This is a genomic window from Arthrobacter sp. (assembly GCF_031179985.1).
GTDB lineage: Bacteria > Actinomycetota > Actinomycetes > Actinomycetales > Micrococcaceae > Arthrobacter.
The window spans coordinates 1-57,671 of record NZ_JAPSHJ010000004.1; the positions used below are offsets into that span (position 1 = coordinate 1).

44 protein-coding genes, 1 tRNA gene and 1 pseudogene (1 of these 46 running past the window's edge) are annotated in these 57,671 nt (G+C 61.2%); 30 read left to right on the top strand and 16 right to left on the bottom strand.

The genetic code is table 11. The annotated features are described in order from the left end of the window. Together groES and groL are read left to right on the top strand one after the other, a co-directional pair. The coding region (gene groES, locus RIN13_RS02965) for a co-chaperone GroES (protein ID WP_309105849.1) at positions 1-275 on the top strand (275 nt) is incomplete at its 5' end. An 82-nt stretch (positions 276-357) separates the two neighbouring features. Continuing rightward, the gene (gene groL / locus RIN13_RS02970) at positions 358-1,968 is read left to right on the top strand and encodes a chaperonin GroEL (RefSeq protein ID WP_309105850.1); all 1,611 of its coding nucleotides are present in this window, start codon (positions 358-360) and stop codon (positions 1,966-1,968) included. Positions 1,969-2,036: 68 nt separating this feature from the next. On the opposite strand, the gene RIN13_RS02975 is transcribed toward groL, so the two are convergent. Further along, entirely contained in the window at positions 2,037-2,327 is a 291-nt protein-coding gene (locus RIN13_RS02975; protein WP_309105851.1) for a hypothetical protein, read from the bottom strand. 226 nt (positions 2,328-2,553) lie between these two features. Here RIN13_RS02975 and RIN13_RS02980 point away from each other — a divergent pair, with 226 nt between their 5' ends. The 6 genes from RIN13_RS02980 to RIN13_RS03005 all read left to right on the top strand — a co-directional run bounded on the left by RIN13_RS02980 (position 2,554) and on the right by RIN13_RS03005 (position 12,252). Then, a complete protein-coding gene (locus RIN13_RS02980; protein ID WP_309105852.1) occupies positions 2,554-4,596 on the top strand; it encodes an acyltransferase family protein in 2,043 nt (680 codons plus the stop codon). Further along, entirely contained in the window at positions 4,596-6,665 is a 2,070-nt protein-coding gene (locus tag RIN13_RS02985) for an acyltransferase family protein (protein WP_309105853.1), read from the top strand. Before RIN13_RS02980 ends, RIN13_RS02985 begins: the two co-directional genes overlap by 1 nt. A gap of 204 nt (positions 6,666-6,869) precedes the next feature. Beyond that, entirely contained in the window at positions 6,870-8,381 is a 1,512-nt protein-coding gene (gene guaB, locus RIN13_RS02990; protein ID WP_309105854.1) for an IMP dehydrogenase, read from the top strand. 98 nt (positions 8,382-8,479) lie between these two features. Next, complete coding sequence (locus RIN13_RS02995; RefSeq protein WP_309105855.1) at positions 8,480-9,850, top strand: hypothetical protein; 1,371 nt, start codon at positions 8,480-8,482, stop codon at positions 9,848-9,850. Next, positions 9,843-10,364 carry a hypothetical protein gene (locus tag RIN13_RS03000; protein ID WP_309105856.1) on the top strand — a complete coding sequence of 174 codons (522 nt, stop codon included), beginning with the start codon at positions 9,843-9,845 and terminating at the stop codon, positions 10,362-10,364. The genes RIN13_RS02995 and RIN13_RS03000 overlap by 8 nt, the downstream gene beginning before the upstream one ends. Positions 10,365-10,404: 40 nt before the next feature. Further along, a complete protein-coding gene (locus RIN13_RS03005) occupies positions 10,405-12,252 on the top strand; it encodes an ABC transporter ATP-binding protein (RefSeq protein WP_309105857.1) in 1,848 nt (615 codons plus the stop codon). Between the two features lie 187 nt (positions 12,253-12,439). Here the strand turns inward: RIN13_RS03005 and RIN13_RS03010 are convergent, their stop codons facing one another. After that, on the bottom strand, positions 12,440-14,356 hold the full coding sequence (locus tag RIN13_RS03010; RefSeq protein WP_309105858.1) for a S8 family peptidase: 1,917 nt from the start codon (positions 14,354-14,356) through the stop codon (positions 12,440-12,442). Between the two features lie 222 nt (positions 14,357-14,578). Between RIN13_RS03010 and RIN13_RS03015 the strand changes: the two genes are divergently transcribed. The 7 genes from RIN13_RS03015 (at position 14,579) to RIN13_RS03045 (ending at position 25,722) form a co-directional block, all read left to right on the top strand. Next, positions 14,579-15,715 carry a GuaB3 family IMP dehydrogenase-related protein gene (locus tag RIN13_RS03015; RefSeq protein WP_309105859.1) on the top strand — a complete coding sequence of 379 codons (1,137 nt, stop codon included), beginning with the start codon at positions 14,579-14,581 and terminating at the stop codon, positions 15,713-15,715. A 115-nt stretch (positions 15,716-15,830) separates the two neighbouring features. After that, on the top strand, positions 15,831-17,582 hold the full coding sequence (locus RIN13_RS03020; protein ID WP_309105860.1) for a glycerol-3-phosphate dehydrogenase/oxidase: 1,752 nt from the start codon (positions 15,831-15,833) through the stop codon (positions 17,580-17,582). Positions 17,583-17,627: 45 nt separating this feature from the next. Beyond that, complete coding sequence (locus RIN13_RS03025) at positions 17,628-18,116, top strand: PTS sugar transporter subunit IIA (protein ID WP_309105861.1); 489 nt, start codon at positions 17,628-17,630, stop codon at positions 18,114-18,116. Between the two features lie 73 nt (positions 18,117-18,189). After that, a complete protein-coding gene (locus tag RIN13_RS03030) occupies positions 18,190-19,110 on the top strand; it encodes an SURF1 family protein (protein ID WP_309105862.1) in 921 nt (306 codons plus the stop codon). Further along, positions 19,107-19,616 carry a DUF3817 domain-containing protein gene (locus RIN13_RS03035; RefSeq protein ID WP_309105863.1) on the top strand — a complete coding sequence of 170 codons (510 nt, stop codon included), beginning with the start codon at positions 19,107-19,109 and terminating at the stop codon, positions 19,614-19,616. Before RIN13_RS03030 ends, RIN13_RS03035 begins: the two co-directional genes overlap by 4 nt. A gap of 118 nt (positions 19,617-19,734) precedes the next feature. Next, entirely contained in the window at positions 19,735-21,324 is a 1,590-nt protein-coding gene (gene guaA, locus RIN13_RS03040; RefSeq protein WP_247046415.1) for a glutamine-hydrolyzing GMP synthase, read from the top strand. Positions 21,325-21,519: 195 nt separating this feature from the next. After that, complete coding sequence (locus RIN13_RS03045; RefSeq protein WP_309105864.1) at positions 21,520-25,722, top strand: DUF4011 domain-containing protein; 4,203 nt, start codon at positions 21,520-21,522, stop codon at positions 25,720-25,722. A 33-nt stretch (positions 25,723-25,755) separates the two neighbouring features. Here the strand turns inward: RIN13_RS03045 and RIN13_RS03050 are convergent, their stop codons facing one another. From RIN13_RS03050 to RIN13_RS03060, 3 genes are all read right to left on the bottom strand, one after another. Then, on the bottom strand, positions 25,756-26,379 hold the full coding sequence (locus RIN13_RS03050; protein WP_309105865.1) for an RcpC/CpaB family pilus assembly protein: 624 nt from the start codon (positions 26,377-26,379) through the stop codon (positions 25,756-25,758). Positions 26,380-26,587: 208 nt separating this feature from the next. After that, a complete protein-coding gene (locus tag RIN13_RS03055) occupies positions 26,588-26,914 on the bottom strand; it encodes an FmdB family zinc ribbon protein (protein WP_309105866.1) in 327 nt (108 codons plus the stop codon). A gap of 127 nt (positions 26,915-27,041) precedes the next feature. After that, positions 27,042-27,665: a 5-formyltetrahydrofolate cyclo-ligase gene (locus RIN13_RS03060; protein WP_309105867.1), complete on the bottom strand. Its 624-nt coding sequence runs from the start codon at positions 27,663-27,665 to the stop codon at positions 27,042-27,044. A gap of 95 nt (positions 27,666-27,760) precedes the next feature. Here RIN13_RS03060 and galU point away from each other — a divergent pair, with 95 nt between their 5' ends. From galU to RIN13_RS03075, 3 genes are all read left to right on the top strand, one after another. Continuing rightward, on the top strand, positions 27,761-28,666 hold the full coding sequence (gene galU / locus RIN13_RS03065; RefSeq protein WP_309105868.1) for a UTP--glucose-1-phosphate uridylyltransferase GalU: 906 nt from the start codon (positions 27,761-27,763) through the stop codon (positions 28,664-28,666). Positions 28,667-28,672: 6 nt separating this feature from the next. After that, on the top strand, positions 28,673-29,290 hold the full coding sequence (locus RIN13_RS03070) for a GNAT family protein (protein ID WP_309105869.1): 618 nt from the start codon (positions 28,673-28,675) through the stop codon (positions 29,288-29,290). A gap of 134 nt (positions 29,291-29,424) precedes the next feature. Continuing rightward, complete coding sequence (locus RIN13_RS03075; protein WP_309105870.1) at positions 29,425-30,408, top strand: hypothetical protein; 984 nt, start codon at positions 29,425-29,427, stop codon at positions 30,406-30,408. Between the two features lie 121 nt (positions 30,409-30,529). On the opposite strand, the gene RIN13_RS03080 is transcribed toward RIN13_RS03075, so the two are convergent. After that, positions 30,530-32,155 (bottom strand): CAP domain-containing protein, encoded by a 1,626-nt coding sequence (locus RIN13_RS03080; protein WP_309105871.1) that lies wholly within the window; start codon positions 32,153-32,155, stop codon positions 30,530-30,532. Next, positions 32,148-37,880, bottom strand: a complete 5,733-nt coding sequence (locus tag RIN13_RS03085; RefSeq protein WP_309105872.1) for a family 78 glycoside hydrolase catalytic domain — start codon at positions 37,878-37,880, stop codon at positions 32,148-32,150. The genes RIN13_RS03080 and RIN13_RS03085 overlap by 8 nt, the downstream gene beginning before the upstream one ends. 260 nt (positions 37,881-38,140) lie before the next feature. Between RIN13_RS03085 and RIN13_RS03090 the strand changes: the two genes are divergently transcribed. Both RIN13_RS03090 and RIN13_RS03095 read left to right on the top strand, forming a co-directional pair. Then, entirely contained in the window at positions 38,141-38,941 is an 801-nt protein-coding gene (locus RIN13_RS03090; RefSeq protein WP_309105873.1) for an NAD(P)H-binding protein, read from the top strand. Between the two features lie 45 nt (positions 38,942-38,986). Continuing rightward, positions 38,987-39,059: transfer RNA gene (locus RIN13_RS03095), tRNA-Ala, on the top strand. Between the two features lie 44 nt (positions 39,060-39,103). On the opposite strand, the gene RIN13_RS03100 is transcribed toward RIN13_RS03095, so the two are convergent. From RIN13_RS03100 to RIN13_RS03115, 4 genes are all read right to left on the bottom strand, one after another. After that, entirely contained in the window at positions 39,104-39,406 is a 303-nt protein-coding gene (locus RIN13_RS03100; RefSeq protein ID WP_309105874.1) for a DUF4193 domain-containing protein, read from the bottom strand. A gap of 117 nt (positions 39,407-39,523) precedes the next feature. Then, positions 39,524-39,985, bottom strand: a complete 462-nt coding sequence (locus RIN13_RS03105) for a hypothetical protein (RefSeq protein ID WP_309105875.1) — start codon at positions 39,983-39,985, stop codon at positions 39,524-39,526. A gap of 6 nt (positions 39,986-39,991) precedes the next feature. Next, positions 39,992-40,987, bottom strand: a complete 996-nt coding sequence (gene corA, locus RIN13_RS03110; RefSeq protein ID WP_309105876.1) for a magnesium/cobalt transporter CorA — start codon at positions 40,985-40,987, stop codon at positions 39,992-39,994. 85 nt (positions 40,988-41,072) lie between these two features. Further along, on the bottom strand, positions 41,073-41,642 hold the full coding sequence (locus tag RIN13_RS03115; RefSeq protein WP_309105877.1) for an Lrp/AsnC family transcriptional regulator: 570 nt from the start codon (positions 41,640-41,642) through the stop codon (positions 41,073-41,075). Between the two features lie 156 nt (positions 41,643-41,798). Between RIN13_RS03115 and RIN13_RS03120 the strand changes: the two are divergent. Further along, positions 41,799-43,013, top strand: a pseudogene (locus RIN13_RS03120) (MFS transporter); the annotation flags it as partial. On the opposite strand, the gene RIN13_RS03125 reads toward RIN13_RS03120, so the two are convergent. Then, entirely contained in the window at positions 43,011-43,517 is a 507-nt protein-coding gene (locus RIN13_RS03125) for an Lrp/AsnC family transcriptional regulator (RefSeq protein ID WP_309105878.1), read from the bottom strand. The pseudogene RIN13_RS03120 and the gene RIN13_RS03125 overlap by 3 nt on opposite strands. A gap of 150 nt (positions 43,518-43,667) precedes the next feature. Here RIN13_RS03125 and RIN13_RS03130 point away from each other — a divergent pair, with 150 nt between their 5' ends. Next, positions 43,668-44,813, top strand: a complete 1,146-nt coding sequence (locus tag RIN13_RS03130) for a PLP-dependent transferase (protein WP_309105963.1) — start codon at positions 43,668-43,670, stop codon at positions 44,811-44,813. A gap of 203 nt (positions 44,814-45,016) precedes the next feature. Beyond that, positions 45,017-45,895 carry a BadF/BadG/BcrA/BcrD ATPase family protein gene (locus tag RIN13_RS03135; protein WP_309105964.1) on the top strand — a complete coding sequence of 293 codons (879 nt, stop codon included), beginning with the start codon at positions 45,017-45,019 and terminating at the stop codon, positions 45,893-45,895. A 14-nt stretch (positions 45,896-45,909) separates the two neighbouring features. Here RIN13_RS03135 and RIN13_RS03140 read toward each other — a convergent pair whose 3' ends face one another. Continuing rightward, positions 45,910-46,965, bottom strand: coding sequence for a pirin family protein (locus tag RIN13_RS03140; protein ID WP_309105879.1), 1,056 nt, complete (start codon positions 46,963-46,965; stop codon positions 45,910-45,912). A 390-nt stretch (positions 46,966-47,355) separates the two neighbouring features. Between RIN13_RS03140 and rsgA the strand changes: the two genes are divergently transcribed. The 4 genes from rsgA (at position 47,356) to RIN13_RS03160 (ending at position 51,806) form a co-directional block, all read left to right on the top strand. Continuing rightward, on the top strand, positions 47,356-48,465 hold the full coding sequence (rsgA, locus tag RIN13_RS03145; protein WP_309105965.1) for a ribosome small subunit-dependent GTPase A: 1,110 nt from the start codon (positions 47,356-47,358) through the stop codon (positions 48,463-48,465). A gap of 135 nt (positions 48,466-48,600) precedes the next feature. Beyond that, a complete protein-coding gene (locus tag RIN13_RS03150; protein WP_309105880.1) occupies positions 48,601-49,560 on the top strand; it encodes an ABC transporter substrate-binding protein in 960 nt (319 codons plus the stop codon). A 63-nt stretch (positions 49,561-49,623) separates the two neighbouring features. After that, positions 49,624-50,844 carry a pyridoxal phosphate-dependent aminotransferase gene (locus RIN13_RS03155; protein WP_309105881.1) on the top strand — a complete coding sequence of 407 codons (1,221 nt, stop codon included), beginning with the start codon at positions 49,624-49,626 and terminating at the stop codon, positions 50,842-50,844. 107 nt (positions 50,845-50,951) lie between these two features. Continuing rightward, complete coding sequence (locus RIN13_RS03160) at positions 50,952-51,806, top strand: polyphosphate kinase 2 family protein (protein WP_309105882.1); 855 nt, start codon at positions 50,952-50,954, stop codon at positions 51,804-51,806. A gap of 12 nt (positions 51,807-51,818) precedes the next feature. On the opposite strand, the gene RIN13_RS03165 is transcribed toward RIN13_RS03160, so the two are convergent. Beyond that, positions 51,819-52,046 carry an exodeoxyribonuclease VII small subunit gene (locus RIN13_RS03165; protein ID WP_309105883.1) on the bottom strand — a complete coding sequence of 76 codons (228 nt, stop codon included), beginning with the start codon at positions 52,044-52,046 and terminating at the stop codon, positions 51,819-51,821. Positions 52,047-52,132: 86 nt separating this feature from the next. After that, on the bottom strand, positions 52,133-53,431 hold the full coding sequence (gene xseA, locus RIN13_RS03170) for an exodeoxyribonuclease VII large subunit (RefSeq protein ID WP_309105884.1): 1,299 nt from the start codon (positions 53,429-53,431) through the stop codon (positions 52,133-52,135). Between the two features lie 218 nt (positions 53,432-53,649). Between xseA and RIN13_RS03175 the strand changes: the two genes are divergently transcribed. After that, on the top strand, positions 53,650-54,492 hold the full coding sequence (locus tag RIN13_RS03175; RefSeq protein WP_309105885.1) for a hypothetical protein: 843 nt from the start codon (positions 53,650-53,652) through the stop codon (positions 54,490-54,492). A 58-nt stretch (positions 54,493-54,550) separates the two neighbouring features. Then, positions 54,551-55,630: a 4-hydroxy-3-methylbut-2-enyl diphosphate reductase gene (locus RIN13_RS03180; RefSeq protein WP_309105886.1), complete on the top strand. Its 1,080-nt coding sequence runs from the start codon at positions 54,551-54,553 to the stop codon at positions 55,628-55,630. Here the strand turns inward: RIN13_RS03180 and RIN13_RS03185 are convergent. Then, positions 55,627-56,850 (bottom strand): DNA recombination protein RmuC, encoded by a 1,224-nt coding sequence (locus RIN13_RS03185; RefSeq protein ID WP_309105887.1) that lies wholly within the window; start codon positions 56,848-56,850, stop codon positions 55,627-55,629. The genes RIN13_RS03180 and RIN13_RS03185 overlap by 4 nt on opposite strands. A gap of 120 nt (positions 56,851-56,970) precedes the next feature. Between RIN13_RS03185 and ychF the strand changes: the two genes are divergently transcribed. Further along, on the top strand, positions 56,971-57,671 hold the 5' portion of the coding sequence (gene ychF, locus RIN13_RS03190; RefSeq protein WP_309105888.1) for a redox-regulated ATPase YchF. 385 nt of this gene lie beyond the right edge of the window; the window shows 701 of its 1,086 coding nt (coding positions 1-701); it begins with the start codon at positions 56,971-56,973; its stop codon lies off the right edge, out of view.

Consider the following 57,671-nt stretch of genomic DNA (forward strand, 5'->3'; position numbering starts at 1 on the left):
TTGAGGATCGTATTGTTGTCCGCCCGCTCGAAGCCGAGCAGACCACGGCTTCCGGCCTGGTCATCCCGGACTCCGCACAGGAGAAGCCGCAGGAAGGCGAAGTTGTTGCAGTAGGCCCCGGCCGCTTTGACGACAACGGCAACCGCGTTCCCCTCGATGTCGCTGAAGGCGACGTCGTAATCTACTCGAAGTACGGCGGAACCGAAGTCAAGCACAGCGGCACCGAGTACCTCGTGCTGTCCGCCCGCGACGTTCTGGCGATCGTCGTTAAGTAACTCTTGGACCCCGCGCAGCTGACTCGTCTGACTTGTCTGACGGTCAGCAGCGCGGGGTTTCTGTCTTTGAAAGGACACAACCATGGCAAAGCAGCTTGCGTTTAATGACGCTGCCCGCCGGTCGCTCGAAGCCGGCATCGACAAGCTCGCCAATACCGTCAAGGTGACGCTGGGCCCGCGTGGCCGCAACGTTGTTTTGGACAAGAAGTGGGGAGCCCCCACCATCACCAACGACGGCGTGACCATCGCCCGCGAAGTCGAATTGGATGACCCCTACGAAAACCTTGGTGCCCAGCTGGCCAAGGAAGTCGCCACCAAGACGAACGATGTCGCCGGCGACGGCACCACTACTGCGACCGTCCTGGCCCAGGCCCTGGTCAAGGAGGGCCTGCGCAACGTTGCTGCCGGCGCTGCTCCCGGCCAGATCAAGCGCGGCATCGAGGTTTCGGTTGAGGCCGTCGCCGCCCGCCTGCTCGAGAACGCCCGGCCCGTCGAGGGAACCCAGGTAGCCAACGTTGCAGCCATCTCGGCCCAGAGCGACGAGGTCGGCGAGCTCCTGGCTGAAGCATTCGGCAAGGTTGGCAAGGATGGTGTGATCACCATTGAAGAATCTTCCACCACCCAGACTGAGCTGGTCCTCACCGAGGGCATGCAGTTCGACAAGGGCTACCTCTCCCCGTACTTCGTCACTGACGCGGAACGCCAGGAAGCTGTCCTCGAAGACGCACTGATCCTGATCAACCAGGGCAAAATCTCCTCGGTACAGGAATTCCTGCCGCTGCTGGAGAAGGCACTGCAGAGCTCCAAGCCGCTCTTCATTATCGCTGAAGACGTCGACGGCGAGGCATTGTCCACCCTGATCGTCAACCGCATCCGCGGCACCCTGAACGTGGTTGCCGTCAAGGCTCCGGGCTTCGGCGACCGCCGCAAGGCCATGCTTCAGGACATCGCCACCCTCACCGGCGCCCAGGTCGTCTCCCCGGAGCTTGGCCTGAGCCTGGACACTGTTGGCCTCGAGGTTCTGGGTACGGCCCGCCGCATCACGGTCACTAAGGACAACACCACCATCGTCGACGGCGCCGGAACGGCTGAGGATGTCGCAGCACGGGTTTCCCAGTTGCGCGCCGAGCTTACCCGCACCGACTCCGACTGGGACAAGGAAAAGCTCCAGGAGCGCCTCGCCAAGCTGGCCGGCGGCATCGGTGTCATCAAGGTCGGTGCGGCCACCGAGGTGGAGCTGAAGGAAAAGAAGCACCGCATCGAGGATGCTGTCTCCTCCACGCGCGCTGCTCTTGAAGAAGGCATTGTCGCCGGTGGCGGTTCCGCCCTGATCCACGCCCTGAAGGCGTTGGATGAGGACCCGGCCGTCCAGGCACTCGAGGGCGATGCAGCTGCTGCTGTTGGCATCGTACGCCGCGCCCTGGTCCAGCCGCTGCGCTGGATCGCCCAGAACGCCGGCTTCGACGGCTACGTTGTGGTCGCCAAGGTGGCTGAGGCAGAGCTCCACCACGGGTTTAATGCCAAGTCCGGGCAGTACGAAGACCTCATCGCTGCCGGTGTCATCGACCCCGTCAAGGTGACCCGCGCAGCACTCCGTAACGCAGCGTCCATCGCCGCACTGGTCCTCACCACCGAGACCCTTGTTGTCGAGAAGCCTGCAGAAGAAGAAGAACACGCAGGCCACCAGCACTAGCTGGACCCGCAGTTCGCACAAAAAGCTCCGGCCAGGAACTCCTGGCCGGAGCTTTTTGCTGTTCTCCGCTACTCCATTGCACCGCCGTGCATCGGATCGTCGCTGCTGTCATCGGCAGTGCTGGAACCGGTTCGGTCCGGCAGGTCCAGATCTCCGCGGGCCTCATCCATGCCAGGCTCACCGGATGGAACGTCGTAACGCTCCGGCTGGACGCCGCCTGCCTGTTCCTCGATCAGCGCCTGCTCCTCGCTGAACCGGACCACATTGGCTTCGTCTCCGGAGTCGCCCGGGATGTCCTCACGCACCGCCGACGGGTCCGGTACAACGAATCCCTGCCCATCGTCCTGGTGTTCGCTCATCAGTTGATCCTTTCTGAATATCACTTCTTTCGCAGATACTAAGCCTACTTTCTATAGCTGATTCCATAAACTTCATGCCCGGGATTCCTTAAGAAACGTTTTGTCTTTTCCCAGAAAAACTGAACTAATGGTTCCCGGGGCAAGCCGGCCCATGCTGCCGATTAGTACTAAAGATCACGAATCGGTAACATGGATGTTTTGATTAGGCGCTCTGAAGGGTTTTTCTGTGTCTGTTGCGAGAACCGTGATGCCGCCACGCCGTCAAAGCGGTGTCCCGGACGTGCGTCGAAAATCTAATTTCCGCCCGGAAATACAAGGCCTGCGGTCGTTGGCAGTGCTCATGGTGGTCAGCTACCACGTGTGGTTCGGCCGGGTTTCGGGTGGTGTTGATGTCTTCTTGCTCATCTCAGCCTTCCTGATGGCGCTTCAGTTCGTGGCACGGTACGAACAACGGGTTCCCGTAAGCCTCCTCAAGCACTGGCTGCACCTTTTCCGCAGGCTTCTCCCGGCTGCTGTGACAGTCATTGTCGTGACCCTGGTGGCCACCTTTCTGCTCCTTCCCCGTACAAGGTGGCTGGATATCATCCAGCAGGGCTGGGCTTCGTTGTCCTACACGGAGAACTGGCTGCTTCAGAGCCAGGCTGTGGATTACTACGCGACCGACCACAGCATCGCCAGCCCCCTTCAGCATTTCTGGTCGCTGTCCATCCAAGGGCAGGTCTTCATTCTTTGGCCGCTGATCTTTGTCTCCATGGCCTGGCTGGCCAAGAGGTACCGGCTGCACTACCGCCCTCTTCTTGTTTATGTCTTCGGCGCCGTTTTTGTGGTTTCGCTCGCGTATTCGATTCACTTCACCGCCACCAACCAGGCGCAGGCCTACTTTGACACGTGGGCCCGCCTGTGGGAGTTCGCACTGGGGACGCTTGTGGCCCTCATCCTCCCCGGCCTGCGCCTGCCCCGGAAGGTCCGGATTGTGCTGGGCTGGCTGGGCATTATTGCCATGCTGGCCTGCGGCATCCTTCTCAACGTCCAGGCCGCCTTTCCCGGTGTGGCAGCACTTTGGCCAACCCTCGCTGCAGCCTGTGTCATTGCTGCCGGCCAAACCGGCAGCGTCCTTGGCGTGGACAGGATTCTCAGTTCAAAGCTGCTGGTCAGGCTAGGGGATAACTCCTACGCCTTGTACCTCTGGCATTGGCCCCTGCTTGTCATCGGGCTGGCCTGGAGCGGCAAGGAGCATGCGGGTTGGCTTTCGGGTACCGTCATCATTGGCGCCTCGATGGTTCTCGCGTACCTCACCACCCGTTTCCTCGAAAAGCCGTGGCGGGAATGGAAGTGGCCGGAAGTCAACAAGCGCCGTTCCCTCGTTGCCGTGGCGCTGTCCCTGGTGGTTGCGGCCACCCCGCTCGGTGCAGCAAGGATTGGTCTTCAGATGGAGGCTGATGCAGCGCTTGCCCAAGCTGTGTACAACAATCCCGGAGCCAAAAGCCTTGAGCCCGGCTACGTGGACAGGGCTGCGGCCGACGCCGTCCAGCTGCCGGATCTTGCCACCGTGGGAAGTGACTGGGCAGACTATCCGGGCGGATGTGACAAGTTTCACGATCCGCAGGGGATCAAATGCAACAACGGCGTGACCGAATCGCCGCGAAAGACCATTGTCATCTGGGGAAGCTCCCACGCAGGAGTGTGGGGGACTCCCGTCATGGAAATGGCAAAAAAGCACAACTGGGCAGTGGTGGCCTTCCTCAAGTCGATGTGCCCCATCACTGACGGTACCGACACCACCGTTCCCGAAGACTGCGCGGCCTTCAACAAGGCCGCCTCTGATGAAATCATCAAGATGAAACCGGACCTCGTCTTCACCACCAGCACCCGGCTGGGGCGCGGTGACGATCGCACTGAATATCTGGATCCGAGCTGGGCAAAGATGCTGGAACCGGTTGGTGCCGCCGGAATTCCTGTCATGGGTGTACGTGACACTCCGCGGTTCCCGGCTTCGGTCCCGGAGTGCATCACCAAGAATGCCCAGGACGAACAGACGTGCGGGATTCCGAAGTCCGAGGCGTACAGCGGGGAGTCACCCGCAAGCCAGTACAGTCAGATCCACAACCTTGATCTGTCCGACTACTTCTGTCCCAACGGATTCTGCCCTGCGGTCATCGGAAACATCGTCGTCTATCTTGACGACAACCATCCGACGGCCACCTACATGAAGACCCTGGTTCCCGCTTTTGAGGAGCGTTTCGGCGCACTGACCGGCTGGGACATCTGATGACGGCGGTCTCAACGAACACCATCAAGAACGACGCCGGCGCAGCCAGGCCTGCTCACGGCAGCGCGCACTTCCTTCCCGAAGTGCAGGGACTTCGTGCGCTGGCCGTGCTGATGGTGGTCACCTATCACGTGTGGCTAGGCCGGGTCTCCGGAGGCGTTGATGTTTTCCTTCTCATATCCGCGTTCCTGCTGACCCTTTCCTTTGCCCGTAAGGCGGAGGCCAGGAAGCCCCTGCGGCTGGTCAGTTACTGGCTGCACCTTTTCAAACGGTTGCTGCCGGCCGCCGTCGTTGTCATTCTGGGCGTACTGATCGGAACCTGGGCAATTCTTCCGCCCGGGCGCTGGCCCGACGTGCTTGATCAGGCGTGGGCGTCGCTGCTGTACCGGCAGAACTGGATGCTGGCTGACACCGCCATTGACTACTACGCGCAGGACCACGCCGCCGCGAGTCCGCTTCAGCACTTCTGGTCGCTATCCATCCAAGGCCAGGTTTTTATCCTCTGGCCACTGATATTTGCCGGCGCGGCAATTCTGCACCGCCCCATTCTTCGTCGTACAGGGATCTCCTACCGGCTGCTGCTGGCGGTAGCGTTCGGAGCTATTTTCGCCGTCTCGCTCGCCTTCTCCATCCAGCAGACTGCCACCAACCAGGCCTACGCCTACTTCGACACTCGGACGCGCTTATGGGAGTTCGCACTGGGCTCCCTGCTTGCCCTGGCCCTTCCGTTCATAAAACCCGGCAAGCTCCTGAGGGCCGTCCTCGGCTGGACGGGGCTCATCGCCATGATTTCCTGTGGCCTGCTGCTTACCGTGGAGAGATCCTTCCCCGGCTTCGCGGCCTTGTGGCCCACGCTATCGGCCGCTGCCATCATCGTGGCCGGCCAGAGCGGCAGCCGTGTGGGGGTCGACCGCCTGCTCAGCTGGAAGCCGTTGGTCGCGCTGGGAAACAACTCTTACGCGCTCTATCTTTGGCACTGGCCTGTGCTGGTGTTCGTCCTCGCCCAATTAGGCATCTCAACACCGAGTCTTGGCCAGGGCCTCGCGATCCTGGCGGCATCGCTGGTGCTTGCAGTGCTCACGACCCGCTTTGTTGAAACACCGTTGCGGCTGTGGCACTGGCCCGAACGCAAAACCTGGCGGACCGCCGTCATCGTGATGGCTTGTGGAGCTCTTCTCGCCGGGCCGGTGTCCCTCTGGCAGACGCGGCTCACGGCGGAAGAGGCCGCTGCCGCCGCTCAGCCCAGGGATCTGACGCCCGGTGCCATGGCCCTCACTCCGGGGAATGAGGGAAAGCCGGCTCCGGAGGCCACCGTTATTCCAGCGCCCGTGGCCATGAAGGATGAATGGGCGAGCCTGGAGGGGCCATGCACCGGCACCAATGTCCCGGACGACCCACTCCTTTCCTCTTGCAGCGAGCTTTCGAAACCGGACGTTGTCACGAAGCGCATCGTCGTTCTTGGGGATTCCCATGCGCAGCAGTACATGGCCGCCCTTGGCCCGATCGCCAAGCAGCGCGGCTGGGAAGTGGTCACGCTGTTGCTGGGGAACTGCAGGTTCGGTGCGGAGACTGCGGACCGCGTGGCGGAGTGCAATGCCTTCAACATGGCCAGTTCCAAGTACGTGATGCAGCACCGACCGGATGCCGTCTTCACGGTAGCGTCCCTGACGCACAAGGAGGCGCCCTTCGAAACCGAGGTCCCGGGCTACGTGGACGGAATCCGGCCATTCACGGACGCCGGCATTGATGTGGTGGGAATCCGGGACAATCCAAGGTTCACCATCAACATGCCCGAATGCGTCCAGAAGAAGGGTGCGTCGGCGCCGGAGTGCAATCCGCTGCTGGCCGAGTCCCTGGCGGCATCGTCGCCTTTGGACGACTACAAGGGAACGGTGGACCGGCTCTACCTCATGGATATGAGCGACTTCATCTGTGCCGCTGGAATCTGCCCTGCTGTGGTGGGAAATGTGTACGTCTACAAGGACGACAACCACCTCACCAAAACCTATGTCCAAAGCATGATTCCCATGTTTGAGCAACGGCTCCTCGCGGCGACGGGCTGGAAATAGGCCGAAGTCTGCCGGATGGGGACGGTGCCGTTGCTCACATTGGGCTCACGGAATATGGGGATCGCCGTGGAGGTTCTAGTATTTATTCAACACTTCTGCATGGACCTCCTGCAGCAATCTCTGCACAGGCCAGTCCCGTAATGACGGGCTGGTCATCGGTTGCAACCCCTGACCGACCCCGTGACCAAGGTAAGAGGCGCACTCATGACCCAGCCCGAACACAACCCCTTCGGCTTCATCGGCCTGACCTATGACGACGTCCTGCTCCTGCCCGGGCACACTGACGTCATCCCTTCCGACGCTGATACGTCCTCCCAAATCTCCAAGCGCATCTCGGTTCACACCCCGTTGCTCTCTGCTGCCATGGACACGGTCACTGAGTCGCGTATGGCGATTGCCATGGCCCGCCAGGGCGGCCTTGGCGTGATCCACCGGAACCTGGCCATCGCGGACCAGGCTGACCAGGTGGACCGGGTCAAGCGCAGCGAGTCGGGAATGATCACTAACCCGCTGACCATCGGCCCCGAGGCCACACTGTCGGAACTGGACGAACTCTGCGCCCAGTACCGCGTTTCAGGACTTCCCGTAGTGGACGACGGCGGCAGGCTTCTGGGCATCGTCACCAACAGGGACACCCGCTTTGTACCGGAGTCGGATTTCCCGCTTCGCCTGGTCAGCGACGTGATGACAAAAATGCCGCTGGTTACCGGGCACGTCGGGATCAGCCGCGAAGAGGCCTCCCACAAGCTGGCCACGAACAAGATCGAGAAGCTCCCGCTGGTTGACGAGCAAGGCCGTCTCAAGGGCCTGATAACCACCAAGGACTTCACGAAGGCTGAGCAGTACCCGCTGGCCACAAAGGATGACGAAGGCCGCCTCCGCGTGGGGGCAGCCATCGGCTTCTTCGGTGATGGCTGGGAACGTGCCATGGCCCTCGTCGATGCAGGCGTGGACGCACTTTTTGTTGACACCGCCAACGGCCACTCCCAGGGTGTTCTGGACATGATCCGCCGCCTGAAGTCGGACCCTGTGACCGCCCATGTGGACATCATCGGCGGCCAGGCCGCGACCCGCGAGGGCGCACAGGCACTGATCGACGCCGGCGCCGACGGCATCAAAGTAGGCGTGGGGCCTGGCTCCATCTGTACCACCAGGGTTGTGGCAGGTGTGGGCGTTCCGCAGATCACTGCAATCTATGAGTCTGCCAAGGCAGCCATTCCGGCAGGCGTTCCTTTGATTGCCGACGGCGGACTCCAGTACTCCGGCGATATCGGCAAGGCACTGGTCGCCGGTGCTGACACGGTCATGCTCGGTTCCCTGCTGGCAGGTTGTGACGAGTCACCGGGTGAGTTGATCTTCGTGAACGGCAAGCAGTTCAAGAGCTACCGCGGTATGGGCTCGCTGGGTGCGATGCAATCCCGTGGCAAGAACACTTCCTACTCCAAGGACCGTTACTTCCAGGCGGATGTTTCCGGTGACGACAAGCTCATCCCTGAGGGCATCGAAGGACGGGTCGCTTACCGCGGTCCCCTTGCCTCCGTGGCCTACCAGCTGGTTGGTGGCCTGCGCCAGACCATGTTCTATACCGGCGCCCCCACTATCCCGGAACTCAAGGCCCGGGGAAAGTTTGTGCGCATCACTCCTGCAGGGCTTAAAGAATCCCACCCCCATGACATCCAGATGACCGTGGAGGCACCAAACTACGGCTCCCGCTAAGCCCGAGCTGCATTTGGGGGGAGTCCTCCCCATCCTGAGTTGAGTCATCCGCATGTATATTCGATGGAGTTATCTCTGTTGATTGGTGGGGGACCAACATGTCGGATGGATTTTATGGAGCGGACCTTGTCCAGCTGAAGCAGCTCGCGTCCGCTATGGACGCGGCCGGCAATAGACTGCAGTCCCAGCTGATCGGCTTGGACTCCAGTGTTTCGGTTACGCCATGGCCTGGCCCGGATGCCGACAAGTTCCGGCAGGACTGGCTAGCCAGCCACAGCCGCCTCCTGAGGGGCGCAGTGGCCTTTCTCCACAATGCGTCCAAGGAGCTGAGCCGCAACGCGGAAGAGCAGGAACTTGCCAGTTTTGCAGGAGGGGGCAGCCTTCCGGCGAGTGTAATCAGCGTTCCAGGGCTTCCGCTGGGAGAGTCCCCGACGCCGAGACCCGACGATATTGAGGGTAAGTCGGCGGTGGACATCAAGGGTTGGTGGGAGGCGCTGCCGGCTGACCAGCGTCAGGCCTTCATGCGTGAGTATCCGGTTGAGGCCGGCAACACCAACGGGATCCCGTTCAACGACCGGGTGGAGGCGAACAAGATTAACGCCCAGAACCGGATTGACTGGCTTAAGGAACACGATCCGGAACCGCAGTTCAATCGACTCAGAATGGACGTGGGCTACCCTGGCCGTTTCGCGGCCGAGCATGATGCTTGGGAGCAGCGCCAGTCGGGGCACGACTATCTGCAGAGTGTGGTTGACGGAGACGTCAAGTTGGCGGCATACGATCTTGGGAACAACTCAATCGTGGAGATGATCGGTGAGTACAAAGCCGGAACTTCAACAATAATTACCTACGTTCCTGGCACTCTCACAAATGAAGCCTCGTTCTACGGCGGCAATCCACAGTCCGTATCAAGGATGCTGGTAGACGCGGATAAGTCCGGTGGCACGGTGGCATTTGTCTACAAGGGAAGCGACTTCCCCGACGGAGATCCCCTGGAAGCTTTCGTGGGGGAGGCCAAGAACGATGAGTTTGTCGCAGGCTCGTCGCCGGTCCTGAAGGACTTCCAGGCGGCGGTGGATCTGGAGAAACCTTCAGTGGCCCAAACAGTGGGAATCGGTCACAGTTGGGGCGCACGAAACCTGATGGGCTCGGAAACCAATGGGGCCCGCTACGACAAATTGATCGCTTTATCGGGCGCTGCCATGCCGCCCGGCTGGGTTGCCGACCCAGCTACGGATTACTCGACTTACACCTATCCCGACATCTTGCTGACAGCCGAGGCTAACGGCCTCGCGGGTGAGAACTTCCCCATGAAGGATCCGGCTTTTGAGAAGCATCTCTACTCGCCTCCCGGCGACGACGACTGGAGGGATCATCTCAGCGGTGACAACCACACGCTCATTGCAACGGCGGGTTCTGAGAATGACATCGCGATGAGAGATGTGCGGAAGGAAATCTTCAGTGACTGACAAATACAGGGCAAGCATCGCGGCGTGGCTGCGTGCACTTGCAGCCCTCAGCTTGGCCGTCGGCTTGGCGTCATGTGGACCAACAGGAGAGAGTAAGCAGATGCCCGGTGAAATCACTCTGGAAGAGGCAAAAAGCAAGCTGCTGACTTTACAGCACAAAATTATCGAGATGGTGCCCGCGGACTTGGTCATTTCCGTGTTCGAGAATGAGACTTCGAGCCTCATGCCATGCACAGGAGACCAGAAGAAGTGGAACGGTACAGGTCAGGTTGAACTCCGTCCAGGCCTGGATAGAACGACATTTCTGGATGACGTACGGGATATGGTGCTGAATGAGCCAGGCTGGACAGCGAACGATGGCGCCGACGGTGACGGTGCGCGCCATGTGGACATCCGCCATGACGACGGTACTCACCTTGTCGTTGGCATCTGGGACGGGCCAGAAAGCCTGCAGATCGATAGCTTCAGCGCCTGCTTCGACCTCCCCGAATACCAGTACGGCACAGAGTACTAGCCGTTACCCAGCTCTCCCTCTCCGGAACTAGGCTGGGGACATGTCTGAACCACGCCATCCGCCCGAACTGAGTTCCAAAAGGGAACCTCAGCGGAGGCTGGCGGTGAGGCCGTACGCCCAGGCAGTGGCACAGGTTCTCCGGGTCAGTTTTCAGGCCTCGCCGGTCGCTGTCGTTATGAAAGTGGCAGGCTCGCTGATCTCGGCGCTTCTTCCCCTGGTGACAACGTACTTCGCGGCGCTCACCACAACAGCCCTGGCCGCGGCTTACGCCGGTGACCCGGCTGCAGGCCAGCAGGCCATCGTTTATGTCATCATCACGGCAGCCCTGGGTTTGTTTTGGGGCGCCTTCAGCAGCGTGGACCGCTACATCCAGCAGCTTATGAGTTTCAAGGTCGGCGCTATCGTCGGTGACCTCATGTACGAGCGGTTCCTGGCCCTCGAATTCTGGCGCTATGACGACAAAGAAACGGTCGATCTCTACGACCGCGCCAAGCGGTTTTCTGACTCCTATGCCCGGGTTTTGGACAGGATCGCGGCGATCTTCACCCAACTGGTTTCTGTCATCCTGGCCATCGGAGCACTGCTCCTTGTCAGCTGGTGGATAGCAGTGATCGTGCTGGTGGCGATCGTTCCCAGCGTGTACCTGCAGTTCAAGCTCTCCCGGGAGCAGATCGCGCACTGGAACACGCAGGTCGATTCCCGCCGGCAGCGCCGCATGATTGAAAACAACCTGCTGCGCCCCCAGCACATTGCAGAGATGAGGCTCTACGGGATCGTGCGGTACCTGATGGATCTCCGTTCCAGGCTGAGGGATGCGGACGAACGCCGTCGTCTGGATTTCCAGAAGCGGTACATCCCCAGGCAGTTGGCCGCCGATGCTCTCCAGTACGGTGCGGAGGTGGTCTCGCTCATCTGGGTGGTGGGCCAGATCATCGCCCGGGCCCAGCCGGTGGGGCAGTTCCTTTACGTCCAGCAGATTGTCAGCCGGGCTTTGTCGACGGCCAACAACCTCGTCTCATCGCTGAGCTCAATCGATGAGGATCTGGCCAACCTCAAGGACTACGAGCAGTTTATGGCGCTGCCGGTCCATTCCGAACATGCCCCGCCCCTGCTCCAGGCACCGCGGGAGGTGGAGCTCCGAGACATCCGCTTCACCTACACCGGGAGCGAAATCGAAGTCATCCGTGGCATCTCCATGACCATCCAGGAGGGGCAGCACATCGCCATCGTCGGCGAGAACGGGGCGGGAAAGTCCACTCTGATCCGCATCCTGGCCGGACTCTACCAGCCGGATTCGGGGCAGGTAATGCTCGACGGCGTCGACCTCGCCGCAGTCGACGTCACCTCCTGGCACCGGCACCTTGCCGTATTGAGCCAGGAGTTCCTGAAGTATGAATTCGCGACGGCGGCGGAGAACATCTACTTCGGGGATGTCCACTCGTCCCGCGACGATAACCGGATCCGCAAGGCAGCAGCGGATGCTGAAGCGCTGGAGTTCATCAGCAAGCTCCCCAATGGCCTGGACAATCACGTCAGCAACTGGATGGAGGATCCGCGCGGACGGAAGGGGAGCGGGCTCTCCGGCGGCCAATGGCAGCGGCTGGCGATGGCCCGGAACTTCTACCGCAACGCCTCTGTCATGGTGATGGATGAGCCCACATCGGCGATTGACGCCCTGGCGGAGCACCGGATCTTCTCCCGCCTGTTTGCAGAGCGCAGCAGCACCATCATCGCCATCAGCCACCGACTGGCCACCATTGAAAAGGCTGATGTTGTGTACATGCTGGAGGACGGAGAAATCGTGGAACAGGGCACCCATAAGGAACTGGTGGCGCTGCGAGGCCGCTACTTCCGGATGTTCGAATCCCAGCTCAGCCTCGACGTTTAGAGCGGGCCATAGCTGGCGTTGCCATACGGATCGCGCCAGGTGGGCAGATCGTATTCCACTGCCGTGCGGAGAAGCGCCCCGACGCTCACCGTACGGAGTTCTGCGGACAACTGCCATGGGCGCTGCTGCCCCAGCGGAGCCGTCGGAGGTGCCTCGCCTCCGACGGCTCCGCTTTCGCATACGGCTGCTAGGCGGTGGTCACCGCGGTGTCATCCAGGAAGAACGTGGTCTTCAAGGACGAATCCTCGACTCCCAGGAAACGGACGGTCACGTTCTTGCCTTTGAACGCCGTGACATCAAGCTGTTTCATGACATACCCGGTTGACTTGTTCAGGTTGGAAAAGGTGCCCAGCGTGGTGGTGGTTCCGTCGCTTATCACCTGGACTTTGAGGGTGTCATAAGCTGTGCTCCCTGTGCTCTCGTCGGTCTGCACATTGAGGTGGAACGACAGAGAAACGCTGGCTGCCCCCGCAGGTACGGCAACGGGCTGGTCAAGGCTGTAGGAGCTGGACTGGCCCCACCCGTTCAGGCCCGCATACCCGGTTCCGGTGCGCGCGCCCGCACCGCTTTCGAAAGTATCCGTGTGGTTCGAGGACCAAGACACTGCCCCGGTTTCAAATCCGGGGTTCAGCAGCAGGTTGCCGGACGGAGGCGGCGTGCTGGTCCCGGCGAGCAACCCCATCGTCTTGGCAGCATCCGAGAGCCCTGTCCCGCAGCCGAGGGTGCAACCCCCTGGCATGGGCCGTGTGCCCTGCTTCAAGGTGGACTCCACCTGGGCAGGAGTGAAGGCGCTTTGCTTGGCCTTCATCAAAGCCACGAGCCCGGCGATATGGGGAGCAGCCATCGATGTGCCCTGGTAGCCGGCATAGCCGGCCGCACCGGGAGTGGTCGTGCCGGTGTTGATCGTCGAAAGGATGCCGCCACCGGCCACCCTTACATCCCCGCCGGGTGCTGTCAGATCCACGGCAGAGCCGTAATTCGAGTAGTAGGACAACGAGCCGCTCGGATTGCTGGCTGCAACCGTGATGACGTTGCTGCAGTTTGCCGGCCGGGAGTTAGCGGCGTTCTGGGTTTCATTGCCTGCTGCCACCACTACTGCTGTTCCGCGGTTGACGGCAGCATTTATGGCATTTTGATAGGTGGTTCCGCACGTACCGGAACCTCCCAGGCTCATATTGATCACCTTGGCCGGATTGGCGTTGGCGGGTACACCGCTCACCGTTCCTCCAGCTGCCCAGACAATTGCTTCAGCGATATCCGAGAGGGAGCCTCCACACTTGGCCAGCACCCGGATTGGAACGATCCTTGCATCGGGGGCGACGCCAGCCACCCCGGTAGCGTTACCCGTAACAGCCGCCACGGTCCCGGCAACGTGCGTGCCGTGCCAGGAGGAATTGGCTGCCCGGGCCTGACCGCATTCGCCGGCCGCATACCAATCGCCTTGGTCCTGCGGATTGGCATCCCGGCCGTTGCCATCCCGGGCCGACGTGGCATCGGAGACGAAGTCGTAGCCCGGGAGGACGTTGGCGTTAAGATCCGGATGGGACGTGATGCCGGTATCGATGACGGCAACGTTCACGCCTGTGCCGGTGGAGATGTCCCACGCACCAGGGATGCGCATGCCATTCGTGGCCGTGAAATCCCACTGTTCGCTGTACCGGGGATCATTGGGAGTAAGGGAGGCAAACATCCGGGCATTTGGTTCCACATAGGCAACTGCGCCGGACGCCGCCAGCTCAGTCATGAAATCCTTCGCGGCCTGGCCGGAAAGCGCTTTGTCGGCTGCGATCAGGGTTGCCCCGGTAGCGAGTGAACGTACTTCGTGGACCGAGACTCCCTGCTCTCGCGCAGCCTTGCCCCAGGCGTTGGCCCGGGTTCCAGGCGTTGCCCCGGAAGGCCCGTCCTTGTATTCGACGATGAACTCTGAATAGGCCTCCCCGGGGGAGACGTTCTGCACGAACGCGTTTCCGTTCGAATCTCCTGAGCCGCCGCCTCCGTTGCCGGGATCACCGTTTGCCGGGGCGCCTGCCAATGCCATCATGGCGACGACAGCCGCCAACGACAGGGCCAGGACACGGGGTGTCCTGCATTTTGCACTTTCCATGGGTTCTGCTTTCTCGGATCGGGCACAGCACTTCGTCCCGAATCTGGGTGGAGTGATGATGGTGCAAGCGGGATGCTGCTTGGCAACCGAGAGCAAATGTAAACAGAATTTCGCGTGCTGTAAATGCATTGACAAACTTCGTCAATTGAAATATAACTCTCATTTAACCTGTGCAACGTCACACCTCGCGGGAGTACCTCGGCCGTCAAGTAAAGTGGGGACGTGACTTACGAGATTGAGATCGGCCGAGGCAAGCGTGGGCGTCGTGCCTACTCCCTGGATGACATAGCGATCATCCCCAACCGGCGTACCCGGGATCCCAAGGATGTGTCAGTCTCGTGGCAGATCGACGCATACAAGTTCGACATGCCGGTTATCGCCGCTCCGATGGACTCCGCGATGTCCCCGGCCACGGCTATCGCGTTGGGCCGGCTGGGCGGACTTGGCGTGCTGGACCTTGAGGGTCTCTGGACCCGGTACGAGGACCCACAGTCCATCCTGGATGAGATTGGCGCCCTGGAAGACGAGACCAACAGCCCGGCGGTGACCGGACGGATGCAGGAGCTCTACCGCGCGCCCATCCAGCCGGACCTGATCACCTCGCGCCTGGCGGAAATCCGGGCAGCCGGAGTAACGGTCGCGGGCTCACTGACGCCGCAGCGCACGCAGGAGCACTACAAGACAGTGCTGGCCGCCGGCGTCGACATCTTTGTGATCCGCGGAACCACAGTCTCCGCCGAGCACGTCTCGAAGGACCACGAGCCCCTTAATCTCAAGCAGTTTATTTACGAACTGGACGTTCCGGTCATTGTGGGCGGCGCCGCCGGCTACACACCGGCTCTGCACCTAATGCGCACCGGAGCAGCTGGCGTCCTCGTTGGCTTCGGCGGCGGAGCCACCAGCACCACCCGGCGGGCCCTGGGGATTCACTCGCCCATGGCTTCCGCCATTTCCGACGTCGCTGCTGCCCGCCGGGACTATATGGACGAATCCGGCGGGCGGTACGTCCACGTGATCGCCGACGGCGGGATGGGCAGCTCCGGTGCCATCATCAAGGCAATCGCCATGGGCGCCGACGCCGTCATGCTGGGCAGCGCTTTGGCCCGTGCAGAGGAAGCGCCAGGCAAGGGCTGGCACTGGGGCCAGGAAGCGCACCACCTTGAACTTCCGCGCGGCGATCGCGCAAACGTAGGCACTGTGGGCCCGCTTGAGGAAGTCCTCTTCGGGCCGGGACATCACACCAACGGTACGTCCAACCTCATTGGGGCGCTCCGCCGTTCCATGGCAACCACGGGCTACTCGGACCTGAAGGAATTCCAGCGGGTCGACGTCGTCGTCTCGCCCTACGCCGGTAACTGAACCTCCCAGCGAACGGCCGGGGGCAGCCGGGCTTGTTCGGCGGCAACCCTGCCCATCCACGAAACATGCAAGTAGTCTGGTGAACTACGAGCCTTGAAGTGGATGGAGACGAGAAATGAGCAGTCTTTCCAGCAGTTCGCCGCAGGCAGCCGGGGCGTTGGGGCCCGAGGCCCGGGAGGCTTCCCTGAAAGCACTGAGGGCCACCACTGATCCAGGCAAGGAACTGGACATCCTCATCGTCGGTGGCGGAATCGTGGGGACCGGGGCGGCCCTGGATGCTGTAACCCGCGGCCTCAGCGTCGGGATTGTGGAAGCCAACGACTGGGCAGCCGGTACGTCATCACGGTCCTCGAAACTCATCCACGGTGGGCTTCGCTATCTGGAAATGCTGGATTTCGGCCTCGTCAAGGAAGCCTTGCAGGAACGTGGCCTTCTGCTTTCGGAGCTCGCTCCGCACCTCGCCAGGCCCGTGCCTTTTCTGTACCCGCTGACCAGGCCGTTTTTTGAACGACCCTATGTGGGGGCCGGAATTGCCCTGTACGACCTCATGTCCATCTCCAGCGGGCACCAGCGGGGTGTTCCCTTCCACAAGCACCTGACCCGGCGAGGAACCCTTCGGGCTGCTCCAAGCCTCAAGGACGACGCGTTTGTTGGTTCGATCCGCTACTACGACGGGCAGGTGGACGACGCCAAGTATGTAGCCAACCTGGTGCGGACCGCGGCCTACTACGGTGCCCATGCAGTCAACCAGACATCAGTGGTTGACTTCCTGAGGGAAGGCGAACGGGTGGTCGGGGCAAAGGTCGTCAACCATGAGGACAACTCCACCTTCAACATCCGGGCCAAGCAGGTTATTAACGCCACCGGTGTCTGGACCGACGAGACCCAGGCCATGGTCACGGAGCGGGGGCAGCTCAAGGTCCGCGCATCCAAGGGCATTCACCTGGTGGTGCCCCGCGACCGGTTCCAGTCAACAGTCGGGCTGATCCTCCGCACCGAGAAATCGGTGTTGTTCGTCATTCCATGGGGCAGGCACTGGATCATCGGGACCACGGACACTGACTGGAACCTGGACAAGGCCCATCCGGCGGCGTCGAGGAAAGACATCGACTATATTCTGGAGCACGTCAACAGGGTCCTTAAGCGCCCCCTGACGCGGGAGGATGTTGAAGGAGTCTACGCGGGCCTGCGCCCGCTGCTGGCTGGCGAGAACGACTCCACAGCCAAACTGTCGCGTGAGCATGTGGTCGCGCACCCCGTACCCGGTCTTGTTGTGGTCGCAGGCGGCAAATGGACGACATACCGCGTCATGGCCCAGGACGCGGTGGACGAAGCCACGCGCAGCATGGATGAGCGGGTGCCACCAAGCTGCACTGACACCATTCCGCTCTTGGGGGCCAGCGGCTTCAAGGCGGCCTGGAACCGGCGTAACAGAACAGCGGAGGAATCAGGGGTTCACGTGGCGAGGGTTGAGCATCTCCTCAACCGTTATGGCTCAATGGCGGCGGAAGTCCTGGCACTGATCAAGGACAACCCTGCGCTCGCCGAGCCGATCCCCGGGGCTGACGATTACCTTCAGGCCGAGGCAGTCTACGCAGCCACCCACGAAGGCGCCCGCCATGTGAACGACGTACTGACGCGCAGGACACGGATATCGATCGAAGCGTGGGATCGCGGTGTATCTGCCGTTCCGGTAGTGGCTAAACTTATGGGGGAGATTCTTGGCTGGAGCGATGCGCAACGCGAAAGCGAAATCAAGCATTACCTTGCCCGGGTGGAAGCTGAACGGCTGAGCCAGGAGCAACCGGATGATGTGTCTGCCGACGCCGCACGATTGGGAGTCGAGGACATCGTTCCGCTGCGCTGAGCGGGCTGCCGCCTGCACCTCCATGCCGCACTGAAGGGACACCACTTGGCGGAACCACTTGACCGCTACGATGCAGAACTCACCACGCCCGAGATGGTGATTCTGGAGTTGGACGCCAAGGATAAGACCGATGCCGCTATGCAGCTGGCGAAACGGCTCCACACGGCCGGACGTGTCTCGGACCTTGAGGGTTTCCTTCGCCACGTCAACGCCCGGGAACACCAGCTTGCTACGGGGCTCCCCGGAGGAGTGGGCCTTCCCCATGCCCGCAGTGAGTTTGTGAACCAGACGTCTATAGCTGTCGGAATCACCAAATATGGCAGGTCCTTGGATTTCGGCGCTTCTGACGGCCCTGCAACCGTCATCTTGCTGATCGCTACACCGGCAAGTTCCTTCTCTGACCATTTGGAAGTCCTGGCCACCCTTGCGAGGTCACTATCCAAGGAATCCTTCCGCGAGTCGCTTCGCCGGGCTTACGATGCCGAGGTCATTGCCGAGCTCATCAATTCCAGTCTCGTCTTCTTCGACCACTGAGGAACGGTTCAGCAGGCCTTCGGGATTCCGGCGCGTTTCGTTGTTCTACGCGGCGACGAAGTACGGTTAATGTGTGTTGAAAACTGCCCTCAAACCCCGTTGGATCTTAGGCCTGGTATTTGCCATCGCCGTTTCCGGCGTTTTTGTTCTCCTGAGCCAATGGCAGTTTGGCCGGTCCACTCAGGTGGAGGTTCCGGTTTCAACAGGAACGGAGGACGTACGTCCTCTGACCGCAACGCTCCAGCCGGGTACGTTTTTCCCCGGTTCAGTTGCGGACCAGATGGTCAGTGCAAAGGGGAGTTACGACGCCCGGAACCAGGTGTTGATTCCAGGGCGGTTGAACAACGGGGCCACCGGCTATTGGGTGGTGAATGCCTTCGCTGTCCAGGATGCCCCGCTTCTGTCCGGTGCAGGGGCGTCGCCTCAAATGTGGATTCCGGTCGCCCGCGGATGGGTTGCGGATCCCGCAGAGGTGCCGGCACCGCCGTCGGGCGTTGTGGAACTGACGGGCAGGCTCCTGCCCTCCGAAGCCCCGTTGCCCAACACAGACGCCGGCCCCGGCCGGGCCACAGCCGTTTCGGTGGCGGAACTCATCAACATCTGGGAGGTGAGCAGCTACCCCGGCTTTGTAGCTGCCACCGTCGAGATAGCGGGAAGCTCTGACGTCAGCGCGGCGGCCGTCTCCGGTGATCTGAAGCCCCTGAAAATCGGTGCCCAGCCTCCGCCCCAGCAGGTCAACTGGCTCAATCTTTTCTACTCCGTGGAATGGGTCGTTTTCGCGGGCTTCGCGTTGTTCATCTGGTGGCGCCTTGTCAAGGATGACTACCGCAGAGGCCTTGAAGACGAATTCGACGACGACGCCCTCCCGGAAGATGACGGGCAGCATCCCCGCACCCAGCCCAGGCCCTCTGACCAAACAGCCAGTGCAGCCGGACAACCTTCCGGCGCACCCGAACACCAGCCCAGCCCTTCTGAACAAAAGGTACAACCATGATCGAGCCCAAGCCCGCCATCCAGCCCCAATCTCCCGGCGGAGCCGGGTCAAAAGGTAAAAAGCGGCGATTTGGTGGCACCGAGGCGCAGATCCGCTCCGCACTGAAGTTCTACAAGGTCCTCGCGTACCTCACCGGCGCAATGTTGCTGCTTCTGTGCGCTGAACTGATCGCCCGGTACGGCTTCGGCCAGTACCTGTTCGCCGGCGGCACTGACGCGCTCACGGGGCAGCCCCACGGCTTCGGTTTCGCCGATGCCGAGCCGAAGGGCGTGGTGGAAGGCTTCAACGTCTCCGTCACTGTGCTGATTGTTCACGGCTGGATGTACGTGGTTTACCTCATGTCGAACTTCCGCCTGTGGTCCCTGATGCGGTGGCCGTTTATGAAGATGATCATCCTTGCGCTGGGCGGTGTGGTGCCGTTCCTTTCCTTCATCGTCGAGAAGAAGTTCCATGCTGAAGTCGAGGCAGAACTCGCTGCCAACCCGCAGGCATCCAGGCGCTACTGATCCATGCCCCCTGCGCTGCTGACGCGGAGGTGTGAGTTGCCTTACGTCTGGCCGCAGAAGGCGCGTAAGGCGGCTTCTCAAGGTGCGTCGGGGCAACACCGCCAAGTACCCTAGGACAGTGACTACTCCCACTGCATCCCAGACTTCCCAGAAGCCGGTGCTGGTTGTTGACTACGGTGCCCAGTACGCGCAGCTGATTGCCCGCCGCGTCCGGGAAGCGAATGTGTATTCGGAAGTGGTTCCGCATACCTACAGCACCGAGCAACTGCTGGCCAAAAACCCCGCCGCCATCATTCTTTCAGGCGGCCCTTCCAGCGTGTACGCGGACGGTGCCCCGAGCGTCGGTGCCGATCTGTTTGAGGCCGGGATTCCCGTTTTCGGCATCTGCTACGGCTTCCAGGCCATGGCCAACGCCCTGGGCGGCAAGGTGGACAAAACAGGCCTGCGGGAATACGGATCGACTCAGACCACCATCCTCGGCGAAGGCCGCTCCGTGCTGGAAGGGATGCCCCAGCACCAGAACACCTGGATGAGTCACGGCGACTCAGTGCACGAGGCGCCGGAAGGCTTCGAAGTACTCGCGACGACGGCAGGCGCTGAAGTCGCGGCGTTCGCCAATGAAGAGAAATGCCTCTACGGCGTCCAGTGGCACCCGGAAGTGAAACACTCCGCATACGGCCAGCAGGTCCTTGAGAACTTCCTGTTCAAGGGGGCAAAGCTGCAGCCCAACTGGACAACAGGGAACATTCTTGAAGAGCAGGTTGACCGGATCCGGAAACAGATCGGCGATGCCAGGGTCATCTGCGGACTCTCGGGAGGAGTGGATTCAGCGGTGGCCGCTGCACTGGTCCAGCGCGCTGTGGGTGACCAGCTCACCTGCGTCTTTGTGGACCATGGGCTGCTCCGCGAGGGCGAGGCCGAACAGGTGGAACGCGATTTCGTTGCGGCTACCGGCGTCAAACTTTACGTCGCCAACGAGCAGGAGCGCTTCCAGGCTGCGCTTGCCGGTGTCAGCGATCCCGAGACCAAACGCAAGATCATAGGCCGCGAATTCATCCGCGCCTTCGAAGAAGCTGAGCTGGCAATCATCGCCGAAGCTGCTGCCCACGGCGAGAAGATCAAATTCCTCGTCCAGGGCACTCTGTACCCTGACGTCGTCGAATCCGGCGGCGGCGAAGGTGCAGCCAACATCAAGAGCCACCACAACGTGGGCGGCCTTCCGGAAGACCTGCAGTTTGAGCTTGTGGAGCCGCTCCGCGCCTTGTTCAAGGATGAGGTCCGTGCTGTAGGGGCCCAGCTTGGGCTGCCGCAGGAGATCGTGGGACGCCAGCCGTTCCCGGGTCCCGGGCTTGGCATCCGCATTGTCGGAGAGGTCACGAAGGAACGGCTGGACTTGCTCCGCAAGGCTGATGCCATCGCACGTGCCGAGCTTACAGCCGCAGGACTGGACAACGAAGTCTGGCAGATGCCGGTGGTTCTGCTGGCGGACGTCCGAAGCGTTGGCGTCCAGGGCGACGGCCGCACCTACGGTCATCCGATCGTCCTTCGTCCGGTCTCCTCGGAAGACGCCATGACTGCAGACTGGTCAAGGCTGCCTTATGAACTGTTGGCTAAGATTTCCAACCGTATTACCAATGAAGTCGAGGGCGTGAACCGTGTGGTGCTGGATGTGACCAGCAAACCCCCGGGAACCATCGAGTGGGAGTAGTCCTCTGAGTGGCCGGTCTCCAGCGGGAGGCCGGCTACTTTTTTGTCGGGACGGCTAAAACCGGGCAATTTTGCCGGCCCCAGTGTTGCGGAGTCTCACAGGCGGTCAATTCCGGCTACCCTCGAAACTATGCCGGTATGGTCCAGGGCGTCACGCGCGAGCACAGAAAACGCGAGCATAGAAAAGAAGGCAGCAGTGTCAGTAGGGCAAGACAACCCAGAGGGCTCCGAGGAGTTCAGGAAATGGCTGTCGGGGCTCAAACCGGTAACCGGTGCAGACACAATGCTGCGTTTCACCAAAACCCCTGAAGGTTCCATCGACCTGACTAATGCCCATCCCTCAGGGCTGGCGCAGCTGATGGCTGGGCGACGGACCCGCTTGTCCACCCTGATCCGGGACCGCCAGCAGTACGTCGTAGCGGCCCGCGCATCACGCAACCTCCGCTCCAAGATCTTTGAACTCGGCAATGATCGCGGAATCGATGCCGCTTACTTTTCCGCCGGAACGGTCGTGTGGACCTCGGCAGTGGGAGGCAAGCCCCAGCGCATCTCAGCGCCGGTGATGCTCACGGCCATCTCCCTCACCATCCGCCAGGGTGAAGATGACTACGAACTCCAGTTGACTGAACAAGCACAGATTAATCCGGCCCTTATCCGGCACCTTAAAAAGGTCCACGGCATTGTCTTCGATGTAAATGCCGTCACAAGAATGGCCTACAGCACCGCACGCTTTGATCCCCAGCCGGTTCTCGACCGGCTTGCAACCCTGGTGAAGCCCATTCACGGCGCCGAAGTAGAGCATAATCTTCTGGTCTCCACCTTCGCTGACCTCTCCGGCAACCTGGATGATCCGTGGATCAACCCGAACAACGCCCTCGTGGCTGCTTTGGCCAAGGCCGGGGCAGGTGAGCCTGTTGATGTCCCCGCCCTTAAGGAAGACCGCTTTCCCCCGCTCGACGAGCGGGATCCGGCCAACGAACTGCTGCTCCTCGACGCCGACTTGGATCAGCAGTGCGTCGTGGACTCCGCGCGCGCCGGTGACTCGCTGCTGGTTAGCAGCCCGCCGGGCACGGGCCAGACGCAGACTGCCATCAACACGATCGGTGCATTGGTCGATGAGGGCAAGTCCGTTCTGGTGGTGGGGGACAGGCGCGCCAGCCTTGGCGAAATATCCTCGAAGCTGGAGAGCCTCGGGCTGGAATCCATCCTTTTCCAACTCTCCGGCAACGCCGCCCCGCTGCAGCTGAAAGGCCAGTTGATCCGCGCCATCGTGCGGAACGAGAAGTCTCTCCAACCCCAGCTGGACAATCTTCACAAGACGCTGACTGAGCACCGCCATGCCCTGCTGGACCACGTGGCTTCACTCCACAATGTCCGCCAGCGGTGGGGATGCTCCCCATACCAGGCCATGCAGTCACTGGCCGAGTTAACGTCCATTCAGCCGGCTCCGGCTACGACCGTCCGGCTGAAGCGGAGCGTGCTGGACAGCATCAGGGACCGTGCCGAACTCGCGGGACGGCTCAAGCGTGCCGCCGAACTCGGCAGCTTCAGCCGTGCTTCCACCACTAGCCCCTGGCACGGGGCTCGTCTGGTGACCCGGAAGGAGACCGAAGAAGCCCTCGAAGTGGCCCGATCCGTTGAGAAAAAGCTTCCGGTGCTCCGGGACCGGATGAGGGAGGTAGCCGAACACGCCGAAATCAGCCTGGGTTCCACATTCTCTGAGTGGGGGGCACAGCTCGAACTGCTGATGGCTGTCCGGGAGAGCCTGGACAAGTTCACGCCCGACATCTTCGACCGCCCAGTCCATGACCTTATTTCGGCTACCGCTTCCTCCGCCTGGCGACGGGAGCGGAGTATCGACATGCCCTCCATGCAGCGGTCACGCCTGCGCCGCGTGGCGAAAGAGTACGTACGCCCGGGCGTCCACATTGCCGACCTCCACAGCTCACTGGTGCTGGTCCAGGATCAGCGTGCTTTGTGGGCCAACTACGCCACAACCCAACGTCACCCGGCGGTGCCTTCAGGGCTGGGCGAAATGAATGTTATGTATCGGAGCCTGGAACGGGAACTGATCCAGCTTGGTTCGGCCCTGGCCCACACAGCAGCCGGTGGTGACCTCCAAGACGCCCGCTACGAGAAACTGATGGAACGCCTCGAAAGCCTCGTGGCGGATAGCCGCACCCTGAAGACGCTTCCCGAGCGGACGCTGCTGATTGAAAACATGCGCGAACACGGCCTCGGAGAGCTCCTGACCGACCTTGCCGAGCGCGAGGTGTCCCCGGATGGCGTAGCTGCCGAACTCGAGCTCGCCTGGTGGCAGTCAGCACTTGAAGCCATGATCAGCGGCGATGACTACCTTGCCATGTCCGACGGAGAAGCCCTGCGCCAGCTTGAAGCGGAGTACAGGCTGGCAGATAACGCCCACATCGCAAGCGGCGCTGCACGGCTCCGGTGGCAGCTGGCCGAGTGCTGGCGGGCGGGGATCGCACAGCACGCACGCCAGGCCGACCTCCTCAGAAGCCTGCTGAAGGACGGACGCATCACTTTGAGCGCCTTGACGGCACAGGCTCCGGACCTCGTGCCCATGCTCGTACCAGTGTGGTCGGTAAGCCCATATTTGCTGACCGGGCTCCTCCCCGTCGACCAGCGCTTCGATGCCGTTGTGATCCTTGACGCTGAAGCCACTTCACTGCAGGCCGTACTGCCGGCCATTGCCCGCGCACGGCAAGTCATAGCTTTTGGAGATGACCAGATTGCCAGCCCGCGGACATTCACCGTAGGTGTTGAACGGCTGGCCGCCGGCGAAACACCCTACCAAGGGGTTGAGAGCGCGTACACCGCACTTTCAGCGGTACTGCCGGTCACGCGGTTGCGTTCGGTGTACCGCGCTGTGGACGAGGACCTCGTGTTGCAGTTGAGCAAGAGCTTTTATGACGGCGAACTCCGCCGTCTGCCCGAGGGACAAGCCGCAACCGGCCTGGATCGTTCCTTGTTCGTAGAGTACCTTCCGGACGGAACGGGTCTGCCCAGCGCCGATCACGAAGGGGTGGAGTCGGCAGCTGCAGAGGTCAACCGAGCCGTACAGCTCGTCTTCGAGCACGCACGGCTCCGTCCCAGGACCTCGTTGGCGGTGGTCACTGCAAGTCTTCGCCATGCAGCACGCATCGGGGAAGCCATCCGGCTGCAGCTTCCCAACTATCCGCTGCTGGCCAGCTTTTTCACCGCAGGGCCTGAATCATTCCGAGTGGTTGACCTGGAGCGGGCACAAGGCCTTGTACGGGATCATGTCATCTTTTCCCCGGGCTACGGTCGGACTCCCCATGGGCGTGCGCTTCACACGTTCGGACCGTTGTCGGCCGAAGGCGGCAGTGCCAAGTTTGCCCTTGCCATGACCAGGGCTCGGAGGTCAATGCATGTCCTGAGCTGCTTCCGGCCCGAAGATCTGGATGTCAGCCGGTTGAGCCACGGAGCCCTCAACTTTTACGAATTGCTGAACCGCGAAATCGCCGGTAATACCGATCTGGGCACTCCGGCGTCGCGCGCCGCTGCCAGTGAGCAGGCCTTGGGATCCGACCCTCTGGTCGCGGACCTCGGCGACCGTCTGCGGGCTCGTGGAGCAAGGGTCTGGCACCAGTACGACGGCGTTCTCGACGTTGTGGCCGCTGCGGATCCAATGAACACCATTGGGCAGGAAGACGCTGAGATACCGCGCCCTGTTGCCATCGAATCCGATGGCACCGAGCAGTACAGGCTTATGAGTGTCCGTGAACGGAGCCGGCTCCGCCCGCAACTGCTGGAGCGGCTTGGCTGGAGGTATCTGTCGCTGTGGACTATTGAGGTCTTCACTGACCCTTCAGCCTGCGCAGACCGTATCGGAGGCTACCTGGGGTTGGAAAAGCCGGTGGCGTCCTCCCGGTCAACAGCTGTGGGCTTCCTGGATGAAGACGTTGATGGCTTGTCACTGGACTCGGGGGCGATCAACCATGGGAGCACGGACCATGGAACGACTGACCATAGGACAGCGGAGCGTGGGACGATTGACTCTGCAACCACTGTCCGGGGAGCGACTGACCGCGGAGCGAACGCGGTTGCCCCGGATCGTGGGGGAGAGGAACGTCAGGCAATGAAACAGAACAATGAACCGCCGGTGCCCCAAAGGGCCACCCAGGACTCCTCGGAGGCTGCTGCGGGTCGGGCGGCCGAAACTCGCAAAACCGAAACGGAGAGCGCGCCCAGCGAGGAACGGGGCACAGCCAGGCCGGTCCTGATCGGCGCGGCGTCGAGCGATGTCCTGCCTAACAAAGCCTCCGAAGATGATCCCCGCCGATGGGGAGATCAAGCGTCCGGGTACGACCACGATTCCTGGCTCAAGGAACAGAAACCTCCCCACTGGGACTGATCTTTTGCCGGTCCGTACACAATGGACGGGAGGTCAGCCCACCAGAACGAAGAACAGTTTTCCTTTCGTCGAAGCTCCGGCAAGGCGGCCGGCCTGGTCAGGGTTGGCTGCCACGACGATGAGACCGTCGGCGTCTTCATTTTCCAGCCATTGACCGGTCTTGCCGCCCTGGGCCGAGGTCCAGAGAACCGGCACGGATTCCGCCAGGACCTCGGAAGAAGCCTGCTGCTCGTAGCTGTTCCCTCCTGTCAGGACCACCTTGATGAGTTGCCCGGGGGCGAGAAGCTGGATGGATGACTGATCGGCCAAGCGGAGCGGGACGGCTGCAGAACCCGGCGGCGCTCCCGTGAGGAGACCTGGCCCCACCAGGTGGGAATCGGCGAACAATTGCCCCTTCCGCAGAGGTGCCGCCAGTTGTTTTCCCTTCAGCCCAGTGGAGTCGGTGTAGGAGCCTTCCGGCAAGAGCTCCAAGGGAAGATGGACCTCCATAACGTCGTCAGGGCCAAGCGTCCTGCCTGTGGGAAGATCCTGGACGGCAGCCATGACACTCAGTGTCTGGGCAGGAGCAGGGGTGAGCTGTTGGACAGTGATGCCGGCTGCTGCACTGAGCAAAAGCGCTACGGCAAGCCGACGGTTCCTGTTGAGCCAGCCCAGCACTCTCCTTTGAGGTGAGCCCGAATGTTGCCCTCTGCGGGAGTTTCGCGAACCACGAAAGTCTGGAGCGTTGGCGCGGGCGGTTCCTTTGAGCGGCATACAGCCAAGCTACAGAGGGCCGAATGGCCTGAAACAGAGTCGCAGGCGCCTATGTGGAAAAGTACTGCGCGACGGAATGGTTTTGCACAGTTGAAGAGTTACAAAGCGAGCGTCAGTTGGCGGCAGCAGACGCTGGAGCGCTGGGCGAGCCTTTGCTGGAAGAAGCCCCGGCGGAGGAAGCGGTGCCCGAAGAAGCGGCGGCGGTAGTGCTGGCCCCTGCAGCGCTGCTGGGGGCGGATGCGGCAACTCCGCCGGCCTTGGCGTCGCGTGAATCCGTCCGGTAGAAGCCGGAGCCCTTGAACACAACTCCGACACTGTTGAACTTTTTGCGCAAGGTTCCCTGGCACTCAGGGCAGGAGGTGAGGGTGCTGTCAGTGAATGACTGCACGATGTCGAAGGCGTGGCTGCAGTCCTTGCAGGCATATGCATACGTGGGCACTGAAATTCCTCCTCTTGGGCAAACGATCAGGTCCCGTGCTGCCCGACGGATTTCCGTTTCCGGATGCCCGCCCTTAGCAGTCGCAGGGCCTGAGTGCTAATTCTATCATCCCGTCCATTGGCGTCCGTCACAGTTGGATGATCGCCGACGGTGTCAGGATGCAGCGGACTGGCTGGTCGAAGGCTTCGGCTGGAATGGAGCCCTCTGCCAGCACCTCGCTGTCATAAACAACCGCTATTCCGGGAACATTCCATCCCCCCGCACCGAGGTCAGCCAGTAGGCGGTCGTAGTAGCCGCCGCCCTGCCCTATTCTGTTGCCGTCCCGGTCCACAGCCGTGGCTGGCAGGAACATTCCTGTTGCGGAGCCAACAACACTTAGATCATGCTGTTCCCCTACTGGTTCCTGTATCGGGGCGTATTTGCTCCTCGTGAAGGCGGAGTCGGGTGTCCAGTAGACCCAGCTCAATGTGCGCTCGGGTTGGCAAACCGGCAGCAGTATCCGGTTGCCGGCCGCGTGGAGCGCATGGATGAGGCGGAGAGTGGGCGGTTCCGTTCCAACTCCAAGGTAGGCGGCAAAGGTGGCTGATTCCGCTGTCCGCAATTTACCCGCAGCCAGCTGCTCCGAAACCTGCTGGTTGGCCCACGTCAGACCCTGGACGGCGAGGTCTCTACCAGCCTGGTTTCGGTCATCTTCTGTCATGGCAGCACGTGCCATCCGATGCCGGGAACGCAACAGTTCTTTCACTGACATTGGAGTGCCTTTCAGTCCCCGTCACCGTTTCTACGTGGGCAACCGGAGCATTTGAATGATTACCCAATAACTGGCGCCTCCGTTAGATTAGTCCAGTGACTACCACCAACGCATCCGTCCGCAAGGCTGTCATCCCCGCCGCGGGTCTCGGAACCAGATTCCTCCCGGCGACGAAGGCAATGCCTAAGGAAATGCTCCCCGTCGTGGACAAGCCGGCCATTCAGTACGTCGTCGAAGAGGCGGTCAATGTGGGCCTCAGTGACGTGCTGATGATTACGGGCCGGAACAAGCGTGCACTGGAGGATCACTTCGACCGGGTTCCGGCCCTTGAAGCCATGCTGGAGGCCAAGGGAGATACCACCAAGCTGGAGTCCATCCAGGCAGCCAGCAACCTGGGCGACATTCACTATGTCCGGCAAGGAGACCCCAAGGGGCTTGGCCATGCCGTCCTCCGTGCCAAACAACACGTCGGATATGAGCCCTTTGCCGTGCTCCTGGGCGATGACCTCATCGATGCCCGGGATGAACTGCTCAGCACGATGATCGAAGTGCAGGCTAAAACCGGCGGTTCAGTTGTAGCGCTTATTGAGGTGGAACCTTCCCAGATCAGCTCCTACGGGTGTGCAGACATCGAAGAGCTTGACGGCGAGAGCTACGTCAGGGTCAGGCACTTGGTCGAAAAGCCCGAACCGCACGAGGCCCCCTCTAACCTGGCCCTGATCGGCCGTTATGTCCTCCACCCCGCCGTGTTCGAAGTGCTGGAAGGCACTGAGCCGGGCCGCGGCGGAGAAATTCAGCTGACCGACGCCTTGCAGGAACTGGCTGCCGGCGACGCCGATGGTCATGGAGTCTACGGTGTTGTTTTCCGGGGCCGGCGCTACGATACCGGTGACAAACTGAGTTACCTGAAAGCCTGCGTGGAACTGGCGTGTGACAGCGAGGACCTTGGCCCCGGGCTTCGGGACTGGTTGCCTGACTTCACTGCAAGCCTGTCTAAATAACTGTCGATGGGCAGTTCCATTTGGCCGGTGACACTTACCTGCGGCGAGCTCGTTCTGCGTCCTATCCGCTATCGGGATCGCAAGGAGTGGACAGAGGTCCGTTCCCGCAACAGGGACTGGCTGGCTCCGTGGGAGGCTTCAAATCCGATTGCGGGCGGTCAACTTCCCAGTTACCGGCAGATGGTCAGATCGCTCAATATCCAGACGGCTCAAGGAACTGCGCTGCCTTTTTTGATCACGGAATGGACTCCAGGTGTCCGCGAACCGGTGATTATCGGGCAACTGACGGTTTCGTCAATTGTCTGGGGCTCTGCCATGATGGCAACCCTCGGTTACTGGGTGGACAGGTCCCACGCTGGAAGGGGCATTGCTCCCACTGCGGTTGCGATGGCCACTGACCACTGCTTCGGTACCTTGGGGCTCCATCGCATGGAAATCAACATCAAGCCTGATAACGGACCCAGCCTTCGCGTAGTCGAGAAGCTTGGTTTCCGGGATGAGGGGTATCGGCCACGCTTCCTCCACATCAATGGCGAATGGGCGGACCACCGATCATTCGCCCTCACAACTGAAGAAGTTCCGGAAGGGATTCTCAACCGCTGGCTCCAAAACCGTCCCAGCTAGGATTCAGCTTCAGCAGACGAAGGAAGACCCCGGGACGGGTACAGTCGGGATTAGACCAGTGATTTTGATACGGACCTGCGACACACCGTGGACAATGCGAGCCCGCTTCATGTATTGCTCATACCGTTTTGAGTGTGGACTTCCCTCTTAGCAGCTCAGTGATCCTTGTTATCGCTGTCGCGCTCTGGATTGTATGGGTTGCCCCCTATGTGCTTCGGAATGGCCGGCAGCAGCTCCAGGCCGCCGGTGAGGCAGTTTTGGAACCCATCGACGTCGAAACAACAGACCCCCAAGCCGGAACGGTACTGAAAATGGCCGTCCAGCAGGAGAAAACCATGGACACCGTGCCCGGTACTGAATCCGCCAGGGGAGCAGCGCCCCGCGACTCGGAACGCCAGTCTGCAGTGCCTCCCAAACAATTCAGGGTCCGCTATGGCCGTTGCGCAATTGCACTGATCGGACTGATGTCCCTTTTGGCAGCGGCCACGTCCGGAGTCTTTCGTCTTTTCGGTATCGGGCCGGTCTGGTTGCCATTTACTGCTCTCGCAACGGCCGTGGTGACAGTTGCTTTGCTTCGGCGGCTCTCCGTACGGGACCGGCGTGTCAAAGTGCAAGCTGCTTTCAGGTCCGCCATGGGTGCTCCCGGGCCGACTGGCCAAGGCAGGGACCAGGCCTCCGGAGATGCATCTGATGGCCGGAAGAACAATACGAAAACCCGCTCGGATGATGACATCCCTTTATTTGATGCCGAAGCTTCCCGCCCGCAGGTCAAACCGCTGACCGCACTGGAACTTCGGCAGGCTGCCTTGGCTGAAGCGGCGGCGTCAGGGGACCACAGCGTGCGGCGTCCGTTTATGTCGGCGGATGTGCCGGGTGGGCTGGGTGCCAGCTGGGAGCCCGTGGAGGTGCCGAAGCCGACTTATGTTGAGGCGGCCAAAGCAGAGCGTGCAGCGCCGGAACCTCTTGAACTGCCGGATGCCCCCAAGGCGGCAGGAAAGCCTTCCCTGAAGCAGGGCACATCAGCTGCGCCTCCGGCACCCCAGCCTAAGCAGCCTGTAACGAAGCCCCATAGCGCACTCAGCAACCTGGATGACGTCCTTCAGCGCCGCCGCGCCTGATCAGCCTTCCGCATACTTTCTCGCGGCCGTTCTTAGCGATGCAGTTTCCCCCTTGGCCCTTCCATTACAGGCTTGCCCGGCAAGCTGGGGACCGGCCTCTCTTGCCGGGTAAGCCCAGGGACTAGCGTTCTCCTGCCGCAGGCTTGCTGGTATAGGGGCGAGGCCATGGTGTTCCGGCCCGTTGCCACTCCTGGTAAGTCATAAGAATGTCTTGCCCGCCCGGGGACCGGTAGTAGATGTTTCCGGAGCTGGTGTACTTCCAGTAGAAGGAAAAGGGGACAAATTGATTGATTGTCGGGGTGGGAAACTGCGCCTGCGACCATTCTGCATATCCGATCGGCCGGCTACCCTCTACATTCACATTTGCGTTGTAGTAGATGGTCCCTGACCAGGAGGTTTTGTAGTAGGCACTTGCCAGGCGGGCAAAGGGACGGGTTCCAGCGGCTTCCCATTCCGGAAGCGTCATCTTATGAATCACTGAGTCCTCGCCTTTGGCGAAAATTTCGCCGGAGCCGTAGTACTGGTAGTAAGTCGTGCCTTGAATGTAGCCCGCGATCTGCGGCTGTGGCATTCCCAGCTGCTGCCAGTCGGGGTAGCTGAGTCGCTTCCATACCCAGGCAGGACTACGGAATTCCACGGAGTAGATGCTGCCTGACCACGGATACTTAACGAAACTCCCCGCGGTCCGTTCGGGCTGTTTGTAGCCCATGTCCTGCCATTCGCGATACGTCAGGAGATGGGTGATGCCGTCAGCTGAGGTGGCATAAATTTCCGGCGCGGGTGCAAAAGTGAAAACGCGGGTACCCGGAATCCAACCTGCGATCCGCGGTGCCGGGAATCCTGCGGCAGCCCAATCAGCGTACTCAAGCTTCTTCCACACCATGCCCGACCAGGTGTAACTGACGGAGTAGATCGCGGGAGACCACGAGTAGCGGACGTAGTCAGTGGGGAATTTCTCCGCAGCCTTCTCAAGGAAAACCTCGTAGACATAAAGGTTTTGACCGCTTCGGACAGCTGCAATTCCTACTTCCGAGTACTTCGGATCGCGCATTGTCTGAGCCGTTGTGGATCCGAAGTCCTTAATCAGCTGGTCGTGGAGCTGCTTGGCAGTGGGCCCGGCGGCGTTGTAGACCGTGCCGGTAACCTGCCCGTACTTGGCTGCGGCCGGAAGATTGTCCAGGGGGACCGGCTCAGCTTTTGGAAAATCGGCCTGGGAGTTGGCCCAGTTTTGGGCGTCGGTGCTCACTGTGGAATTGAGGGCGACGGCGGGGACACCGTGCAACCGGCGGTAAGCGTTCAGCGACTCGAAAAAGGTGTTCAGATCCTGGACCGATACAGGTGTCAGCGCCTCTATGGAGAACTGGCCAAGAGCAGTGGGCTGGGGAACGGGCGTAGCCTCGGTTGTGATTGCCGGGGCCGTTGCTTCCGGAGTGGCCTGGGAATCAGTCGTGGGGCTGGAACCCGGAGTGGGCGCGCCCTCGGGGACGGCCGTGACTGTGGGTTCAGCGGCTGGAGCAGGGCTCGTGGGCGCGGGTTCGTTGCTGGTAGCACCTGCGGCAGGAGGCGTTGCGGTGGCAGTTGAGGTTTCCGGCGCAGGGGTTTCCTCTGCCGTGGCAACAGTCTCGTTTCGCAACGCAGGGGCCGACTGGGCGGCGACGGCAGCTATCGGCAGCTGCCCGGCAGCCAGCGTGGCTGCCAGCGTTCCCACCGCCACTCCCTTTGCCATCTTTGCTCTCAGATCAGTCATTGGCGTTCCTTCGGACTCGTGTTACGTGGCGGCGGAGGTTAATGCGTTGTGCGGCTAGGAGAAGGCAGCCGGCGAGGAGCAGTAAGGAGGCAACGAAAAGCGGCGTGAGGGTCACTCCTGTTGCGGAGAGAGGGGCACCGGAGCCTTCCGCAGCCTTGTCCCCGACGGGGCTGAGGGCTTCAGCCGGCAAGTCTGCCGGAGTCAGAAGGGACACAATAATCTCGGATCCCGTAGCGGCGCCAAAGGTGTTCTCAGCCACTGCCCGGTACCGTGCACCATTGCGGACGGCGTCAGCTTCCAGCCGGAGAGTTTCCTCCGAGCCTCCGGCTACCTCCACCCAGGACGACCCTGGATCCATCTGGGTGAACCAGGTCAGTTTGGGCTGAGGGCTTCCCTCTGCTTCGACGCGCAGTTCGACAGGCTGTCCAGGTTGGGCGGCGACGTTTACCGCCGTAGCGGTCACGCTGGGGGCCTGGGCGATATCCACCCGGGCTGCCCGGCTGACTATCCGCTCCCCAAGGAGGTTGGTGGCCACGAGCCTGAACTGTTCAGCCGGAAGGGCTGTGCCATGCGGGAAAGAGACGGAAAGTGAGTCGTCTCCTGCATCCCTGATATTCCTCCAGCTCACGCCGGAATCCTCGCTGCTCTGCCAGTGCAGGCGGCTTCCGGATCCGACGAATGAACCGCTGAATTCTCCTCCAGCTGCATTGTCCAGAGCCAGATAGAGGTCCTCGGGATGGGCTGTTACCTCAAGGGGAACGTGCCTGACAGTAAGTGTCGCCGGTTCCGTTTCGCTGAGAACCGTACCGTCCGCGGAGGCGACGACGGCGCGGAACTGGCTGCCGTCGTCGGACTTCACGGGAACGGGCAAGATTACTGTGCTTCCCAAGGCTCCAGGGATGTCTCGGAAAACCTGTCCGGCTCCATCAGCACGCTGCCATTTAACCGATGTTCCCGGCCGTCCGGGCAGGGTGGCGAAGGTGACGGCCTGCCCTTGGTCCACTGTCTGGTCAGAAGGCTGGCCCGATCCGGTATTACCGGCACCGAACACTTCGATCTCAGAAAGAGACAGAGGTACGCCGAGTGATCCTTCTGCTGCGGCCGTCTTGGTGATTTTCACGTAGCGGGCCTCGACAGGGCTGAGCTTGAACTCAAACGGGGGACCGGCCGGGGCTGACCCGGGCGGGCCAACGGTCGCTGGCTGGTACTGCCGGCCATCGGCAGAGACTTCCACCTGAACGGAAGCAGGCAGATTCTGGTCCTGCAGCTCAGGTGCCTGGCCCGGAACGGTCGTCACAGGGTGGAGAATGACAGAGCCGAGGTTCTTGCCGGCACCGAGGTCGACCGTTACGGAATGAGGTCCATTGTCGGGGGTTCGATAACCTTGGCTTTCCGCGGTACTGAACGTCTGTGTATCCACCAGGAAGTCTGCCTTCCAAGCGTCGGACTCCAAGGAATCAACAGTCTCGACCTCCGCTCCTGCGGCGAAGTTCACCCCGCCCCGGCCGTAGTCGACCCGGACGTCGTCGATGGAGAAGCCTGGCGAATCAGCTCCGGGAATCGTGGATCGGAGCCCGATGCTGATGGATGCTATGTTCTCAAGCCCCGCTTCCACGGTGGGCAGCACCAACTGGTTCCAGGAGCCCGGGGCCACTCTGCGGATCAGTTCGGAGCTGTGGCCTGACTTGTCAGTGGCCCGGATCCTTGCTTCATGGACACCGTCAGGCGTACCAATCATCCTCAGAGATGCGAGGAGAGCAGAAGAAGTGCCGGTACCAGCCGGATCACTTAGAGTTACTGAGGTTTCACGCCATCCAGGTGCAGCGGCGGGCGCAACAGCAGAGACATTCAGTGCTCCATGGCCCACGCGTGCCTCAGCCCCCTCTGCCCCGGGGATTACTCCAGCGGCCAGTGTTGAATCAGCCCCCGCGGACCATTCGGACAGGTTCCCATTTTCGAAATTCCCCAACATGGTTGAACTTCCGGACAGGCAGGATTCACCGGTTGCATCGAGGCTGCAGTTGCGGCTGCCCCGTATGAGGGCCACTGTCTGGACAGTGGCCAGGACAGAACCGGATTCGTCCGAGACTGACAATTCAACCGTGCCGCTGAGGGCGGACCCCGAAGAGTCCAGCGGAACAAAAACTGTGTGATCCGCACCGGCGGGAACCACCGCGGACACAGCCTGCTGTGCAGTCCATCCCTGGGGGAGGTGGGCAGCGGACACACGAACAGCCTGATCGGTGGAGGTCAGCAGGTTCCGCAGCCTGACAGCTGCATAACCCGTAGCACCTCCCTCGGTGACAGCCGGTCGCATTTCAGCGCCTGATGCGAGAAGGTGGGCTCCAACGGAGAGATCCAGCTTTGCGCTCCTGCTCACGACGTCGTCGCCGCGCTTGAAGGAGACCTGAGCGAGAACGGTATGGCTTCCGTCTGAGCTGCCCCGGGGGGCTGAAACGCTGTAGCTTGCACTGCCCTCCCCACCCGGGGCGATCTCGGCGGGGAATGGGGAAGTTGCCCGGGCTGACCATCCATCCGGCAGGGACAGCCCGCCGCTGGCCTGAACCAGTGTCGTGTTTCCCCTATTTACGATTTTGACAACGGCGTCTGTGCTGCCACCGGACGCTAGCTGGCCTTCCACCGCTTCAGCCATAACGGTGACACCGGAGGCTGCAACAGCCCCCGAAAGCTGATGAATGGTCGCCGCCGATCGAACCGAGAGGGAATCGGCTGTCGCGGCGGGAAGCCCTTCAGCGCGGGCCTGGGTGACGGCGGCGCTGAAGGTGCGGGCTGCCGAGATGGCGTTCTGCAGTTGGGGCGCAGGATCTCCGGTGGGTTCCAGATACGCCTCGAGTGCGCCGTTCACCTGGCCGGCGGTTTCCTCTGCCGGTTTGCGGAGCCCGCTGGACCCTGGGGTCGCAGCGTCCATAGCCGCTATTTCATGAGCAATTCCGCCGGTTGTGCCCGATGCGGTCACGAGGTCAGCGAGGGCGGGGTCGGCCATGAAGTTGTATGTCCCGGAGCCCAGGGTGACGATCGTATCGGTACCAGCTGCTTCTATCGATCGGATGCCATTGCCGACGACAGCACGCTCGCCTGACTCGGCTACTGCTTCTGGAGCGGTGTTGCGCAGGACCAGCTTCCCGCTGGCGCCAACGGGAACCGAGATGGAGTAGGTGGTTCTGTCGCCATCCCTGACCCATGTGGAACTTGCCGCACCGTACGGTGTTTGGATGGAGCCGGCGGCAGAAGGCAGTTGCTTGGTAATCCGCGGATCGAAGACGATCTCGCGGTATCCGCCAGCCGGGGATTGCGAAATACCGGCCACGGAGGAGTAGAGCCAGGTGTCGATGAAAGTGAACATGGGGTGATTCAGGGACGGCGAGCCATACCATTCCTCCCAGATTGAACCTGGTCCATGCGTGAGCATGTAGGCCCATCCGGGGCTGTCTGTACGGGCCACCACGGTGTTGACAACGTCGGAGCGACCCATCATCTCCAAGGCATCCACGATGTACTTTGCGCCTGGAAGCCCGCCGCGTACGTGTCCTCCACCCAGAACCATCACCTGATGGACGAGGGTGTTGGCCACCTCATCCTCCCGGCCTGCCGGGACGATGCCCAAGGTCAGGGGCAGGGCGTTGGAAAACTGGCTGACGCCGTAGCTGGCCCGTCCGGCGTCGAAATAGCGTGAGTTGAAGGCCTCCGCAATTTTTCCGGCGAGGGCTGTGTATCTCGTAGCGTCGGCCGGTTTGTCCAGTTTGCCAGCCATCTCAGCCATGAGCTTGGCCGTCAGATAATAGAATCCGCTTTGGAACAGTTTGCTGTCCGTATCCTCGTCTGCAACCCAGTCCTGTCCCCAGGTGTGGCTCGGCCTCGTGATGAGGTAGCCATCAGTGGACTTTTGGGTGTGTGCCATCCAGCGGTCCATGGAGTCGTAGTGACCGGCGAGGACATCCGTGTCCCCGTAGCTCTTCCACACGTAGTACGGGATAAGGACAGTTGCGGCTGACCAGACCGGGTCCGATTGGGTGTTCCAGAATTCGCCCTGTTCGATAGGCACGATGTCAGGAACAAAGCCTGAAGGCTTCTGGGCGTCCTCCATGTCCTGGATGAACTTGGTGTAGAACGCCGCCATATCGTAATTGTTGATGGTCGCTTCAGCCGCCAGGTGCGCGTCGGCCATCCAACCGCGCTTCTCGCGTGTGGGGGTGTCCTCCGGGATTCCGTGCAGGCCGTTAACCTGGGTTTGCATGTTGGCGTCATGCAGCGAATTCAGGAGAGGCGTGGCAGCCTTGAACGTCCCAGTGGGAGCGACGTCGTTCCGTATTTCCCGCGCTGTTACTGAGCCGGCAGGGGGAGCGGCGTCCAGCCCTGTTATCTCCGCCCAGCGGAACCCTGCGTAACCAAAGCGGGCAGCAAACTGGGACGTCTTGCCGTCACCGATGAACGTGCTGGTCTGGTTGGCCTGGATCACTCCATTGTTGACCCTGCCGTTGTGGAGGCGCTCACCGTGTTTAACCGTGACAGTGCGTCCCGCCGGCACTTTCAGTGAGAGGGCGACGCTCCCTGAAATGTTCTTACCGAAATCAACCACATAAACGCCCGGAGCCGGTTGGTGGGTTTTGACGGGCGGGAGTTGATTGACTACGCGCATGGGGCTGTTGGGTGCCGCTTCCAAAGTCCCCCGGACGCTGTTGCTGCGCACCGTACTCCAGCCAGACCCACCTCCCGTGGCGGTATCCCAGCCGGCGAGCTGCTTCCGCGCGTCGAAGGTCTCCCCGTGGAACTTGTGTGCACGGGTTACAGGGCCCGGCCGCGACGTCCACGTGCCGTCCGTGGTGATGACGGTGGCGGGTCCGGATTCCCACTCAATGTTGATTTGGAGGATCACATCGGAGTCCTCCCCGATGAGGAAGCCCAAAGCGTTCGGGCCCGCTTGCAGCTGCCCGGTGACGTCCCACGTCCTGTACAGTGACCTGACCCGGCTGTCTGTTGGCTGGGCTTCCAGCTCGGCATCACCCACTTTGCTGCCATTGGCGCTCAGTTCATAGATGCCGCGCGCCAGGGTTGCTGTCTGGAGGCAGCAGTATCCCTGGTAATCCAGAGGACGCTCGAACATTCCCCGCCCTGAGACAAACGCGGTAGCCCGAAGCGGTTTGGCCGGCAGGGTGAAAGTCTTCCGGAGGTAGGAACCCCCTGCGGCGGTGGATGCCGGACTGATCCACGATGCTTTCCAGTCCTCAGCTTTCAATAACCCGGTTGTCCAGGTACCGATTGCGCTCCAGGCGGATTCTGAGCCGGCCTCATCCCAGACTCTGACGCGCCAGTAGTAGGGAGTCGCCGAGGACAAGCCCGGGCCTTCGTAACGGACCAGGTTCTGGGCGTCTCCTGGCCGCACGCCTGAATCCCACACATCCGGGGTGCCGGCAGCCAGAGCTTCCCTGCTTAATGCGACTTGGATCTGATGGCCAGACTGGGCCTTGTCCCGTGCTGCGGATTGGATCTCCCAGCTGAATCTGGGCTGTTGGGCATCAACCCCCAACGGGTCCGCGCGGTGTTCCACTTTAAGATTGCCGGCGGTCAATGCTGCTGCGGCGGACGACGACGGGTCCTGGGCGGCCTCCTGCGCTGAAGCGGCGGCTAACGGGGACAGGCCCGAAAAGAGACAGCCGGTGATGATGGCAACAGCCAGCAGTCGACGGCGAACAGCGTTGCGAGCCAAGGAGTCCCCCCAAAAAAAGCAAAATGTGGAACTCTCGATCTACCACCGAGGTAAATCGCACCTTGGCAGGTAGCGCGCGGGACACTGAATTCCGATCAGAGGATATCAGCATGAGGACCTCAAAGTAGCCCCTCCGCCCGGTCTCAGTTCATTACATTTTCGCCACAGATTAATCAAGTCAAGCAATGGAGGCGAGTTGCGGTTCGTTCTCCGGGTCTCGTGGTAGTGCATGATCGCTTCCCTGGCCGTAACCTCGGAACATGATTCGTATCTGTATTGCCGGTGGCACCGGGCAGGTTGGCGCAGAGGTTGTCCGACAGGCACTGGAGCGTGGAATAGAGGTTTCGGCCTTCAGCCGTCGTCCACCGATGCCGGGCACGGCAAAGCACCACGATGGCGCCGCCTACTGGGCTGCGGACGTCGCCACGGGGTCGGGGGTCGCAGAAGCGTTGGCGGGTGCCGACGTCGTGGTTGATTGCCTGGAAGGGCGGTCACGAAAGGCGATTAAGGGCTTTGCCGATGGGGGAGACCGGCTGCTGCACGCGGCGAAGATGGAAGGTGTGAGGAAGGTCGTGCTGCTTTCCATCATCAATTGTGATCAGGTGCGCCTGGGCTACCAACGGTCAAAAGCGGAAAAGGAACGAAGGTATGCCGGCTCGGACGTGGAAACGGTCGTTGTCAGGACAACGCAATTCCACAGTCTCCTGGCGGAGGTGTTCTCTGCCGGTTCGCGGGTGCGGCTGACGCCGGTGTTCAAAGGTGCGAGGTTCCAGACTATTTCCCCGTCAGAAGCAGCCGCTGCCCTGCTCGAGGAGGCTTTGGGGAGCCGGCTTGGGGAGCTTCATCGCGTGCGTACGGTTGGGGGTCCTGAGATTCTGCCAATGAGGTCGATGGCACAAATCTGGCAGACGGCGACCCATGCCCGTGGAAAAGTTATTGAGCTGCCTTTGCCAGGCAGCATGGGTGAGTACCTTCGTGAGGGGCAGAACCTGATCCCTGAACAAACCTTTGGCCGTGAGACATTCCCAGCCTGGTTGGCAAAGAATGCGGATAGTTTGTAGCCTAAGGACGGCAGTACTGGATCCGACTTAAAGATGTTCTTGTCGGGGGCTATAGCTCAGTTGGTAGAGCGCTTCGTTCGCATCGAAGAGGTCAGGGGTTCGAATCCCCTTAGCTCCACGTTTGCAGGGCCCGTTGGGGCCCTGCCTGGAGTGTGGAAGGTCTCAGCCTTCGCAGTCGACGCAGTAGGCGTGTCCGCCCTTTTCGCGGGCGATCTGTGAACGGTGCCGAACAAGGAAGCATGAGTAGCACGTGAATTCATCCGCCTTCTGCGGAACTACCTCAATGCTCAGTTCCTCACCGGACAAATCGGCACCCGGAAGTTCAACGCCGTCTACCGTGTCCGTCTCGTCAAGTTCCCGCACGACGCTCCGTGCATCCGGAGAATTCGCAGACTTGAGCGCCTCGAGTGATGCGTTCCGCGTCTCCGCGACGTCTGATCGGATTTCGTCGTAGTCCGTTGCCACCTGATATGTCCTTTTGCTTCGCCTAAACCTGTCGGGATAGAACGGTACATCATGAATGCAAGTACTGCCTGTTCGTTGCCTGCATCCAGACCTCCTTGTGAACCTCCCAGGCGTTCCTCAGGACCCGTGGACACCTTCATTTGGCAGAACTTCTGAGGATTCAACCACTTCAAGGGCGGAAAACGGGTTGTCCGACCCCACAGGCAGTGGGCTGGCTGAGACAAGAAACACGGTGACGTCGCAGCGCTCCAGGACGGCAGCGACGTCAACAAAACGCTTCGCCACGGGGCTGGACCCGCTGAATATCTCCGGTGCATGGGCGTCCAGGACCCACGTCCGAAATGTGGCCGCCAGGTCAGTCAGTTCCGGCAAAGGGACGTTCTGCTCCAGCAGTTCACCGAGGCTTATCCACAGGACTCCGCCCTCGGCGTGCTTAAGAACGGTGTGCCCATGTGCCTGTCTTTGCGAGGGCGAAGGTCGGAAGAGCCCGAAAGCACCCAATTGGCGCGCCGTACCGGGGATGATGATGCGTCCCCCGCGAAAACCCTGGTTCCACTCGGAATTCACTGTCCTGGTCATTCCGCGCTACAGCCAGCCCTTCTTCTTGAAAATGACGTACATGAGTCCCGCCATGCCCGCCATCAATGCCAGGGACATCGGGTAGCCGAACGCCCAGTGAAGCTCCGGCATGAAGTCGAAGTTCATGCCGTAAACGCCCGCTACGAAGGACGGGGCGAAGAAAATGGCCGCCCAGGAGGAAATCTTCTTAACCTGTTCGTTCTGTTCTGCACTGGCCTCGTTTTGCCGGTTGGCTGTCAGTGTGCCATCAAGGGTCAAGGCATTCTGCAACAGGTCACGGAAGGAATCTGCGCGGGAAATCAGCCGTTCCACGTGGTCCTCAACGTCCCTGAGGCTGTGCTGGAGTTCCGTCTCCACTTCGTATTTATCGAACCCGCGCTTGAGGAGTTGCATCATGCCAGGCAGCGGATGGATGGCACGTTGGAATTGGATGACCTCGCGAGCCAGTTCATAGATCCGTCGGGAGACATGGGAATCGCCGCTGAAAAGCTGGTCCTCGATCTCGTCGATATCGTTTTCCAGCCCGGCCACCACTGGAACGTAGTCATCAACTACCTGGTCCATGAGGGCGTAAAGGACGGCCTCCGGCCCGTGAGCGAGCAGTTCCGGCTTGCTTTCGAGCCTGCGCCGGACACGGGCAACCCCACCGGTTTCAGCGTGGCGCACGGTGACCACGAAGTTTCGCCCGGTAAAGATGTGCAGCTCGCCGAATTCCACCGTTTCGGATTCGTCGATGTATCTGGCGGGCCGCAACACAGTGAAGAGGTTGTCACCGTACCGTTCAAGCTTGGGGCGCTGGTGGGCGGAGATCGCATCTTCGACGGCGAGTTCATGGAGCCCAAACTCTTCCGCCACTTCTGCCATTTCGGTTTCAGTGGGGCGGTATAGACCTATCCATGCCATTCCGCCATGCTCGTTGAGCGTCTCAAAAGTCTGCTCAAGGGTGTGGGGTTGTGAGCTGCGCACCCCGTCCACGTAGACGGCATTGTCGATGATCGTCACGAAAAATACATCCCGTCACCCAGCCATGAGGAGACCTTCGGGGGCTCGTATGCAGCCAGGTGGTTGGGAAACGGGAGCGCCATTCTCATGTGGAAATCCTATTCCCCTCTTGGGACGGGGCTGTCCCCGCCGAGGTTTTGCCCCGAGTCTGTTGCCGGGCAAGCGTATCGCCCTGGGCAAGGCGGCTGATCAACGGTTCAGTCCGGTACGGAATGTGCGTGTGCAGAGCCAGGACAGTCTCGGTGCGGATCACCCCCTTGATCCTAAGAACCGACCGGAGGGCCGATTGGAGATTGTGGGTGTCAGTGGCAACCACCCTGCACCAGACGTCTCCCCGGCCTGAGATCTCATGGACTTCCAGCACTTGGGGCAGGAGGCGCAAGGCGCCTACGACGCCGTCGAGTTCGCGGTGTGTCACTTCGATCGTGACAAAGGCGACGACGTCGTATCCCACCGCCTCAAGATCGATTTCACGACCGCCGTCGTGAAGGACGCCGGAGCGGAGCATTCGCCGCACCCGGGACTGGGCCGTGTTGCGGGCGATCCCCAGCAGTTCGCTGAGTTCGCCGATCTGGATCCGCGGGTCCCGGATCAGTTCCAGAAGGATCTTCAGATCCGTGGGATCTAATTGGTTCAAATCGTCACTCCGGCTCATCACTATGGTCAGGCATTGACAGTTTTGATCAAGTCTTACACCTTTCTCAGTCCCACAAGTCATTCACGAGCGAAGATATAGCCATCAGTACTGCCCGGAGCGCTGCCGGTCCCACAAGGATCCGGTGTGGTCCGGAGAATCGGGAAAGGCATGGCAATGACTGTCTTCGGCGAACTCCGTATGTCCTCCGCCGCCGTCAGCCCCAGGGGATGGGATGCTTCCACCACGGCCCGCCTGGTCCTGGCGGGAATGGTGATCTTTACACTGCTGGTCGGAGCGAACCTCGCAACGCCGCTGTACCCCCTCTACCAGGCTCAGCTCGGCCTGACGTCCCTGGATATCACCATTGCTTTCTCCGCCTACGTCCTGGTGTTGGTGGCCACGCTGGTGCTTGCCGGCCACTGGTCGGACCACATTGGCAGGCGCGCCGCGTTGCTGCTGGCAGTATTCGTGGGGCTGATGGGCGGTCTGGTCTTCGCGACCGCCGGCGATCTTGTCGCGCTTGCGGCTGGCAGGGCACTCCAAGGCATGGCAGTGGCACTCGCCACCGGCGCAAGTGCTGCTGCACTTCGCGAACTTTTGCCCTTGCGACCGGACTGGGCGTCCCGGTTCACACTGTTGGCCTCAGCCGGAGGGGTGGCTGCCGGTCCTGTGATTGGGGGAGTGCTTTCGCTCCTCCCAGGGCCCACTTCCACGCCTTTCGCCATTCATTCCGTCATCCTCGGCGGGCTGCTGGTGCCTCTGTACTGCCTGAAGGCGCGGCCTGCCGTCCGGCCCGTGAAGGGCGCATGGCCCATCAAGGCGCTGGCACCCCGGCGTCCATCAGTCACCCAGGAAGCGCGTGGGGCGTTCTGGCTCGCGGCCGCTGTTGGCTTCCTCAGTTTCGCGGTGTTTGGATTCTGTTTATCCCTGGCCCCCGGGTACTTCGCCGGGATAGTCCACGTGGACTCGAGGCCTTTGATCGGTGTACTGGCAGGATTGACGCTGGGTTCATCAGCACTGAGTCAGTTACTTGCAGTCCGTGGGCGTTATGTGGTTCCGGTGGGTCTTCTCGTCCTGGCAGTTTCGGTTGCCCTGATCGCCGTCGCGGCCGCTTGGACCAGCCCATGGTTGCTGGTCCTGGCAAGCATAGGCGCAGGCTTCGGCCAAGGCCTTTCCTTCCGGGCCGCCTTCAACGACGTAGCTGGCAGGACCGAACCGTCCCGGCATGCGCAGGTCGTCAGCGCGGTCTACGTCATCACGTACCTGGGCAGCGCGGTGCCGGTGATCGGTTTGGGACTTGCGACGGCGGCATGGGGCCTTCCGGCATCCGTCAAGGTGTTTGTGCTGCTTTGCGCGTTGTGCGCCGTCATTTTGGCGGTGGTCAGCCTACTCCGGCAGCGGACCGTGGTTGCCCTGGATGTGCTCGAACACCAGGGTGGTTTCGGTGTGGCCAACGACGGGGTCGGTGGCCAGGTTGTCCAGCACCCAGTCCCTGAGGTCCTCGGTCGTGGCGACGGCGATATGCAGCAGGTAGTCGACCGACCCTGAAGTGTGAAAGGTCGACAGTACGGCCGGGAGATGAGGTACGCGGGCAGTAAACCTGTCAATCTGGTCACGATCGTGCGCGCGGAGCCGCACTGCGACAAGTGCCTGAACAGATCGGCCGATTGCCGAGAGGCTTAGTTTCGCCTCATACCCCTGCACTATCCCCCGCTCGGACAGGGCACGGGTCCGCATCAGGGCAGTTGAAGGGGCAATCCCCACCAGCTCAGCGAGTTGCTTGTTGGAAATCCTCGCGTCTTCCACCAGAGCGGCAAGAAGTTTCTCGTCAATGGCGTCCAACGGCTCGCTGCTCAACGATCCGGGCCGAATATTCTTCGCGTTACTGGCCACAAGTCCTCCTCAGGGTGTGCTGCGTTCATCATAAGCCGCTTTTTTCAACCATAGGATTCAGTCGCTCTGGGCAACCCCGAATAAATGCCAGATACTTTCGAGATTCGATGACGAATATTCATAAGGAGCACGGTGCTTTCATTCGATTCAATGGCTGTACATGCCGGGCGTGACGGGTTGACGGAACAGGGCGTGCACGCGGTCCCCATAGATTTCTCTACTACTGCGCCGCTGCCTTCAGTTGTGGAAGGCGGAATGGCCTACGAACATCTTGCAACCGGTGGTGCCCATCTCAAGGAGCAGAGTACGGTCTACCAGCGGCTATGGAACCCGACTGTGGCGCGGTTTGAAGATGGGCTTGCTGCCTTGGAGAACGCCCCTGAGGCTGTTGCGTTTGCCACGGGTATGGCGGCCCTCTCGGCAGTGCTGCTTGCTGTGGTTTCGACTGGCAAAAAACACGTTGTCGCAGTCCGGCCGCTGTACGGCGGAAGCGATCACCTGCTCGCCCAAGGAATCCTGGGAACGGAGGTTACCTTCGTACCTGTTCAGCAAATCAGGTCTGCCCTTCGTCCGGACACTGGCCTGGTGATCGTAGAGACCCCTGCAAATCCAAGCTTGGCGCTGGTGGACATTGCTGCGTTGGCCGCCGCCGCTGATGGTGTGCCACTGCTGGTGGACAACACTTTCGCCAGCCCCGTGCTTCAGCAGCCGCTCAGGCACGGCGCAGCCCTGGTTCTGCACAGTGCCACGAAGTTCCTGGGCGGCCACGGAGATGCCATGGGTGGTGTGGTGGCAACCTCGCCCGGGTGGGCCGCCAAGCTCCGCGCCGTCAGGGCCGTCACCGGAGGTATCCTCACTCCATGGCCCGCCTACCTGCTCCACCGGGGACTTGCCACTTTGCCCATCCGGGTTCGGGCGCAACAAGCCACGGCATCTAAAGTGGCATCGGCGCTCGCCGGGCACGGTCTGGTCATAAGGGTCCTGTATCCGGGTTTGCATGAGTGCGATCCCTTGGGGCTGGTGGGCACTCAGATGTCCGGTCCGGGCTCCTTGATGGCTTTTGAGGTCAGCAGCCCTGAGCATGCCCAACGAATTCCTTCGGCAGTCAGCCTGATCACTCATGCAGTATCGTTGGGCGGGATTGACACGCTCATCCAACATCCTGCAGGCCTGACACACAGACCGGTGAGCGGTGAAGCCAGGCCATCACCAAACCTGCTTCGGCTCTCGGTAGGGCTTGAGGGTGCCAGCGACGTGGTAGCTGACCTCGTTCAGGCCATCGAACGCACCCACTGAGCACGGACTGGAAAGAGCCGTTGGGTGGGAGTCGGACGCTCGGCAGGAGGGGCGGCAGAAATGTTGCGGCCTTTATGGCCCTGATTGCAGGCTGGCCGCCGGCGGTTAAGTAGTCTGTTCAGGTGAACAGTGCTGACAGCTTCCCAGAATCGAATTCCGTTGATGCGGACCGCCTCCCTGCCGGGAGAGTTGCCGGCAGTGTCATCGGTCTGGACATTGGAGGAACCAAGACCCATGGGGTCCGCTTCCTCGACGGTGAAGCCGTTGCAGACGAGGTTGTGGGGAGCTCCAACGTCCAGAACGTCAGCCGTGAAGAAGCGGCTCGGAACCTCGCTGAACTGTTTGCCAGAATAGGCGGCGGTTCCATCGCGCACGTGTATGCGGGGGCCGGAGGCATAGACACCGACGACGACGCCGCCGCGCTCGCCTCACTGATCTCACCCCACGTCCCCGGCGCGCGGATCACCGTTGTCCATGATTCACGGCTGCTCCTGGCTGCCGGGAGTGCCAGCACCGGCGTGGCCGTCATCGGTGGCACAGGGTCGGCGGCCTGGGGCCGGAACGAGGCCGGCAAAGAAGCCAGGGCGGGTGGCTGGGGATACCTGCTGGGCGACGAAGGCAGCGGCTATTGGCTTGGCCGGGAGGCTGTCCGTTACAGCCTCCGGCGAATGAACCAGGGCTTTGAACCCGATGAGCTCACCATCGCACTGCTGGAATCCTGCACCGTTGATCACCCCAACAAGCTGATTGCACTCTTCCATTCGGCCGAGACAGGGCGGCGATATTGGGCCCAGCGCGCCCGCCTCGTCGTGGAGGCAGCGGAGAGCGGCCACGCCACCAGCCTTGCTTTTCTGGTACAGGCAGGCAGTGACCTGGCGGATCTGGCCGTGGAAACGCTGCGGCAGCTCGACGTCGACGGCCCCGTAATTCTTGGAGGCGGGCTTGGCATGAACGTTTCCTGGATCCAGGATTCCTTCCGGAAACACCTGGCCTCAGAAGGTATCAACGATGTGCGCGTCCTGGACCGGGAGCCTGTATTCGGGGTTCTTCAGCTTCTTGCGGAGCAGCGTCCAGAGGGCTGATCCTGCCGCCCCGATCAGGAACGTGTTCGCGGCCTGAGCCGCACACCAGGCAAGGGCGGGGCGGGTATGCGGCCGGCTTCGGCACCGGCCTCTGGCCCATGCCCCCTCACCACTCCGAACCGGCCGGCTTCAACTGAGTTCTCCCCAAGGCCGGCCTGTGCCTCCCAATCCTCACGGGCCAACGCCACGTCCTCGTGGGTCCGCCCAACGAAGTTCCACCACATCAGCAGCTCTTCCTGGAAGGGTTCGCCGCCCAGCAGGATGAAGCGGGTACCCGCAGCAGCGTCCAGGTCAAGGAAATCCCGTCTTGTCCCGAGATAGCACAGGGGACCAGGCGTCACATGCTGATCCTCAAGAACCACGCTGCCGTCGAGAACCAGGACGGCATGCTCAAACTCTGGATTCAGTGGCAACCGGACAGGTCCCTGGGCTGTGACGTCCGCTCCTATGATGGGCGAATACATGGTCGCCGGCGACGTTGATCCGGCGAAAGTTCCCACCATGACCGTTGCCACGTAGCCCTTTCCCTCAATCGTTGGCAACTCCCGGTGCTGCTCGAACGCGGGCACCCTGTCCCTCTCGCTGTCCGGCAAGGCAACCCAGAACTGGAGTCCCCGCTGCAGCGGAAGCTCCGGGCCGCCGTCGGGCATTTCCTCCTGGACCGTTGCAGGGGAGGGCTGCGGCAGCACGGCGAATTCTGAGTGGGAGATGCCGTGGCCGGCCGTCATGATGTTCAGTTCACCGGGCCGGACGATAACGTCGCTCCCCACGCTGTCGCGGTGGCGGATGGTGCCGATGAGTGGCCACGTGACCGTTTGAAGGCCCGTGTGCGGATGGGGCAGAACGGACATTGCCACGCGGTCCGGGCCGAAGCTGTCGAGGAAGCACCAGGCTCCCACTGTTGGCAGGCCTCGCTGGGGGAGAGTGCGCTGGACATTCATGGCGCGCACACCTCCCAGCGGAACTTCGCGGGCGGGCCACAACTGCAGGCACGGGCCGGCTCCCAAACCCTCACCAATGTCTGCAGGCGGACATATTTGTTCCCGTGGGCTGACTTCAAGATTGGTCACCTCCCCACTGTAGAACCGAATGCAGTGTCGGTGCATGGCAACGGCAGCGAAAGTCAGCCGATCCTGGAGCCCGTGGGCGTGTCCCGCCGTGGCTATGGCCAGCAGCGGCAGAGTTCGATAACCTGTCAGAGTTGCCGGTTGGCCGGCGGCCATATTCAGGGACATACTGCGAAAGCAAAAGGGGGAGGTGGAAGTGATGACTGTCATAGTTCTGCGCGCCTCGCGCCTCAATCACACCAACCTTCCTTCCCCGCTTGATCGCACTTCCTAGCGGCTCAGAGACGCTTCTGCGCCCTGGCGGGGCCCATCAAAGGCTTCCCATTGAAAAAAACCAACAGCCTTTCATCGGCTGAACCTTCTCTCGAAACACGCTCAAACAACGGATCTGAGCTGGCCGGTCCCGTTCACTACGGATTCACCCAGGACAGGGCAGCGTATTTCGCCGCACATCCGCACGCCGACGGAACGATGCCCGGGAGGGTGGTGCGGATGGACCGCAACCGTGTGCTGGTGGCTGCCGCGGACCAGTTCCTCCACGTCCCCTACCCGCTCCATGGCTCCATTCCTGCAACGGGGGACTGGGTCTGGCTGGGGATGAACGCCTCAGCCGAACCGGTCATCGCAAGTGTCCTCCCGCGCTACTCGGAACTGAGCCGAAAGCGTGCATTTGCAGCATCATCTGATCTCCAGGTCCTCGGAGCCAACATCGATATCGTCGGTGTGGTGGTTCCGGTTGACCGGCCGCTCACGCACAACAGGATCGAGCGGACCCTCGTAGCGGCGTGGGATTCAGGTGCCACTCCGCTCGTCATCGTTACCAAGGCGGATCTGGCCAACATAGCGGACGACGTCGTTGGGCAGGTCATGCTTCAAGCAGCCGGTGTGGATGTGGTGACCACATCAGCAGAACAGCACGACGGGTTGGAGGAACTCTCAGGCCGTTTGCCCGCCGGAAGCACCCTGGTGCTGTTGGGGCCTTCGGGAGCGGGAAAATCGACGCTGATCAACGCCCTGGTCGGATACCAGGCACAAGACACCGGGGACGTCCGCACGGGCGACGGCAAGGGCAGGCACACCACCACTGCGAGGGAACTCGTCCCGCTGCCTGGCGGCGCGGTGCTCATGGACACGCCCGGAGTTCGAGGCTTCGAACTTTTCGACGCCGAGGGCGGAATGGGCGAGATGTTCGGCGACCTTGAGGAATTCATGGAGGCCTGCCGGTTTTCTGATTGTGCCCACGACCGGGAGCCAGGATGCGCTGTGCAGGCTGCGCTGGACGACGGAACCCTGGATAACCGTCGCTGGGCCAACTACCTGAAGCTTCAGCGCGAGCTTGCTGCCCTGACCAGGCGCCACGATGCTGCGGCGCACAGGGCTTACCAGCGGGAATGGCACCAGAAAGTGGTGGCAGCGGGCAAAAGTCAGCGGTCAGCTGAACGGTATGGCTATGAAAAGTCAGTGGAGCGGGAAGGCAAATCCCGAAAGTCCGGAAGGAAGTGACGGCCGGGATGGGTCCTGATTCTCATCAGGATCCATCCAGCTGCTTATGATCGTCTTGCCTGACCGCGGCCAGCAGGCCGTAGTTGATCGCGCAGCCTCCCCATCCCCGGAGCCTGTTGTCCAAGGAGGTACAGATTGAACGATTTACGACGTCACATAATAGGACGCCGTGCTGTGGGTGGCTGGGCCGCAGGTTTGGGCCTGGCCCTGGCCATGAGTGCCTGTACGGGCGGGTCGGATCCGCTGAGCACAGTGCCTGCGACCAGCACTTCCGCCTCCGCCGGTGAACCAATTGTGATCGGTGCGGCAGACTTCATCGAAAGCCAGGTCATCGCCGAAGTGTACGCAGGTGCTCTCAACGCCGCGGGGGTCGCAGCCAGCACCAAGCCCAATATCGGGTCACGGGAGGTCTACTTCAAGGCGGTCCAGGCCGGCTCCGTCGACATCGTGCCGGACTACAGCGGCGATCTCCTGCTGCTGATCGACAAGGAGGCCACCGAAGTTTCCGCCGATGAGATTCTCCGGGCGCTGCCTGGCAAACTGCCGAATGGCCTTGGAGTGCTCGATGCTTCCAAAGCCGAGAAGAAGGATGCCATGGTGGTGACCAAGGCGACGGCGGAGAAGTACCAGCTGAAGTCCCTCGCGGACCTTGCCAAGGCATGCAGCGAACTGGTGGTGGGCGCTCCGGCCACCTTTGCGGAGCGCGACTATGGCCTTCCCGGCCTCAAAAAGAACTATGACTGCGTCCCCAAAAAGCTGGAACCGTTCAGCGACCGCGGCGGCGCTGCCACCGTGAAGGCGCTGCTGGCGGACGAGGTGCAGGTTGCCGACATCTACACCACCACTCCTGCCATCGCCGACAACGATCTTGTGGTGCTGGAGGATCCGAAGAACAACTTCATCGCCCAGCAGGTACTTCCGCTCTACAACGAAGCCAAGATGACCGACAAGGCGAAGGAGACCCTGAACAATGTCTCCAGGACGCTGACTACCGAGGACCTGATCAACCTTAACCGGGCGGTCAGCGGCAACCAGAAGCAAGACCCCAAGGAAGCGGCACTGGCCTGGCTCAAGGACAAGGGCTTCACCAAGTGACGGGCTCCGGAGTGTGAGTCAACTCTCAGGGGATTAACATCCTCCATATGGCATATTTGATGGATGGCAGAATTCAAGCAGTCCACCAAGCTTCATAATGTCCTCTACGACATCCGTGGACCGATCCTCGAGGCCGCCCAACAGATGGAGGCGGAGGGCCACCGAATCCTTAAACTGAATATCGGGAACCCTGCACCCTTTGGATTCGAGGCGCCCGACGCCATTCTGGTGGACATGATTCGCCACCTTCCCCACGCTCAGGGGTACAGCGATTCCCGAGGTATATTTTCTGCCCGAACTGCCGTTTCCCAGTACTACCAAACCCGCGGCATCCAAAGCATTGACGTTGACGATATTTACCTGGGCAACGGCGTCAGCGAGCTCATCACCATGTCTCTCATGGCATTGCTCAACGATGGCGATGAAGTTCTCATCCCTACCCCGGACTACCCCCTTTGGACGGCTTCCGTTGCTTTGGCAAGCGGAAAGCCGGTGCACTACCTCTGCGACGAGGAATCCGGCTGGCAGCCTGACCTTGAGGATCTTGAGGCGAAAATCACTCCCCGGACCAAGGGGATCGTAGTGATCAATCCGAACAACCCCACTGGCGCCGTGTACCCGGAAACTACGCTTCGTAAGATCGTGGCGCTTGCTGAAAAGCACGGCCTGGTGGTGTTTGCGGACGAAATCTACGAAAAGATCCTGTACGAGGATGCCGTCCACGTGAATATGGCAGGTCTTACCGGAGATGCCGTTCTCTGCCTCACTTTCAGCGGACTTTCCAAGGCTTACCGTGTCTGCGGCTACCGTGCCGGATGGATGGCGATTTCCGGACCCAAAAAGACAGCGGCAGACTACCTCGAGGGAATCAACCTGTTGGCCAACATGCGCTTGTGCGCAAACGTGCCGGCACAGCATGCCATTCAGACAGCGCTGGGAGGCTATCAGAGTATCAACGACCTCATCCTTCCCGGCGGTCGACTCCTGGAGCAGCGGAACAAGGCCTACGATCTGCTGAACGCCATCCCCGGCGTGAGTACGCAACAGGCCCGCGGGGCGCTCTATCTCTTTCCTCGGCTCGACCCCGAGGTCTACCACATCCGGGACGATGAGAAGTTTGTCCTGGACCTGCTGCGGGAGCAAAAGATCCTCGTCTCCCATGGCCGGGCGTTCAACTGGGTGCGGCCGGACCACTTCCGGATGGTCACCCTTCCCAACGTGAAGGATATTGAAGAAGCAATTGGCCGTATGGGGGACTTCCTGAGCCGCTACCAAGGCAACTAGCCTGATCTCAACGGTTCACGCCCCGCATTCCTCGGAGGTGAACGTGCGGAATGTGCTTCACAGCAAGCGCAGCCGCCAGGATGCACGGCAGCGGAAAGAGGCTTCCCATGGCAGTTGTTGTGAAGTTCGGACAGAAACCCTCGCAAACGCTGGTGACGGCAAAAGGTTTCAAGCTGGTGGACGTTGACGCTGACTCCACACCCGGGTACGCCGGGGTCAAAGAGGATGGCAAGGCGCTTCTGAGAGACCTCGACGACGAACTGGCGGCCCTGCAGGAAATGCTTTTCGCAGCGGCCAAATTCGGCGGAACCAAGCGCATCCTGTTGATCCTGCAGGCCATGGACACAGCAGGCAAAGGGGGTATCGTCTCGCGCGTTATGGGGGCGATGAATCCGCAGGGCGTACAGCTGAAGGCCTTCAAGGCGCCCACTGACGAGGAGAAGTCCTACGATTTCCTCTGGCGGATTGAAAAGGAAGTACCAGCAGCTGGAATGGTGGGGGTCTTTGACCGATCGCACTACGAAGATGTCCTGATCCACCGTGTGTATGGCTGGGCTTCAAAGAAGGAGCTGGAACGCCGCTACATCGCCATCAACGAGTTCGAAGCGCGGTTGTCGGACTCCGGCACCCGGATCGTGAAGGTAATGCTCAACATCAGCCGGGATGAGCAGAAGAAGCGTTTGCTGGCCAGGCTGAACAATCCGGCAAAGCACTGGAAGTACAGCACCGGGGACCTGAAGGAACGTGCTTTCTGGGATGACTATATGGACGCCTATCAGGCGGCAATCGACGCCACGAATACTAAGATTGCGCCGTGGCATGTCATTCCTGCAAACAAGAAGTGGTATGCGCGGATAGCTGTCCAGCAGCTGCTCCTTGACGCGTTGAAGGAGCTGAAACTGAAGTGGCCGGAGGCTGACTTCGATGTGGAACAGGAAAAGGCGCTCGTCGAGAGGTCCTGAATACCGCTCTGGTCAGCTGTCCTGGACGTGGTCCCGCGCTGCTGCAAGCCTCTTACGTGCGCCTTCGAGCCACTCCTCACAACGCTTGGCCAACGCCTCGCCACGCTCCCAGAGGGCAAGCGATTCTTCGAGGCTGGCTCCTCCCGCCTCCAGCTTTCCCACAATTCCCACCAGTTGTTCCCGCGCTTCTTCATAACTGAGCGAATCAATGTCCGCCTGGTGATTCTGTGCCGCTGCCATAGTGGTGCTCCTTGCCGGGTTATCGGGTGTTTGCGACGTCCCAGATGGAGGGCGTCGGTACTGGTGATTGTCAATGCTTGGTGATGTCAGTGTTCGATGATTTCGGTGCCCCCGGTAGATACTGCAGTAAACCTGCCGCCCGCTACGCGGACAGACAGTGCTGCGTCCGCGGGAGCCTGGGAAGGATGACGCACAATTTGCCTGCGCCGCGTTTCCCCGGGCTCAAGGGCGTCGGCGTCCAGGGCAAGCTGGACCACGGCGTAGCCCCGGTCCAGGGTTTTCTGCGGTGACAGGGCCCGTACTTGCGCCGTGAGATGTACGAGCCCGTCCACTGCCCTCGCCAAGGCGACGTCGATGGACGAACCGGAACGGCTTCTCAACCTTTCGATATCTTCGTGTCGGCTGGTCAGCAGAACCTCCGGTGCCGCCAGAGCGGGGCGGCTGCGCAACGAGCCCAATCGCTCACTTTCCCTCTCCACGAGGCGGGTGACACAACTGCGAAGACGGTCCCTCGATTGCCTGACCCTGGACAGTTCCTCCGCAACATCCGGAACGATTCGCTTCGCCGCGTCCGTGGGAGTGGAAGCACGAAGATCAGCGACGTCGTCGAGGATAGGGCGGTCCGCTTCGTGGCCAATAGCGCTGACCACAGGAGTGGTGGCCCGTGACACGGCCCTGACAAGCTCCTCGCTGCTGAACGGCAGGAGGTCCTCCAAGGCTCCGCCACCCCGGGCGATAACAATGACGTCGACTTGAGGTGCCTCATCGAGTTCCTTCAGGGCCGCGATCATTTGCGGCACAGCGGTGTTCCCTTGGACGGCGACTTCCCGGATCTCGAACTCGACGGCGGGCCAGCGCAAGGCCGCATTCCGGAGGATATCTTTCTTGGCGTCCGAATCGCGGCCGGTGATGAGTCCGATCCTGTGGGGGAGGAGGGGGATCGGTTTCTTCCTGGCGTCGGCAAAGAGCCCTTCAGCGCCCAGCGCTTGTCGGAGTCTCTCGATCCTCGCCAGGAGATCCCCCAGGCCAACCGGACGGATATCTTTCACAGCCATATTGAGCCGGCCGGTTTTCACCCAGAATTCGGCCTTGAGCAGGGCAACCACACGTGATCCACGCTCCAGGGGTGCAGCCTGACGGTCCAGCAGTTTGGTCCAGACAGAAGCCGGAAGGGAGATTTCCGCATCGACATCCCGCAACGTCAGGAACGCGTTGGTCCCGCGGCGGTTGAGCTCAATAACCTGGCCCTCGACCCAGACCGACGGAGCCCGTTCAATGTGCGCTTTCAGCTTTTGGGACAGGAGTTGCAGCGGCCACGGATTCTCAGGACTCGTTTCCGCAGCCGTAGCAGGCACCGTCGTTGTGGTTGTGACGACTTCAGACACGCGGCAATCCATCGGTGGTACCTGATTGATGCATGGGCGGTGATCCTTTGAGCTGGGTATTTCGTACGGGGTGCTTCGCGGATGTTCAGGAAGGTGGTTCAGTTATCAATCACTCTATCCATAGCTCTATCATCACGGGCCGACATCCCTTGTCTGCTGAGGCTGTCAGGCCCGACGTTTAGGATGGCTGTATCCCAAACAACAAACCTAGGACTCTCTTGCGTACTTTTGTTTCCGCCATTGCCGTCATGGTCGGCTTACTGCTTGCGGCTGCGGCTGTTCCGGCGATGTGGGTTGATCAGAACATTCTTCAGGAGGACGGCTTTGTACGGTTAGCGTCTCCACTGGGCAAGGATCCGGAATTCCAGCGGCGTCTTGCGTCCGCTGCTGTAGCGAGTTTCAATCCGGCAGGGCAGATTCCGGATTTTATGGCTGAGGGCATGGCTCCTGTCCTGGAAGCCGCGGCAGGTTCCCTTACGGGTCTACCCGGCTATCCTGCGGCGTGGGAGGAGACCCTGCGGAAAAGCCACAGGCTCAGCTTCGCCGATCCTGGCAGCCTGCCACCAGAGGCTGCCGCCTCAACGTCCCTGACGCTTGATGTTGCCCCGCTGCTTGGCCTGCTCACACGCCAGCTATCGGAGACAACCGGAGTGCCGTTCAGCGCTCCAGATGAAACCCTGATCAGCATCGGTCAATCCGGCCACCGCGAACTGATTGCCAATCTGTCTGCGTATGCCCCCATGGGGTACGCGCTGGCCGTCGGCTCCGGGCTTGCCTTTGTCCTCGCGCTGGTGGCGGCCCGCCGTCGCTGGGTCATCCTCCTGGTGGCAGGGGTAGGGGGATTGTTTTTGGCAGCGCTCTGGAAACTTGGGTCAGACTTCGCATCCGCCGCGGTCTCCGCGATGCCCTCCGGGAACTCTGTCGCCGAAGTTTTCCAGCAGGAACTCGTCAACGCGACGGCTGCATCATTCGGGCAGTGGATCAACACGTCTTTCTGGGCCGGCGGATTCCTCCTGCTGGCGGGAATCGTGTTGACGATCTTTCAGGGACGACGGGCCTAGGATCCAGGCCGGAATTGGCGAAGCAGGGCACCGGCTATCGAGCCGGTAGCATTGAACAATGACCTCCACAGCTGTATCCGTTCCTATGCCAACAGTTCCGCGCAGGCGGCGAACGCCTGAGGAAGTACTGGCGGCGGTCCCTGTGCAAAACCCCAAAAAGGTCCTCCTGGCGGCTCCCCGCGGCTACTGCGCGGGGGTGGACCGCGCAGTTATTGCCGTGGAGAAGGCCCTGGAGCACTACGGCCCGCCGGTGTACGTCCGCAAACAGATTGTGCATAACGTGCACGTCGTCAGCTCCCTTGAAGAAAAGGGAGCCATCTTTGTTGACGAAACGGACGAAGTGCCCGAAGGTGCGCTGGTCATCTTTTCGGCACACGGAGTGTCCCCGGCGGTGGTCCAATCGGCCGAGGACCGCGGGCTTCGGACGATCGATGCCACCTGCCCCCTCGTCACCAAAGTCCACAAGGAAGCTGTGCGCTTTGCCAAGGATGATTTCGACATCCTCCTGATAGGCCACGACGGCCACGAGGAAGTGGAAGGCACGGCAGGGGAGGCGCCAGAGCACATCCAGATCATCAATGGTCCACATGAAGTGGACAAGGTGACGGTAAGGGACCCGGAGAAAGTGATCTGGTTGTCCCAAACAACCTTGAGTGTCGACGAAACCATGGAAACGGTCCGCCTGCTCAAGGAGCGTTTCCCTACACTTCAGGATCCCCCCAGTGACGACATCTGCTATGCGACGACCAACCGGCAGGTGGCCATCAAGAAGATCTCCCCTCAGGCCGATCTTGTCATAGTCGTTGGCTCTGCCAACTCGTCAAACTCCGTTCGCCTCGTCGAGGTGGCTCTGGAGTACGGCGCGAAGGCGTCCTACCGGGTCGATTTCGCCAACGAAGTGGACGAGACCTGGTTTGAGGGTGTTGCGACTGTCGGCGTTACTTCGGGAGCTTCCGTACCTGAAGTGCTTGTCAAGGATGTCCTCCGCCTCTTGGCTGACTACGGCTATGGAACCGTTGAGGAAGTAGTCACGGCTGAGGAAGACCTCCTCTTCTCGCTGCCCAAGGAGCTCCGCGCCACCCTCAAGCAGGCCGGCGACGTGACGAGGGCCTTGGGTGGACGCGGAGCCCGCTCCTAGGCCGCAGAATCCTCTTCGCGCAATTCGGCCTGCAGTTCGGGCGCCGCGATGGAACGGGGCGTAACCTCGACGGCCGGCGGCGTTACCAGTCCGCTGGCATCAAGGGCGTTCAGCTTTCTTGCCGTGGGCAGCACCCTTGCTTCCAGGGTGCCCACCAGCGAGTTGTAGCGATCCACTGACGTTTTCAAGGACGAGCCGAGCTTGGTGACGTTCTCTCCCAGCGTTCCCATGCGTTCGTAGAGCTGCTGACCGAGCTCAAACAACTCCCGTGCGCTGTCCGTTAGAACATCCTGGCGCCAGGTGAAGGCAACTGACTTCAGCACGGCCAACAAAGTACCCGGTGACGCCAGGACCACGTTCTTGTTCAGGGCGTAGTCCAGGAGCCCCGGGTCAGCTCCCAGGGCCGCGGCAAGAATGGATTCTGCCGGCAGGAAGCAGATCACCAGTTCCGGCGAGTTCCCCGGGATATCCCAGTACTTCTTATTGCTCAAGGAATCTACGTGCGCCTTGAGGGCCTTTGCATGCGCGGCCAGAAGCAGCTGCTGGGCATTTGCTCCGGACCCAGGCTGAGATCGGACGTCAGTGGTCAGGGACTCCTGAGCCTGGAGATAGGACGACAACGGCACCTTGGCATCGACAACCAGCTGCTTGTCACCCGGCAGCTGAACCACCAGGTCAGGGCGGACCGAATTGTCTGTTCCTGCACTGTGAAGCTGCTCGTGGAAGTCAACGTGGCGCAGCATCCCGGCGGCCTCGACAACACGCCGTAGTTGCACCTCGCCCCACTGGCCGCGTGCGCTGTTTGAGCGCAGGGCGGACTCCAGAGCATGCGTTGACCTCAAGAGCTGTTCATCGGAGAGCCGGGCCTCCTGCAATTGCTGGGCCAGCTGCCCGTACTGCTCCAGCCGGTCACGCTCAAGGAGCGACACCTGCTGCTGCACCGCAGAGAGCTTTTCGGCGACGGGACCCAAAGCCCGCAGTACGCTTCCGTCCTGGTTTCGTGACTCGCCCAGCTCCCGGTTTTGCGCCGCAAGTAGGCGGCGTTCGGCGTCGGCTGCCGCAAACTGTGCCGAGACCTCGGAAAGCCGGGCGGAGACGCCGTCGAAGTCCTGCTCCAGTGCCAAACTGCGGCGCCGGAACAATACAAAGGTGACAACCGCCCCGGAAAGGGCACCCAAGAGCAACATCAGAAGAGCGAGAATCAGTGCGAAAGCGTCCATGCCTTCACTGTGACATGGGCCTACGACAGTTTTAGGAACGGACGCACCAGACTGGCCCATATGGGTAGAGTTCCACGCCGCCCCACGGCTTTTACGCCGGTGCGGGTAGAATCTATGCTCGTGGCTCTTACTATTGGCATCGTCGGACTGCCCAACGTCGGCAAATCAACTCTTTTCAACGCACTGACCCGGAACCAGGTGCTGGCAGCGAACTATCCGTTCGCCACCATCGAACCGAACGTGGGCGTTGTGAACTTGCCTGACCCCAGGCTTCAGGAGCTCGCGAAGATCTTTGGATCCCAGCGGCTCCTGCCAGCGGCGGTCTCGTTCGTTGACATCGCCGGCATCGTCAAGGGCGCCTCCGAAGGTGAAGGACTGGGCAACCAGTTCCTCGCCAACATCCGTGAGGCAGAGGCCATCGCTCAGGTAGTCCGGGTCTTCGATGACCCCGACGTCATCCACGTTGACGGCAAGGTGGATCCCCGCTCGGATATGGAGACAATCAACACCGAGCTGATCCTCGCGGACCTGCAGACCATCGAGAAGGCCATTCCCCGGATCGAAAAAGAAGTCAAGATCAAAAAGCGGGACGCTGCCGAGCTCTCAGCCATCAAGGCTGCCCAGACCGTCCTGGAACGCGGTGACACCATCTTTTCCTCGATAAAGAGCGACAAACTGGAGATGGAGCACCTCAAAGAGCTTAGTCTTCTCACCGCCAAGCCTTTCATCTACGTCTTCAACTCGGACGAAGGAATCCTCGGCAGCCCCGAGAAACAGGCCGAACTGCGTGCATTGGTCGAACCGGCCGACTGCATCTTCCT

Excerpts from the sequence above, each read along its gene's own strand:
- RIN13_RS03005 (WP_309105857.1), top strand. The coding sequence starts at position 10,405 with ATGTCTGAACCACGCCATCCGCCCGAACTGAGTTCCAAAAGGGAACCT.
- RIN13_RS03090 (WP_309105873.1), top strand. The coding sequence starts at position 38,141 with ATGATTCGTATCTGTATTGCCGGTGGCACCGGGCAGGTTGGCGCAGAG.
- groL (WP_309105850.1), top strand. The coding sequence starts at position 358 with ATGGCAAAGCAGCTTGCGTTTAATGACGCTGCCCGCCGGTCGCTCGAA.
- RIN13_RS03105 (WP_309105875.1), bottom strand. The coding sequence starts at position 39,985 with ATGACCAGGACAGTGAATTCCGAGTGGAACCAGGGTTTTCGCGGGGGA.
- RIN13_RS03020 (WP_309105860.1), top strand. The coding sequence starts at position 15,831 with ATGAGCAGTCTTTCCAGCAGTTCGCCGCAGGCAGCCGGGGCGTTGGGG.
- RIN13_RS02975 (WP_309105851.1), bottom strand. The coding sequence starts at position 2,327 with ATGAGCGAACACCAGGACGATGGGCAGGGATTCGTTGTACCGGACCCG.
- RIN13_RS03160 (WP_309105882.1), top strand. The coding sequence starts at position 50,952 with ATGGCAGTTGTTGTGAAGTTCGGACAGAAACCCTCGCAAACGCTGGTG.
- RIN13_RS03130 (WP_309105963.1), top strand. The coding sequence starts at position 43,668 with ATGGCTGTACATGCCGGGCGTGACGGGTTGACGGAACAGGGCGTGCAC.
- RIN13_RS03060 (WP_309105867.1), bottom strand. The coding sequence starts at position 27,665 with ATGTCAGTGAAAGAACTGTTGCGTTCCCGGCATCGGATGGCACGTGCT.
- RIN13_RS03115 (WP_309105877.1), bottom strand. The coding sequence starts at position 41,642 with ATGAGCCGGAGTGACGATTTGAACCAATTAGATCCCACGGATCTGAAG.
- RIN13_RS03010 (WP_309105858.1), bottom strand. The coding sequence starts at position 14,356 with ATGGAAAGTGCAAAATGCAGGACACCCCGTGTCCTGGCCCTGTCGTTG.
- RIN13_RS03180 (WP_309105886.1), top strand. The coding sequence starts at position 54,551 with ATGACCTCCACAGCTGTATCCGTTCCTATGCCAACAGTTCCGCGCAGG.
- RIN13_RS02985 (WP_309105853.1), top strand. The coding sequence starts at position 4,596 with ATGACGGCGGTCTCAACGAACACCATCAAGAACGACGCCGGCGCAGCC.
- RIN13_RS03155 (WP_309105881.1), top strand. The coding sequence starts at position 49,624 with ATGGCAGAATTCAAGCAGTCCACCAAGCTTCATAATGTCCTCTACGAC.
- RIN13_RS03035 (WP_309105863.1), top strand. The coding sequence starts at position 19,107 with ATGATCGAGCCCAAGCCCGCCATCCAGCCCCAATCTCCCGGCGGAGCC.
- RIN13_RS03070 (WP_309105869.1), top strand. The coding sequence starts at position 28,673 with ATGGGCAGTTCCATTTGGCCGGTGACACTTACCTGCGGCGAGCTCGTT.
- RIN13_RS03185 (WP_309105887.1), bottom strand. The coding sequence starts at position 56,850 with ATGGACGCTTTCGCACTGATTCTCGCTCTTCTGATGTTGCTCTTGGGT.
- RIN13_RS03080 (WP_309105871.1), bottom strand. The coding sequence starts at position 32,155 with ATGACTGATCTGAGAGCAAAGATGGCAAAGGGAGTGGCGGTGGGAACG.
- RIN13_RS02995 (WP_309105855.1), top strand. The coding sequence starts at position 8,480 with ATGTCGGATGGATTTTATGGAGCGGACCTTGTCCAGCTGAAGCAGCTC.
- RIN13_RS03165 (WP_309105883.1), bottom strand. The coding sequence starts at position 52,046 with ATGGCAGCGGCACAGAATCACCAGGCGGACATTGATTCGCTCAGTTAT.
- guaB (WP_309105854.1), top strand. The coding sequence starts at position 6,870 with ATGACCCAGCCCGAACACAACCCCTTCGGCTTCATCGGCCTGACCTAT.